Source organism: Pseudoalteromonas sp. C2R02, from assembly GCF_018860845.1.
In the GTDB taxonomy this organism is placed as follows: Bacteria; Pseudomonadota; Gammaproteobacteria; order Enterobacterales; family Alteromonadaceae; genus Pseudoalteromonas.
The window spans coordinates 159,077-204,247 of the sequence record NZ_JAHKQC010000037.1 but is presented as its reverse complement, the minus strand read 5'-3'; the positions used below and the strand labels follow the sequence as shown (position 1 = coordinate 204,247).

Annotated in this window: 35 protein-coding genes and 3 tRNA genes (1 of these 38 running past the window's edge); 26 read left to right on the top strand and 12 right to left on the bottom strand. The window is 35.0% G+C overall.

Translation table 11 applies throughout. From position 1 onward, the window contains the following. Window positions 1-23: 23 nt before the first annotated feature. The 6 genes from KO527_RS17330 (at window position 24) to KO527_RS17305 (ending at window position 12,375) form a co-directional block, all read left to right on the top strand. A complete protein-coding gene (locus KO527_RS17330) occupies window positions 24-6,074 on the top strand; it encodes a type I secretion C-terminal target domain-containing protein (protein WP_216041531.1) in 6,051 nt (2,016 codons plus the stop codon). A 96-nt stretch (window positions 6,075-6,170) separates the two neighbouring features. After that, window positions 6,171-8,324 (top strand): type I secretion system permease/ATPase, encoded by a 2,154-nt coding sequence (locus KO527_RS17325; protein WP_216041530.1) that lies wholly within the window; start codon window positions 6,171-6,173, stop codon window positions 8,322-8,324. Then, window positions 8,324-9,712 carry an HlyD family type I secretion periplasmic adaptor subunit gene (locus KO527_RS17320; RefSeq protein WP_216041529.1) on the top strand — a complete coding sequence of 463 codons (1,389 nt, stop codon included), beginning with the start codon at window positions 8,324-8,326 and terminating at the stop codon, window positions 9,710-9,712. The genes KO527_RS17325 and KO527_RS17320 overlap by 1 nt, the downstream gene beginning before the upstream one ends. 51 nt (window positions 9,713-9,763) lie before the next feature. After that, on the top strand, window positions 9,764-11,083 hold the full coding sequence (locus KO527_RS17315; protein ID WP_252733833.1) for a TolC family outer membrane protein: 1,320 nt from the start codon (window positions 9,764-9,766) through the stop codon (window positions 11,081-11,083). Continuing rightward, entirely contained in the window at window positions 11,083-11,703 is a 621-nt protein-coding gene (locus KO527_RS17310; RefSeq protein WP_216041528.1) for an OmpA family protein, read from the top strand. The genes KO527_RS17315 and KO527_RS17310 overlap by 1 nt, the downstream gene beginning before the upstream one ends. Next, window positions 11,704-12,375: a transglutaminase-like cysteine peptidase gene (locus KO527_RS17305; RefSeq protein WP_252733832.1), complete on the top strand. Its 672-nt coding sequence runs from the start codon at window positions 11,704-11,706 to the stop codon at window positions 12,373-12,375. 209 nt (window positions 12,376-12,584) lie between these two features. Here KO527_RS17305 and KO527_RS17300 read toward each other — a convergent pair whose 3' ends face one another. Together KO527_RS17300 and KO527_RS17295 are read right to left on the bottom strand one after the other, a co-directional pair. Then, window positions 12,585-14,534 carry an EAL domain-containing protein gene (locus KO527_RS17300; protein WP_216041526.1) on the bottom strand — a complete coding sequence of 650 codons (1,950 nt, stop codon included), beginning with the start codon at window positions 14,532-14,534 and terminating at the stop codon, window positions 12,585-12,587. Window positions 14,535-14,715: 181 nt separating this feature from the next. After that, complete coding sequence (locus KO527_RS17295; protein ID WP_216041525.1) at window positions 14,716-16,134, bottom strand: peptide MFS transporter; 1,419 nt, start codon at window positions 16,132-16,134, stop codon at window positions 14,716-14,718. A 305-nt stretch (window positions 16,135-16,439) separates the two neighbouring features. On the opposite strand from KO527_RS17295, the gene KO527_RS17290 reads away from it, so the two are divergent. Both KO527_RS17290 and tyrR read left to right on the top strand, forming a co-directional pair. Further along, window positions 16,440-18,227: an ABC transporter ATP-binding protein/permease gene (locus KO527_RS17290; protein ID WP_216041524.1), complete on the top strand. Its 1,788-nt coding sequence runs from the start codon at window positions 16,440-16,442 to the stop codon at window positions 18,225-18,227. 146 nt (window positions 18,228-18,373) lie between these two features. Beyond that, window positions 18,374-19,930: a transcriptional regulator TyrR gene (tyrR, locus tag KO527_RS17285; RefSeq protein WP_216041523.1), complete on the top strand. Its 1,557-nt coding sequence runs from the start codon at window positions 18,374-18,376 to the stop codon at window positions 19,928-19,930. A 69-nt stretch (window positions 19,931-19,999) separates the two neighbouring features. On the opposite strand, the gene KO527_RS17280 is transcribed toward tyrR, so the two are convergent. Both KO527_RS17280 and KO527_RS17275 read right to left on the bottom strand, forming a co-directional pair. Further along, window positions 20,000-20,494: a hypothetical protein gene (locus KO527_RS17280; RefSeq protein WP_216041522.1), complete on the bottom strand. Its 495-nt coding sequence runs from the start codon at window positions 20,492-20,494 to the stop codon at window positions 20,000-20,002. 175 nt (window positions 20,495-20,669) lie between these two features. Next, the gene (locus KO527_RS17275) at window positions 20,670-21,335 is read right to left on the bottom strand and encodes an OmpW family outer membrane protein (protein WP_216041521.1); all 666 of its coding nucleotides are present in this window, start codon (window positions 21,333-21,335) and stop codon (window positions 20,670-20,672) included. A gap of 355 nt (window positions 21,336-21,690) precedes the next feature. Between KO527_RS17275 and KO527_RS17270 the strand changes: the two genes are divergently transcribed. Further along, window positions 21,691-21,834: a hypothetical protein gene (locus tag KO527_RS17270; RefSeq protein WP_216041520.1), complete on the top strand. Its 144-nt coding sequence runs from the start codon at window positions 21,691-21,693 to the stop codon at window positions 21,832-21,834. Window positions 21,835-21,862: 28 nt separating this feature from the next. Here KO527_RS17270 and KO527_RS17265 read toward each other — a convergent pair whose 3' ends face one another. Beyond that, entirely contained in the window at window positions 21,863-22,096 is a 234-nt protein-coding gene (locus KO527_RS17265; protein ID WP_216041519.1) for a hypothetical protein, read from the bottom strand. Window positions 22,097-22,191: 95 nt separating this feature from the next. Then, window positions 22,192-22,653 (bottom strand): hypothetical protein, encoded by a 462-nt coding sequence (locus KO527_RS17260; protein WP_216041518.1) that lies wholly within the window; start codon window positions 22,651-22,653, stop codon window positions 22,192-22,194. A 94-nt stretch (window positions 22,654-22,747) separates the two neighbouring features. Between KO527_RS17260 and KO527_RS17255 the strand changes: the two genes are divergently transcribed. After that, window positions 22,748-23,131 carry a response regulator gene (locus KO527_RS17255; protein WP_216041517.1) on the top strand — a complete coding sequence of 128 codons (384 nt, stop codon included), beginning with the start codon at window positions 22,748-22,750 and terminating at the stop codon, window positions 23,129-23,131. Window positions 23,132-23,357: 226 nt separating this feature from the next. Here KO527_RS17255 and rpsT read toward each other — a convergent pair whose 3' ends face one another. Beyond that, window positions 23,358-23,618 carry a 30S ribosomal protein S20 gene (rpsT, locus tag KO527_RS17250; protein WP_216041516.1) on the bottom strand — a complete coding sequence of 87 codons (261 nt, stop codon included), beginning with the start codon at window positions 23,616-23,618 and terminating at the stop codon, window positions 23,358-23,360. A gap of 278 nt (window positions 23,619-23,896) precedes the next feature. Here rpsT and murJ point away from each other — a divergent pair, with 278 nt between their 5' ends. The 16 genes from murJ (at window position 23,897) to KO527_RS17170 (ending at window position 43,557) form a co-directional block, all read left to right on the top strand. Continuing rightward, on the top strand, window positions 23,897-25,477 hold the full coding sequence (murJ, locus tag KO527_RS17245; RefSeq protein ID WP_354668632.1) for a murein biosynthesis integral membrane protein MurJ: 1,581 nt from the start codon (window positions 23,897-23,899) through the stop codon (window positions 25,475-25,477). A gap of 48 nt (window positions 25,478-25,525) precedes the next feature. Next, window positions 25,526-26,458 carry a bifunctional riboflavin kinase/FAD synthetase gene (ribF, locus tag KO527_RS17240; RefSeq protein WP_216041515.1) on the top strand — a complete coding sequence of 311 codons (933 nt, stop codon included), beginning with the start codon at window positions 25,526-25,528 and terminating at the stop codon, window positions 26,456-26,458. Window positions 26,459-26,477: 19 nt separating this feature from the next. Further along, window positions 26,478-29,303 (top strand): isoleucine--tRNA ligase, encoded by a 2,826-nt coding sequence (gene ileS / locus KO527_RS17235; protein ID WP_216041514.1) that lies wholly within the window; start codon window positions 26,478-26,480, stop codon window positions 29,301-29,303. Between the two features lie 82 nt (window positions 29,304-29,385). Next, on the top strand, window positions 29,386-29,901 hold the full coding sequence (gene lspA, locus KO527_RS17230) for a signal peptidase II (RefSeq protein WP_216041513.1): 516 nt from the start codon (window positions 29,386-29,388) through the stop codon (window positions 29,899-29,901). Continuing rightward, on the top strand, window positions 29,898-30,356 hold the full coding sequence (gene fkpB, locus KO527_RS17225; protein WP_216041540.1) for an FKBP-type peptidyl-prolyl cis-trans isomerase: 459 nt from the start codon (window positions 29,898-29,900) through the stop codon (window positions 30,354-30,356). The genes lspA and fkpB overlap by 4 nt, the downstream gene beginning before the upstream one ends. After that, the gene (ispH, locus tag KO527_RS17220) at window positions 30,353-31,282 is read left to right on the top strand and encodes a 4-hydroxy-3-methylbut-2-enyl diphosphate reductase (RefSeq protein WP_216041512.1); all 930 of its coding nucleotides are present in this window, start codon (window positions 30,353-30,355) and stop codon (window positions 31,280-31,282) included. Before fkpB ends, ispH begins: the two co-directional genes overlap by 4 nt. Before the next feature lie 210 nt (window positions 31,283-31,492). After that, window positions 31,493-32,044, top strand: coding sequence for a type IV pilus modification protein PilV (gene pilV, locus KO527_RS17215; protein ID WP_216041511.1), 552 nt, complete (start codon window positions 31,493-31,495; stop codon window positions 32,042-32,044). After that, on the top strand, window positions 32,041-33,048 hold the full coding sequence (locus KO527_RS17210; protein WP_216041510.1) for a PilW family protein: 1,008 nt from the start codon (window positions 32,041-32,043) through the stop codon (window positions 33,046-33,048). The genes pilV (KO527_RS17215) and KO527_RS17210 overlap by 4 nt, the downstream gene beginning before the upstream one ends. Further along, complete coding sequence (locus KO527_RS17205; RefSeq protein WP_216041509.1) at window positions 33,042-33,560, top strand: pilus assembly protein PilX; 519 nt, start codon at window positions 33,042-33,044, stop codon at window positions 33,558-33,560. The genes KO527_RS17210 and KO527_RS17205 overlap by 7 nt, the downstream gene beginning before the upstream one ends. A 34-nt stretch (window positions 33,561-33,594) precedes the next feature. Continuing rightward, a complete protein-coding gene (locus tag KO527_RS26450; protein WP_216041508.1) occupies window positions 33,595-36,651 on the top strand; it encodes a PilC/PilY family type IV pilus protein in 3,057 nt (1,018 codons plus the stop codon). A 313-nt stretch (window positions 36,652-36,964) separates the two neighbouring features. Then, entirely contained in the window at window positions 36,965-37,510 is a 546-nt protein-coding gene (gene pilV, locus KO527_RS17195) for a type IV pilus modification protein PilV (RefSeq protein ID WP_216041507.1), read from the top strand. A 1-nt stretch (window position 37,511) separates the two neighbouring features. Next, a complete protein-coding gene (locus tag KO527_RS17190) occupies window positions 37,512-38,510 on the top strand; it encodes a PilW family protein (RefSeq protein ID WP_216041506.1) in 999 nt (332 codons plus the stop codon). Then, window positions 38,510-39,013: a pilus assembly protein PilX gene (locus KO527_RS17185; RefSeq protein ID WP_216041505.1), complete on the top strand. Its 504-nt coding sequence runs from the start codon at window positions 38,510-38,512 to the stop codon at window positions 39,011-39,013. Before KO527_RS17190 ends, KO527_RS17185 begins: the two co-directional genes overlap by 1 nt. Before the next feature lie 44 nt (window positions 39,014-39,057). Beyond that, window positions 39,058-42,846, top strand: coding sequence for a PilC/PilY family type IV pilus protein (locus KO527_RS17180; protein WP_216041504.1), 3,789 nt, complete (start codon window positions 39,058-39,060; stop codon window positions 42,844-42,846). A gap of 1 nt (window position 42,847) precedes the next feature. Beyond that, a complete protein-coding gene (locus KO527_RS17175) occupies window positions 42,848-43,255 on the top strand; it encodes a type IV pilin protein (protein ID WP_216041503.1) in 408 nt (135 codons plus the stop codon). Then, entirely contained in the window at window positions 43,255-43,557 is a 303-nt protein-coding gene (locus tag KO527_RS17170) for a hypothetical protein (protein ID WP_216041502.1), read from the top strand. The genes KO527_RS17175 and KO527_RS17170 overlap by 1 nt, the downstream gene beginning before the upstream one ends. A 2-nt stretch (window positions 43,558-43,559) precedes the next feature. Here the strand turns inward: KO527_RS17170 and KO527_RS17165 are convergent, their stop codons facing one another. The 5 genes from KO527_RS17165 to KO527_RS17145 form a co-directional block, all read right to left on the bottom strand. Then, window positions 43,560-44,090 (bottom strand): GspH/FimT family pseudopilin, encoded by a 531-nt coding sequence (locus KO527_RS17165; protein WP_216041501.1) that lies wholly within the window; start codon window positions 44,088-44,090, stop codon window positions 43,560-43,562. Between the two features lie 64 nt (window positions 44,091-44,154). Continuing rightward, entirely contained in the window at window positions 44,155-44,703 is a 549-nt protein-coding gene (locus tag KO527_RS17160; RefSeq protein ID WP_216041500.1) for a GspH/FimT family pseudopilin, read from the bottom strand. Window positions 44,704-44,857: 154 nt separating this feature from the next. Next, window positions 44,858-44,942 (bottom strand) — tRNA-Leu (locus KO527_RS17155). Window positions 44,943-44,979: 37 nt separating this feature from the next. Next, window positions 44,980-45,054: transfer RNA gene (locus KO527_RS17150), tRNA-Gln, on the bottom strand. Between the two features lie 43 nt (window positions 45,055-45,097). Then, window positions 45,098-45,171, bottom strand: a tRNA-Leu gene (locus KO527_RS17145); it runs 11 nt beyond the window's last position.

Below are 45,171 nucleotides of genomic sequence, written 5' to 3'. Positions count from 1 at the left end.
CGGATGCGAACTGGAATGGTACTGTGCCACAAATTACTTACACAACAAATACAAGTGAAAGTAATTCATTAACAATCAGTGTAACAGCTCAAGTAGATAGCTTTACAGATAATGACGAAGTGGTATCAGGTAATGAAGATTCTGATCAAAATGGCACCGTGCTCGAGAACACAGTTGATGAGAATGGCCTAACATTAACAGTGACAGGATTCACATTAGATGCCAATGGAGATGGTTTACAACAAACATTTGAGTTAGGTAAACCAGTCATAATTGACGGTATCGGTACCTTTACATTGAACGCTAATGGCGACTATAGCTTTAAACCGGCAGTGAATTACAATGGCGCGGTACCGGTGATTACGTACACAGTGAGTAATGGTGAAACCTCAGATATTTCAACATTAAGTATCAGCATTAATGCCATTAATGATGCGCCTGAAGCAACCAACGACACTATTAACCTAAAAGAAGATCTTAACAATACAAACTTAGGCTATGCATTACTGTTAACAGATTTTGGTGATTATTCAGATGCTGAAAACACGGCTATTGTTTCAATTAGAATTGATTCTTTACCAACAAATGGTAAGTTTTACTTAGATGGCGTTGAGGTTACAGCAGCTAATTTTGAGGTCTCTGCTGCTGATATAACAGCTGGTAAACTAACCTTTGTTCCAACACAGCATACTGATGTTAATAGTAGTTTCACTTTCAGTGTATCTGATGGTGAAAACTGGAGTAAAGAACCTAATACTACAACGATTGAGATTGAAGCTGTTGCCGATAAACCAAATTTAACAGCTTCTATAGGTGCTCCTGAACAGATAGCGGCTACTAGTAGTGGTACCCCAATAGATCAAGATAATCTTGCTAATTCTCTAGATATTACAATAGATGGTACAGTTACGGGCACTGATCTTGGTGACTCCCTTATGAATGGCGTTAATAATTCAACCAATGATTACCTAATTGGTAAAGGTGGGGCAGATGCAATGCATGGATATGCAGGTGATGATATCTTCGATGGTGGGTCTGGTAATGATTCTATGTATGGCGGTGCTGGCAATGATGTCGCTATTTTTACTGGCAATCTGAATGACTATATTATTGAATATAGATATCCGGATGATCATAGTGATGTTGCTTATCTTTTAGTTATAGACAAGCGTAATATTGATACAGATTCGAGTAATGCAAATCATTTAGACTCTGGTGACCACCTGTATAGTATCGAAACACTTATTTTTGCTGATACAAGTGTAAGTGTTGATCTCAATACAGGAGATATGCAAACTCATAGTATCTTTAAATATGAGCTATCAATTGATGCTGATTTAATCGATATAGATGGTAGCGAATCTTTAACTATTACCTTGACAAACGTACCTAGCGGCGTAATTGTTGAAGGTGGAATATATGACTCCGATTCTAATTCATGGACTATAAATATAGATCCAAAAGTCACAGACTTTAACGGAAATATTAGTTTAATAGTAAGTAGCTCTGTTTCAGATTTCGACTTGACAGTAACAGCAACATCAACTGAATCTAGCAACAATAATTCATCTAGTAATAGCCAAATTGTTTCAGTTGTCCTCCCGGATACCAGTGATATACCTGTAGTTGTAGGTATCCCTGATACTACATTTACAGAGAACTCTGATCCAGTAAATATATTAAATGGTGTATTTATATCGGATGCTGACAGTAATAATGTTTCTAAAGTGGTTGTTAAACTATCTGGATATGATGAAGCTCAAGATATACTTACCTATTTAACTGCAGGTACAAATATTACTGGCACGGTAATTCTGAGCGGTGATAACTGGATCTTAACGCTTACAGGTGGTTCAGATATAAATGAATACATAGCAGTTTTAAATACGATTACTTTTGAAAATACCTCAGAAAATCCATCAACTAATCCTAGAAACATTTCTGTTTCAGCATTTGATGAAGATGATACGCTGCTATATGGCAGTGATTCAGGTGTTGTAAATGTTATCGCTGTTAATGATGCACCTATTGCATATGATAATCAGATTTTTACTTTAGCAGATTCTTCGGATACTTCTGCAGATGATAATACTCTTACTGATTTAAACATTAAGTTGCCTATAGATCCTGATAATGATGCCAATAGCCTCACTATAACAGTAACTAGTATCCCTAATTTAGCTTCCTTTGGCACTCTTACTGATGGCAATGGTAAGGTTATAACTGTAGGTATGGTACTAACACTCGCTCAATTGGGATCATTAAAGTTTAACCCGCTTGAAGGTATCGATAACGCATCTGCTTTGTTTACCTACGAAGTATCTGATGGAGAACATACTACAAATGGTCAAACAACAATTAATATTGGTTCTAGTGCAGAAGATGTAAATTCAGTTTATGAAAGTGCATTAACAAACGGTACTAATGAAGGAAGTGGCCTTCATATAGCAACAGGAAATATTTTTGATAATGATGCCGCCGCGGCTCAAGATGAAACTTTAGAATCGTTTTCATTTGGTGGTCAAACAGTAAATGCTGGTCAAACAATCACAACGAGTAATGGTACTTTAACAATTGCCTCAGATGGTAGTTATACATATACATTAACTAGTACTAATAGTTCAGGTAGTGATTTTGTCGAAACATTTAGTTATCAATTTATTACTGACAGTGGTGTAACTCTAAACCAAGACTTAAAGATAACAATAATTGATGACAAACCTATTGCACATGACCTTGTTGAAGAAATCCCAGAATCTTCAGAACAAGTATTTAATCTAGTATTTACACTCGATAATTCAGGTAGTATGGCTTGGGGAGCGCAATCGGGCACTGATGATCTTGCTCCCGGTGAAAAAACAAGAATGCAAGTTGCAAAGGAGTCACTAGCTGCTTTAGCCAAAGAGTATTTCAATCAATCTAGTCAAGTGACCTTAACATTAATTACATTTAATGCGTCAGCTGGGGTCGTTGGTGAATTCACCAGTTACGACGCTTTTATTACTGCTTTAAATGCTGTCACTGCTGGAGGTGGCACCCACTATGATGAAGCAACTCAAGAGATCATGGATGTATTTAATGATGGATTTGATAGCAATGTAAATAATATATCGTACTTCCTATCAGATGGTGATGCTAATGATGGGCATGGGCCTCAGTCAGGTTATGCGAATTGGGCTAATAGTAAAGGTATTGACTCGTATGCTGTAGGAATTGGTTCTGGCATTACAAATTTAGCACATCTTAATGTGATACATAATATAGATTCATTAGGGCAAGGTGGTGGCCATGAAGACAGTGCGCTTATAATCAGAGATCTAACAGAGTTAGAATCAAGGTTATTAAGTACGGTTCCAACAGCATTTGGTGGAAATATAACTGTAAACGGTTCTGTATCTAATATTGATTTTGGCGCAGATGGTGGATTTGTTGAACAAATTTCATTTGTTATTGATGGTGTGGATTATTTATTTACTTTTGATGGCAATAATACTGTTACCTTACCAAATCCTGCTCCAGTAGGTGCTAGTTTATCAGGTTCTAAATTAACACTAGAATTAAACCTACCTGTAGCAAGCTCACCAGGTACTTTTGCAAAAGCAACATTTACGTTTGATTTTGTTACGGGTAACTATACATTAAGTGCTCCAAATGGAACTGAATCGAATACTATTTCTTTTGATTTTAGCGTTGTTGATGGAGATGGTGACAAAGCAGGTGGCACTGCTACTTTTAATATTGTTGATGCAGAACCACAAGCGGGTGATGACTTACATTCTATAGATAATACAGGTATTGCTAAAGGTAATGTAATAACAGGTTTAGGAACGGATGGAGGCCCAGAATTTGGGTCAAGTTTCACACCATTTGCTGTACAAGGTAGTGGTATTGATAGTGTAGTAGACAATGCAAGTATTACATCTATAAATTATTTAGGTTCAACAATTGATTTATCAACTTCAGGTAGTTCAGGTAGCTTAACTTGGACTTCTTCTAGTGAGACAGACAATAAAGGTAATACCATTAATCAAGTAACAATTGTTGACTCTAGTACTAATGCCACTTTGATATTTAGAAGTAATGGTTATTACGAGTATGATTCAGGTGCTGCTAGATCTAACTCAAAATCAATATCGACCACGTCACAATCTAATGTTAATAATAGTGACTTTACAGTTGTTGGTTTTGATGAAAATGGTAGTAGCAGAAGCATTACTTACCAATCGGGTGGTATAGGCGTATCAGGGAATTCTGATAACGGTAAAATAGATTTAGGTGAGAAAGTTACAATTGATTTTATGGCTAAAGGTAATAACCCTTATGGCGTTAATGATATTGTATTAGATTTAACCAGTTACGATAGAGTTGATGAGTCTGTTACTTTAATTATTTATGGATTAAATGGTAATGTGATAGATACTATAAATGTTACTGGAGACCCTATCATAATTTCTGCAGCGGATTATCCTGCAATTGGTAAAATAGACTTTATAGCTGATAGTTCAAATACTTATGTTCGAATACAATCAATTGCTTATGAGCAATTAAACGCCCCAAGTTCAAATGAGCCGGTGCAAATAGATTACACGTTAACTGATACCGATGGTCAATCCGATACAGCAAGATTATCTATCTATGAATCTGATAACATGATCACTGGAACTAATAGTAGCGATAACTTACAAGGTACGAATGTAAATGATGCGATAAGTGGTGAAGGTGGTTCAGATACAATTTCCGGTGGGGCTGGCCATGATAATTTATCTGGAGGCTCAGGCAACGATAACATTTCCGGTGGTATCGGTTCAGACTATATCTCTGGTGGTAAAGATAACGATATATTAAGTGGTAATGACGGTGATGACCATTTATCAGGTGATGATGGTGATGATACTTTAGATGGTGGTAAAGGCGATGATATTTTACTAGGTGGTGAAGGTAAAGACTCTGTTTTTGGTGGTGAAGGCTCAGATATATTAGAAGGAAATAAAGGAGAAGATAAGCTTTACGGTGGTGCTGATGCCGATATTATTTCAGGAGGCGATGAAGATGATAATCTATATGGTGATGCTGGAAATGATGAGCTTTATGGTGATAAACATAATGATAGGTTATTTGGTGGTTCAGGCAGTGATATTTTGTTTGGTGGCTCAGGAAATGATTACTTAGATGGTGGTGCAGGCGTCGATTCACTTTCAGGTGGTAGTGGTGCTGATACGTTCCATTTTGGTTTAGACTCCGCAGATAAAAGTACCGATGTTATTTTAGATTTCTCGTCTAATGATATTTTAGATTTACAAGATATTTTAATTGGTGAATCAAACAATGCTGCTGACTTAAGTAATTACCTCACTTTTTCTAAACATGGTTCAGATACATGGGTTCAGATTGACTCTGATAAAGATGGTGTCATCGACTTAACTATCAGCTTGCAGGGATTAGATTTAGGTGCTACGGGTAATAACGATACAGATATTATTCAAGCTCTATTGGATCAAGGCCAACTTGTCGTTGATAATACATCAACCAGAAGTTCAAGAAACACTGATTATGAAGATGAGGCACGAGATAACAGAAACAGCCGTAATCATAATAATTCAGAAAACTCAGTTAATCATGAGAACCAGTCTGCTTTTTCAAGTTCAGAATTAAATGCAGTTCAATCAAACACTGAAACACAAAGCCTTACATTTAATATAGATAATGATGAATCTATAGCGGGTGTTCAAACTTTAGACTCCAGTGATGATGAGCAATATCAATTAGAAGGTGAATTGATGTTAAATCCAAATAATGAAGTGCAAACTCAGTATTTTGATTTAAACCCAATAGAACAAACATTAGAAAATGAGTTGAATATGTCTGATTTAGTAAAACACTCAAGTAAAGAGCCACAGTCATTAGATGAATATTTAAATTTATCATTTGAAGATTCAAACACTGAAACTGAATTTACTGAGGCTAAAACAGATATAAGTGCTTCTAAAAACGCACAAGCATTAGAGATTTCTGAACATCATGATTTTGAATTAATACAAAAATTGGTTGATGATAGTAAACTGTCACAAGATTAATTCATTATTTATTAAAGATAAGTGTTCGAGTCTTATCAGTTTGTAGTAATGTATTGCTCTTTAAGGATAAAGAGCAATACCTAAAAGAAAAATTATATGATCAATGAAAAAGATACGTTAGCTCAATCATTAGAGCTAAATAACCAAGAGCAAGACCCTTTATTAGGTTGCTTAGTATTTTTAAGTAAGTTTTATGGTAAACCATTTTCAGCAGAATCGATGAGCTCTGGTTTACCCTTAGAAGACGGTAAACTGTCTCCTAAATTAATGCCTAGAGCAGCGTTACGCGCGGGTATGGAGACTAAACTTAAGAAAAAAGAATTAAAAAAATTACCCTCTTTAATGTTGCCTTGTGTTTTGATGCTAAAAGATGGCAGGGCGTGTGTACTGTTATCCTATAAAGAAGATAAATTAGAGATTGTATGGCCTGAATTACCTTCTAGTCATGACCTGATTGCGCGAGATCAGATTGAAGATGAATATTCAGGCTATTGTTTTTATATTCGTAAGCGATACCGCTTTGATGAAAGGTCAAAAGAAACTTTAAAAACAAACCATGGTCATTGGTTTTGGAGCACATTAAAGCTTTCTACACCTATTTATAAAGATGTATTATTAGCAGCTTTTTTTGTAAATTTATTTGCAGTTAGCTCACCGCTATTTGTAATGAATGTATATGATCGCGTAGTACCCAATCAAGCATTAGATACGCTTTGGGTACTTGCTTTTGGTATGTTTATAATATTAGTTTTTGATTTTATTTTAAAAGAAATTAAAGCCCACCTACTTGAAACCGCCGCTAAAAAGTCAGATTTACTGTTATCTTCAACATTATTTGAGAAAACATTGAGCTTAGATATGAGTAATAGACCACCATCTGTGGGGGCTTTTGCTAAACAAATTCAAGAATTTGAATCTATAAGAGATTTTATCACATCAGCAACAGTATCAGCGCTTTTAGATGTACCATTTTCTCTCATATTTTTAATCATCATAGCGGTTGTTGCAGGCCCAATCGTTTGGATCCCTCTGGCAGGTATTATTATTATGCTTGTTTTCTCCTTTTGGATAAAAGGTAAAATTAAATTTGAAGTAGAGCAAGGTAGTCGTTTTTCAGTGCAAAAAAATGCGCATTTAGTTGAGTCTTTACAAGGTATTGAGACAATAAAACTAACAGGTTCTGAAAGCCAATTTCAATCAAAGTGGGAACAACTAATAGGCCATATTGCAAACTGGAATATTAAGATTAAAAAATATGCGACATCTGTTGGTAGTGTGAATAGCCTTGTTGCCCAAGTTGCAAATGTATTTGTTGTTATTTTTGGTGTATATCAAATAACTGAAGGCAACATCAGTATGGGAGCAATGATAGCATCAGTTATGCTTACAGGTCGTGCTATGTCTCCATTTTCGCAAGTTGCATTATTGATCACTAGATACAACCAAGCGCATTCAGCGCTGAATACTCTTGATGAAATAATGAAACTACCAGGTGAAAATATGGATAGATATTTACACCGCGGTCATTTTGATGGTGAAATCAAATTTGAAAAAGTGAATTTTGCTTATCCAGGTGCTCAAATAAATGCTTTGACTGATGTTAGCTTCAATATAAACAGTGGTGAAAGAGTTGCTATTATTGGTCGCATTGGTGCAGGTAAAACATCTATTGAAAAACTATTGGTTAACTTTTATCAACCTTCAGAAGGTGCTATAAGAATAGATGGGATTGATATCAAACAAATTAGTCCTGCTGATTTGCGTCAAAAAATAGGTTGTCTGGCACAAGATAGTACATTATTTTTTGGTTCTATTCGTGACAATATCACTTTGGGTGTACCACATGTAGATGACGCTCTTATAACCCGAGCTGCTGGCCTTGCTGGTGTAACCAGATTTACTGATATCGATCCTGAAGGATTAGATAGACAAGTAGGAGAGCGAGGGTGCTATTTATCTGGCGGACAACGTCAGGCTGTAGCACTTGCTAGGGCTCTGTTATTTAATCCTCCAATGCTAGTGCTTGATGAGCCAACAAGTAGCATGGATAATTTTTCAGAATCAGAAATTAAAAATAATATAAAAGGCATTATTCAAGATAAAACATTTATCTTGATCACCCACAAAGCAAGTATGCTAGATCTTGTTGATCGTATATTAGTCATGGAAAGAGGCCGTCTTGTTGCTGATGGACCAAGAGATAAAGTATTAGAAGCCTTAAAGTCAGGTAAAATAAAGGCGGCATTGTGATGAAAGATAATTCTTTTAAAGAAATTGATACCAGTTTTATTGATGATATTAATGCTGCTATTTTATTAACTTCACCAAATAGATCGCGAAACTTATTATATGTCATTACAGGATTTTGTTTTTGCGTTTTAATCTGGGCCTATTTTGCAGCACTTGATGAAGTAACTGTCGGTTCAGGAAAAGTAATACCCTCTTCTCAAATTCAAGTTGTACAAAACTTAGAAGGAGGGATTTTATCTAAAATTTTTATAAAAGAAGGACAGAAAGTAACTAAAGGTGAAGAGTTACTCAGGATAGATGATACCCGATTCTTAGCCGATTTTCGTGAAAAAGAGCAGGAAGTCATGCAATTACAGCGTAGAGCTGTTCGTTTAAAAGCAGAGCTTGCCAGTGTTAAATGGTCTAAAAATATTAGCCCACGCCTGTGGAAACAACAAATTAAAATTATACCGCAATCATTTAATATCTCTCTTGCCGAACAAGAGACGTTTTCTGATATTTATCGTACTGAGGTAGCAAGTTTTAATGCCAATATTAGTAACTTTAAAAAACAGTTAAATGTGATGGCGAATCAAATTCAGCAAAAAGAGCAAGAAGTTGAGTCTTTGAAGTCGCGAGTTAAACATGTTCAGACAAGTTATCAACTGGGCTTGGAAGAGCTCAACTTAACAGAACCTTTAGCTAACAAAGGTGTTATTTCTCCTGTTGAATTTTTAAAGCTCAAACGTCAAATAAATGAACTTAAACAACAAATGGAAGAAGCTGAACTGGCTTTACCAAGAAGTAGAACCGCTTTAACCGAAAGTATTAGTAAACGACAAACTTTAGTGAGTGAATATCAAAAGGAAACTCAAGAGTTATTAACTAAGGTAGAAGCACAGTTAGCACAATTGACAGAAAAACAGGTTAATTTAAAAGATAAAGTAAATAGAACATCGATAACATCACCCGTAACAGGTACTATAAAAGCGCTAAATGTAAATACTGAAGGTGGCGTCATTCAGCCTGGAATGGATTTAGTTGAAATCGTACCAATTGAAGACCAACTGTTAATTGAAGCGAAAGTATCACCTAAAGATATCGCATTTTTAAGACCTGGTTTAAAAGCTATTGTAAGATTTACGGCTTATGACTTTGCCATATATGGTGGTATTGAAGGCAAACTTGAAAATATCAGTGCAGATTCATTTGAAGATGAGAAAGGCGTTAGTTATTATTTGATCACTGTGAGAACAGAAGATAACTATCTCGGAGATAAATCAAAAAAGTTACCAATAATACCAGGCATGACTGCATCAGTTGATGTTATGACGGGTAAGAAAACAGTTTTAGAATATTTATTAAAACCAATTTTAAGGGCTCAACAGAGTGCTTTAAGAGAAAGATAAAAATATTTTTATCACCTAAGAATCACACATTATTTTGAAAAAGGATTGATCATGTTCCACAAAACAAAAATAACATCAGCTATTATTTTAATGAGCACTTTGCTTAGTACAACTGTATCTGCACAATCTTTAGAAGAAGCTGTTGAAAGAACATTATCAAGTGAACCAAAAATAGCTGAGGCTTTTCATTTATATAAAGCTTACCAACAAGATGTTGGCATTGCCAAAAGTGGTTACTTACCACAAATAGACTTACAAGCAGGTTATGGTTATGAGAATACAAATAGCCCGACAACACGTATTGTAAATGACACATCAAGAGAGCTAACAAGAGGTGAATTATCGGTATCACTAAAGCAAAAGATATTTGATGGTTTTGCAGTGATGGATAATGTTAAAAGAACAAAGTTTGAAGCAACTGCATCACAATATGCGCTATATGGTTTAGCTGAAGATCAAGCATTAAAAGTTGCATCAGTATATTTAGGTGTATTAGAGGCAAAAAAAATACTAAGTCTCTCAGAAAAAAACTTAAAAGCACACAAAAAAGTATATGACCAAATTAAAGATCGCGTATCGCAAGGTTTAGGCTCAAATGCTGATTTATCACAAATCGAAGGGCGATTAGCAAGGGCACAGGTTAATGTTATTTCATCAGAGCATAATCTATTAGATGCCAATAGTAAGTTTGTAGATATCGTTGACCAAAAACCTGAAGATTTAAAATGGCCAGTAGCAGATGCTGATATGTTTCCAAAGTCACTTAATAATGCATTAGCAACAGCAAGAGAAGATCATCCCGTATTACTATCAGCCTATAATGATATACAAGCAGCTTCTGCAAAATTAGAAATTGGTAATAGTAATTTTTATCCTAAAGTGAGCTTTGAAGTTGGTGCTTCACATAATAATGATATGGATGGAACAGAAGGCTATAATGAAGATTTAACGGCCATGTTAAGAATGAAATATAATCTCTATGCAGGTGGTGCTGATAGTGCTGGGAAATTAAAAGCAGCTTACCAAGAAGCGCAAAGTAAAGATATTTATGCGCAAACATTAAGGCAAGTTTTGCAAAGTACTAAATTATCTTGGCGTGCGCAGGTTTATTTAAATAAACAAATACCTTTTTTACAACACCATGTTGACTCGGCAAAACAAGCTCAAAGCATATATGAAGAGCAATTTTTCCTTGGAAAACGTAGTTTACTTGATCTATTAGATACCAGTAATGAATTATTTGAAGCCAGAAAAACATATACTTCAGTTGAGCACTCGCAACTTTTAGCGCAATACCGAGTATTAGCTTCTACAGGCAAATTATTAGCATCATTACGCGTAGAAAAACCAAAAAAATGGAGCCAACAATAATGTTTAAAAAAGCGATATTAGCGAGTCTAATAGTTTTGCTTTCAGCATGTAGTTCACAGCCAGATCTCACTTATGGTTCACCACCGAGTGTTTCTCTTGCTGATGATGACGCAGATGGAGTGATTAATGCGCGTGATTTGTGTGCATATACGTTTGAAGGTGCACAAGTCACAAATGATGGTTGTCCTACTGTTACAGATACTCTATTAACCATGGACTTAAATATACTATTTGATAATGACTCTATAATTGTGAAACCGCAATACGATAGAGAGTTAGTTAAACTGGCTGATATGATTAATCGCACCGATGAAATCAAACTTGAACTAGAGGGCCACGCCAGTTCGGTTGGCAGCGAATCATATAATTTAGCGTTATCTCTTAAACGAGCTAAAGAAGTGAAGCGTCTTTTGGTTAATAACCACAATGTAGATGCAAGTAAACTCGTTGCTGTGCCTTTTGGAGAGAGTCAATTGGCAACGCAAGGTGGTTCTGAAAGTCATCATAGTAAAAATAGAAGAGTGGTACTTTATATACAAATTAAAAATCAAAAAGATCTCTTAAGGTGGAATATTTTCACAACAGAAAATAAGAAAAATGAAAGGTTTAAAGGTTATTAATTGATGATAAAGCGCTTTATTGTCATATCACTGTGTGTGGTTTTACCACTATGGGGAGATTCAAATAAAGCCTTTGATTGGGATAAACTTGAAGTCCAATTAAAAAATCAATATGGGCCCCGAGCGGGCCTCAGATTACGAGCATGGGAAAAAGTACTTTCTGATCCAAATTTGCCTACAGATTTAAATAAACTTGATAGAGTTAATCGTTTTTTTAATTTATTAAATTTTGTTGATGATATCCCTTTGTGGGGAGAAAAGGATTACTGGGCAACACCGTTAGAGTTTATTGGTGCAAACGGCGGTGATTGTGAAGATTTTAGTATTGCTAAATATTTTAGTTTATTAGAATTAGGCATACCTGAAAACAAGCTTCGTATAACCTATGTTAAAGCGCTGAGTTTAAATCAATTCCATATGGTATTAGCCTATTACGATACACCTTCATCTATACCGCTTATTTTAGATAATATAAATCCAAAAATATTACCTTCTACTCAAAGGCGAGACTTACTACCTATATATAGTTTTAATGGTGAAAACCTATGGTTAAGTAAAGCTAAAGGTCAAGGTAAGCTAGCAGGAAAATCAAGTCGGTTACAAAGTTGGAATAAATTAAGAAGTCGATTCAGTGCCGCTTCCTTGCGTACACCTTTATATTCATTAGACTAATACCAATTCCAATAAATATGTGATCAATCTAAATTGTCTAAATATCAAATAGTTGTGTTGCTTTCAATCCTAATAGCCAGCTATTGCTCAATCAATCGCCTTGCCTATATGGATATAGGTACTTAGGTTTTGTCTGGAACAAAAAACCTGTGTTCTTGAAAATTTATTCTAATTTAAATTAGATCACTAACTTACTAGAATTGGTATAATTATAACTCAGTTGGGTTTTGAATATATTGTCCCTGACACGCATCACACTCAAGTTCTTTGATCAGGTTAAGAATCTCATCACTTTCAATATGACACGCTATCACCTTTATTCCTAGGCTATGACAAACTTGATTAACAGCCTGAATATAGTAGTTATTCTCAGTATGATTTATTAGGTCTTTGATATAACTGCCATCAAGCTTTATAAAGTCGAGATCTAAGCCTCTAAGATATTTAAATGATGTAAAACTTGTACCAAACCTTTCAATACAAATACTAATACCTAGTGTTTTAAATAAATTAATATGTTTTGTTGCAAGCGATACATCTTTAAGTAAAGCGGTTTCATTGATCTCAAATATTAACCTTTCTCTGCAATGTTCATTTTCAGTCATAAACTCTTTGAGCCATAGATAAAATGAGGTACTAAATAGAGATTGTTGGCTTAAATTTATAGCGAGTGTGTTATCTAAATCAGTCGATACAAACTCAATAGCTGTAGTGATTAGCTTAATATCTAGTTCTTGTGTTAACTTTAACCTTTCAGCCATAGCAAATAACTGATTATTTGGTATAACTTTATCATCATAATAAAACTTAGCGAGTAACTCATCATATAAAACATTGACATTATTAATCTCTTTTACGGGTTGATATAAAAATTGTATATGGCCCGTACTCATTATATTTTCAATGAGGGTTTTCCAATCTTGTAATCCGATAGATAAGCCCGAATTCTCAGAAAATATAGTTTCCTTGATTTTTAATTGTGACGAATCTTGAGTGACTAAATTATCTAAATCAATTAATAACTTTTTCATCGAGTCGGTATTTTTGTATGGTGTTGCGACTAACTTAGCAAAACCATTAGGGTAACAATTGTCATCAAGAGATAAAAATTGATTGTTTAACGCCCTTATTTCGTCTTGGCAAAGAGAAGTCGATTGCGCGATAGTCACTATAAAACTACCACCATTGATCCTATAAATTTTGGTGCCTTCAATTTCTTTAAAAGCAATCTTTAATTCATTAACTGCAGATAATACGTATTTATCACCTGCTTGATAACCACTTTCATTATTTACTTTTTGTAATGATGGTAGTTCAATTAACGCGATTGTAGCTGATTCATCATCTGAAATATCAGACAAGCTTGCATTGAATTGACTTTCAAAAGCACGACGGTTAGCTAATCCTGTTAACTTATCTAAATAAGCTTCTTCAGTTATTTTTTCAGCCTGGCGAGTCATTGAGTCAAAGTTTTTTTGCACATTGGCAACCATAGAATTTAATGCTTCTATTACAACTTTGAGCTCTCTGGTAAATGGTTTTGCGCCGTTATGGATAAACTGTTTTTTGGAAACTGAAATTGCTTGATGCTCAACCATAGCTAACGGTTTCAATACTGCGCTTAAAATGAAATATGCGATAATTAAACTAAATAAGAGAATAAAGAAAAATGCGATAAATGCTTTGCTACCATATTGCCATAATTGGAAATAAGAAACACCCGCATGGCTGGTTACAGATAAGTTGCCAACGATTTGCCATCCATTATTTATTTCACTTACTCTTGTAGGAGGAGACAACGCAAACATATCAATAAACCAAGCTGGAACAGTATCGACCTGATTTGGGTTTTGGCGGTTAATAAGGACCTTACCATCAATGGTTTTAAGCTCCATAGCGGCATAATATCCAGAATCAAAAATCGCGGAAACCATAGTTTCTGCAATAATGATATTTTCTTCATCTAAATAGGGGGAAATTGATAAGCCTAAACTCGTTGCAGTATCTTGGGCATGGCTACCCATTTGCTCATTTAAATAATCTTTTGTATGTTCTACGCTTATTAATAAACTACCAATAAACGAAACAATGCCTAAAAAAATGACTAAACCATAAATTTGCGTTTTTAGACTGGCACCTTTTCTGGTTTTACTTCGCATTTCAGTTCCTTTTTTACTTATTATACGCTTGTATGTTAACTCAATAATCAGTAAAAGTTAATGAACAGATGAATAACATTTTTTTTAAATAAATAGGCATTAAATACATGATTGAACGCCATAAACTAAAAAACCCAAAGATTTCTCTTTGGGTTTTTAGTATATCAAATTAAAGTTGAAATTAACGTGTCGCTGTTACTTCTAACTCTTCTTCAAGGTTCTCTTCTTCAGTATGATGGCTATCACCTTCAGCACCATGCATCCAATAAATAAGTTTGTTAGCACTTAAGAATATAATAAGACCAGTTGCTAATGCAGCAAAACCAACAGACATAAAGATAGTACCTGCGTTATTAACCATTTCTTGACCTTCGCCAACAAATGAACCAATAAATGCAGCCAGTTTATTTGATAATGCAGTGAATAAGAACCAGATCCCCATTAATACAGAAGCATATTTAAGCGGCGCTAGTTTTGTCACTAGAGATAAACCGATAGGCGATAAACATAATTCACCTAATGTGTGGAATAAATAAGCGAATACTAAGAATAGCATTGTTACTTTAACAGTTGTATCACCACCTTGTACCATAGTCGCCCATAACATAACAAAGAAACCAAGTGCTAAGAATAACATCGCTAAAGCAAATTTAACCGGTGATGTTGGCTCTTTTTTGCCCATTTTAACCCAAACTGTGGCAATTACAGGGGCTAATAAAATAATGAACATTGCATTAAGAGATTGGAACCAAGAAGCTGGTACTTCAAAACCCATTAAGTCACGGTTGGTAAATTCTGAAGCATATATTGTAAATAAACCACCGGCTTGTTCAAATCCAGCCCAGAAAATAACAGAAAACATACTCATGATTAAAATAACTTTCATACGATCAAAGTCTTCTTTAGTCAAAGGTACATCTGCTTTTTTATCGCCTTTAGTGCGTTTAGCTGAAGGTTCAACACCAATATTACCAAGGTATTTATTTGCTAAAGTAAGTTGTAAAACTAAACCAATTAACATACCACAACCGGCTGCGATGAAACCGTAGTGCCAGTTTACTTGCTCGCCTAAATAGCCAACAATTAGTGGTGCCATAAATGCACCTAAGTTAATACCCATATAGAAAATAGTAAAAGCACCATCGCGACGATGATCGCCATCATCATATAATTCGCCAACTAAGCTAGATACATTTGCTTTAAAAAAACCATTACCGATTACGATTAATGTTAGACCAAGATAAAAAACTTCTTCTTCCATGCCAACTAGCATAGTTTTAGGAATACCTAAGGTAAAATAACCTGCAGCGAAAATAATGCCACCAAAGATAATTGCTTTTCGTTGACCAATATAGTTATCGGCTAACCAACCACCTATTAAAGGAGTAACATAAACCGCCATGGTAAATGTACCGTAAAGTCCTAATGCTTCAGCAGGGGTCCAACCAAAACCGCCATCTTGTACGCTAGCTACGAGGTAAAGTACCAAAATGGCACGCATACCGTAATAACCAAAACGTTCCCACATTTCGGTACCAAACAGTAAGAACAGCCCCTTAGGGTGTCCTAAAAAATCTCCAGTCTTTGGAATCGAACTCATTGTTAATTTCCTAAATCAATTTATCGTTTTGGCCTGTATGTTATAATTGCTTTCGTTTAATCAAGGTGTTAATAACCTAGTATTAAACGGGTGGCCATGTGTGTGTTTTAATCGGTAATAATTAATAATCTATTTTAAACATCCTGATACCACAATTAAAAAGCGATAAAAGCTCATAAAAATAGGTCATGTTAATTAAATTACTTCAAGTTAGTATACATATACCTAAGTCTTAGTAAAAGCTTTAGCTGCTCTGAGTAGTTGGCTGTTTTAATCAACAGTATAAAAAATAGGCATGAATAAATATGAAACATGGTTTTACGACACCTGATCCTGCAAGCGCTTTTAATTTAGCTATTTTCAAACGGGTTATCCCGTATCTAACAGAATATAAAAATCGCATCATTTTGGCATTTATATGCTTAGCCTTGGCAAAGGTTGCAAGTGTGTATTTACCTTTTATCTTAAAAAATACAGTTGATTTACTGGATGAACAGCAAAACTTGTCAACGCCAGAGCTGATATTACCCTTGATGCTAGTCGCGGCCTATGGTGCCGTGAGGTTTACAAATGTGCTTTTTTCTGAACTCAGAGATGTGCTTTTTGGTCGCGTAACAGAACATGCAATGAGAAGGATCAGCCTTGAGGTTTATACGCATATTCACAAACTAGATTTGGAGTTTCATCTCAATAGAAAAACAGGAGGCTTGGCCAGAGACATAGAAAGGGGTGTATCAGGTATTAGTTTTGTAATGCGATTTTTTGTTTTTAATATTGGACCTACAATTTTAGAGTTAAGCTTTGTTATAGGTATATTAAGTATAAATTATGGTTTTGAGTATGCATTAATCATCATTACAGCAGTGATCCTTTATGTTTTATTTTCGATTAAAGCGACAAATTGGCGACTTAAATATATAAAACAAGCAAATTTGGCTGATAACCAATCGAATACAAGAGCAGTAGATAGCCTGTTAAATTTTGAAACGGTTAAATATTTTAATAACGAGCAATACGAGCAAAATGCGTATGATAAAGATTTGGCTAATTGGCAACTTGCTAGACGAAAAAACAGACTTTCATTATTTGTATTAAATGGCGGACAAGCGTTAATTATTGCATTAGCTATGACTGCTACTTTAGCATTGGCTTCTATAGATGTAAGTCAAAAAAATATGACGTTAGGTGACTTTGTATTAGTGAATGCTTTTATGATGCAGATATTTATCCCATTAAACTTTTTAGGTTTTGTATATCGAGAAATAAAAGGTTCATTAGCAAATATAGAAAACATGTTTGCGCTACTTAGTGTGAAATCAAATATAACAGAAGTTAAAGATGCGCCTGATTTAAAGCTTAAAAATGCAGATATCGAGTTTAAAAATGTGAGTTTTGCTTATAAAAATAAGACTAATACCATCACTGATCTCAGTTTTAAAATTAAATCGGGGCAAAAAGTTGCGATTGTAGGCCCTAGTGGCGCAGGAAAATCTACTATCACTAAATTACTTTATCGGTTTTATGATATTAATGAAGGGCAGATACTCATTAGTGAGCAAAATATACTAGATTATTCTTTAGAGTCGGCCCGAAAGCAAATCGCAATTGTGCCTCAAGATATTGTGTTATTTAATAATAGTATTTTAGAAAATGTGCGTTATGGCAGATTAGATGCAACAGATGATGAAGTTAAACAAGCGATTAATGATGCACAATTGAGTCACTTTATTGATTCACTACCTGATAAGTTAAACACTCAAGTAGGAGAGCGAGGATTAAAACTCTCTGGTGGAGAAAAACAAAGAGTTGCTATTGCACGAAGTTTATTGAAAAAAACCCCCATTTTAATTTTTGACGAAGCGACATCATCATTAGATAGCCACAATGAAGCTGCCATTATGGAAACACTAAGAAACATTGCAACGGGACATACAAGTCTGGTTATTGCACATAGGTTGTCAACTATCATAGATGCAGATGAAATATTTTATATGGAAAAAGGGGAAATAAAAGAGCAGGGAACACATATTGAATTACTTAATAAAAATGGTTTTTATGCCGCTTTATGGCAGGTTCAGTCTCATAAAAATTAAAATTAGAGCCTAAATAAAGGCGTTTTAGTTCTAACATATAAGTTTTAAAATATTAAAAATGTGCAAAATTCTTTACAAAATGAGTTTTTTTATATGTAAATTGCAGTATGATTCAGCTATCTGCAATTTATATGCTCTGAGGTTTTATGCGTCTGGAAATTCATTGTGCTGATCGTATGGGGATCGCACAGGAAGTATTGAATATTTTAGTAAGTTATCAAGTCGATTTAAAAGGCATTGAAGTAGATGCTATCAATAGTAAAATGTTTATTTCAATGCCGCCGATTGAGTTTGAAATTTTTCAAAAACTGATGCCTGAAATTCGTCTGATTGATGGTGTAGAAGATGTTAAAACAACTGCTTTTATGCCATCAGAAAGAGAACATAATGAACTCAAAACCTTATTAAGTGTTTTACCTGATGGTATTATTTCTATTGATACTAAAGGTTGTGTTCGCCTATGTAATGATGCCGCAGCAAGAGATTTAAACATTGATAAGTTCGAAGTCATAGATTTAAATATTAATAATCTATTAAAAGGTTTTAACTTTAATCGCTGGCTAGAAAGCGATGAAGTGCTGGGCCAAACGGTGAGAGTTGAGGTCTCAGGTGAAGATTTCATTGCTGATATTTTACCTATCTCCGTACCTGATGCATCTAGTGAAGATATATTAGCCGGTGCGGTTATTAATATTAAATCTCAAAGTCGCTTAGGTCAACAAGTGAGTGTATTTAGACGTTACGGCCAAGAAAGCTTTTCTTCTATACAAAGTCAAAGTACTGCAATGCGACGTGTAGTCCGAGAAGCGAAAAGAATTTCTCACTTAGAGGCACCAATTTTGATTTTAGGAGAGACTGGCACAGGCAAAGAATTACTTGCTAGGGCATGTCATTTCTCATCTAACCGTTCTATGAAACCTTTCTTAGCGTTATCTTGTGCCTCTTTACCTGATAACGTTGCGGAGTCCGAATTATTTGGTCATATCGATCATACTAATGAATCACTGACCAAACGGGGAATTTTAGAACAAGCAGATGGTGGTACTGTTTTTTTAGATGAAGTAGGGGAAATGTCTACTCAGCTACAAACAAAATTATTAAGATTTTTACAAGATGGTACATTTCGTCGTGTTGGTGATGAAAATGAAGTAAAGGTAAATGTTCGCATTATCGCAACGACACAAAAAGATTTGCCAGGCATGGTACAAGAAGGAGCTTTTCGTGAAGATCTTTACTATCGTATTAACGTACTTACTTTAGATATTGCACCATTGAGAGATCGAAAGGCTGATATCTCACCACTTTCAAATCATTTTATACAAAAATATGCCCATCAAATGGGTGTGAAAGTGCCAGAGTTAACGCCTGAGTGCCTCGCATTTTTAGAGCAATACCCATGGCCTGGCAATATAAGGCAGTTAGAAAATGCTTTATATAGAGCGGTTTCTTTATTGGATGATGAAAAACTTGGAATTGAACATTTACAGTTACCAAGTTTTACAAATGATTTAGGCTATTTGGAATCTGATTTTGAAGGCAGTTTAGATCAAGCCGTGAAACGTTTTGAATCAACTTTACTTCGCAAATTATACCCTGCTTACCCAAGCTCAAGGCAGCTGGCTAAGCGACTCGGGTTAAGTCACACCGCAGTGGCAAATAAATTAAGAGAGTACGGTATTAACCGTAAAACAATTAAAGTTTAAAAGTATATTCTTGATTAGCCAGTTTATAAATTAAAACCTAACAAGGGTTATTCTCGCTTGTTAGGTTTTTTATTTTTTAGTACCAAAATCTTTTGTCACACCTTCAATTGAAATCCCTTTGATCCCATCTTCATTAAACTTTATGGTTAGGCTTGCCGTTCGACTGGTGAAAAAATACTGGTTATCGTCCAGGGTCAAAACATAATTACCTAATACTTTATTTTCGAATTTTTGTTTTTCTAATTTCAATGTATGTTTATCAATTTGCCATTCAAACTGTTCAAAATATCCTTTAGCAAATTCTTGCACCCATACTATTTTTTCATTTTTACTAATAGCTAACGCAATAGAGTAGGAGTCAGGTACTTGCTCCATTGAATATGATTTATTACCGATAGTGAATTTTTGTGTTTTATCATTCCATGCGAAACCAAAGTTGAATGGTTTGGAGATACCAGTCGGGTAAGAAAGTGTGCCATCTCCTTTAAAATTGAAGTTTGCAAATGCAGGTAAAGAAAGAAAAAAAGTTGATAGGAGGAGGATACATTTATTTTTATTAAGCATAGTTATACCTCTGTTTATTTACGATAAAATTTTTTTACTTAATAAAAAAGTATAAACGAAAATAAAATTGTTGCTAGTAGATGAGCAGAGTTAAAATTGAACTATTAAAAGAAAATAAGCCAATAACATAATGTAATTGGCTTATAATCTAGAAATATAACTTTTGAAAAAAGATCTAGAATTTATATTTCATACCTAACATAAATACTGTTGGATCAATGGCAACAGTTGAAGTAAGTGCTTTTTTACCGTCAGCAAATACTTCTGCATCACTATCAATATCCATGTATGAGGCCATCGCATGAATGCCCCATTTTTCATTTAACATGTAGTTAAAACCTATTTGTGCAGCTAAACCAAATGAATCGTCTAATTTGATTTCAACATCATCAGTGCCAAGAGTATCTTTAAGATCTTGTCCTGCTTGCTCATCAAAAAACATTGTGTAGTTAAGACCTGCACCTATGAATGGGCGAAATGCCGCATTTGAATCACCAAAATGATATTGTGCTAGTAATGTTGGTGGTAACTGTTTAGTTGAGCCAATATCAGCGCCAGCTAAACCTGCTTCGCCTGAAATGTCATGGCTAAATGGTGTTGCTGCAATTAACTCTAATACCCAGTTATCATTTAAAGCGTAATCAAAAGTAATACCTAACTGCGTGTTTGAATCAACACCTAAACCTAGAGAAGGGTCTTGGTCGATATTTGATGTGCCACTATCTGGTGCTACTGTAATTGCACCAATGTTTACGCTTAAATTATCAAGAAAATCTGCATGTGCAAAAGGTGTTGCAATAAGAGTCGCTGCTACTAAAGATGATTTTAATACATTTCTCATAATTCTGCTCCGATGTTATGAGTGATTTCAGTTAATGACGACATTATCTTTTCTTTTCGCTTGCAGTTATTTGATGTAGATCAAGCAATTAAATGCTCTAAATTATCCTATGGTAAAAATTGATTTAGAATAAGTTACAGTGAAATTAACCTTTATTTTTATGTGGTTTTAATGCTTGGATTTGTTCTAAGTTTTTTATTTAATTGAAGTTTATTTAATTTTTAAAAGGTGTATTTGTTAATTACCAAATATATGTGTAAATATATTGTTAATTCTGAAAACTTTAAGTACACTAGTTTCGAACAAAAAACGTTCTAATAAAACCAAATAATAAAAATAAAAAATTGGAGTGATTATGAATAGGGCAACCAGTCGTGGGATCCGACTTAGTTCAGTAGCATGTGCAGTTGTTGTGTTAGCGGTTTCGGCTTGGTTTAATCAGGCATCTGCAAATGAGGTAAGCCCTGAGTCACATTTAAACTATTTTCTAGCATCTTAAAGCTTTAAAAACCACTTAGAGCAATGTCTTATTGTTCTAAGTGGTATGTAAATAATTTAAAAAGACAGAAAGTATTTATTAATACTAGACTAATGTTAGAAAGCATACCTGTTGGAAAGTTTCCTAATGTATTAACTGTGAATAAAATACTCATACCAAGCATAGCGGATACTTTTAGCCAAAAGCTATCTTTTATAAAAAAAGCACCCAAACACAAAATAAACCCTAAAATATTTATACTATTTAAAAAAACTTGTTCCATTATTCTTGCCTCAATTTCAAAGGAGGCTATTATCTTCAAGTCATGGTTTAACTTCAAACGAGATTTTTTTAGAATTTCACATTAGTTTTTCTAATCTAAAATCTTTCTTTATATAAAAACATTGCTACAGCAATCGTTCCTTCAGTATTAATTATCCTATATTTTTGGCAAGGCAGAGTTGTAATAGTCTGATGGCATAAAAATAAGTGGTTAGCACTAATGTTTGCATTTGCTTTAAGGTTAGAATCTAAAATAAAAGGTTTAAAATTATAAAACCCTGGCCAATAAATACTTTTATTTATAATGCCCACTTTTTCATATGTAAGTAATTGAGGTTTAGGCGATATAAAATAAATAAGTGATAGAAAAACAATAAAAGCTAAAAATTTGATACTTTTAGTATTTGATTTTTTTGCCTCATTAGTTAAGCCTTTAGACTTTTGAGTATTTTTACTATGTGCAGGACTCGGTTTAACCACTTGCTTTTTAGTTTTTTTTTGCTTTTTCTTAAGATCTTCGGGCTTAAGTAGCTTTTGTTGTTTTATTTTTATAGACATAATTATTATTTACTTGATAATGGAAAGTGTAACCGCAACAAATATTGTAATAGGTATATACTGTAAGTATAACAAGAATCAGTGGAATGAATATATGAATGATAACTTTTCGGTTTTAATAGTTGATGACGTCGGTACTGTCCGAAACTTCCTTCATCAAACACTTATGCATTTAGGTATTAACATTATAAATGAAGCGTCAACCGCTTCCCAATGTTTACAATTATGCGAAGAACATAAGTTTTCAATTGTATTTTTAGACATTGAACTTCCTGATGGCAATGGCAAAGATATTATCGCTAAATTAAATGAAATAAGTCCACAAACAAACGTTGTGATGGTGTCTGCTCACTCTACTGTAGAAAATGTCAAAGATGCAATTGATAAGGGTGCTAAAGGATTTGTTGTAAAACCTTTTTCCCCTAAAAAAATAGCCGCTATCTTAAAAAAATTCGCACCAGACCTTCAATTACCTTAATTATTAACCTCTCATATTTGCTGGCTATATTGAACGCTTTAAATAGTCAGCTAAACAGTCAATTCTATCTCTACTGATATTCATATGACTGATTTTGTAATGGGCTAGGTTTGCTGCTTAATTGTTAGGATTGATATGGCTAGGGTTAATGACGTTTTTGTGGGTTAAATTTAAGATATAAAAAAACCGGCATAAGCCGGTTTTTTAAAAGCTAAAACAAAAGCGACTAAAGTGCTTTGATTTTTGCAGATAAACGGCTCTTGTTACGAGCTGCTTTGTTTTTGTGAATAAGACCTTTAGTTGCGTAACGGTCTAGAACTGGAACAGCAGCATTAAATGCTAAAGTTGCAGCTTCTTTGTCACCAGCTTCAATTGCTGCTACTACTTTTTTGAAAAAAGTACGCATCATTGAACGACGACTTGCATTGTGTTTACGGCGTTTTTCGCTAGTTAAAGCGCGTTTTTTTGCAGACTTGATGTTAGCCAAGGTTTGCTCCTAACAATCTAAAAATAAAGCTTTGAATTTATGGCCGAGGAATATGCCTCTTTTTATTGAAAATGTCAATGGCCTTTATATAAAAACCACTAATTTAATGCATATTTATATTAAAACGATGAAATTTTCATTTCTTTAGCGTTTTAACACAGTAGGCCATCGCAGCAGTTAATGTGGAGATTATATCAAAGCTTATATGAATCGCCTAGTACCTAAGTACACTTATTATGTCATAATGCGTGTTCTTAAATTTATCAAAAAGGTTTAGCGTGGCAAAAGGTTTGTTTCGTTCAGGGATGATAGTCAGTTTTATGACATTCCTTTCAAGAATACTCGGGTTAGTCAGAGATGCAGTAACAGCGCATTTATTAGGAGCAGGTGCTGCGGCAGATATATTCTTGTTAGCGAATAAAGTACCAAATTTTTTAAGACGGTTATTTGCAGAAGGAGCATTTGCACAAGCATTTGTTCCAGTTTTAACTGAAGTAAAAGAACAGCATGGTGATGACAAAGTAAGAATGTTTGTCGCAAATGCAGCGGGTACATTGGGTACGATTTTATTATCTGTTACTATTTTAGGTGTGATTGCTTCGCCTGTTATAGCTGCTTTATTTGGCGCTGGTTGGTTTGCATCTTCAGACTCTAGTATTTCAACAGATAAATATGCTTTGTTATCTTTGATGCTTAAATTTACTTTTCCTTATTTATTTTTTATTAGTTTAGTTGCCTTATCTGGCGCTGTGCTTAATGTATATAACAAATTTGCTGTTGCTGCTTTTACACCTGTTTTACTCAATATATCTATTATTAGCTGTGCTTTATATTTTCATGATAAATTTGAGTTTGGTGCTTTATCGTTAGCGCTAGGTGTATTTATTGGTGGAGTTGTCCAGCTACTTTTCCAAATTCCATTTTTATATCGTGCAAAAATGTTAGCGAGACCAAAATGGGCTTGGCAAGATGAGAATGTAAAAAAAGTACGTAAATTGATGATCCCTGCTTTATTTGGTGTATCTGTAAGTCAAATAAATTTATTGCTTGATTCTGTTATTGCTACTTTTTTAATTAATGGTTCTATTGCTTGGTTATATTACTCAGATCGCTTAATTGAGTTTCCATTAGGCTTGTTTGGTATTGGTATTGCGACCGTTATTTTACCCGCATTATCTAAATTGCATGTAAATAAAGAAGGTACGGATTTTCAAGATACTTTAGATTGGGGTGTTAGGTTTGTGCTTTGGTTAGGTTTACCTGCATTTATGGGCTTAATTGTTTTAAGTCCTTTAATCATTACCGTTTTGTTTGGTCATGGCGCTTTTATTAATAGTGAAGTAGATCATGTTACTCAAGTCTCTTTCGGTGTAACTGCATATGCGGTGGGTTTAGTAAGCTTTATGCTTATAAAAGTACTAGCTCCAGGGTTTTATGCAAGGCAAGATACAAAAACACCAGTGAAAATAGGCATAGCGGCATTAATTTTAAATATGGTGTTTAATTTAATTTTGGCTTCATTTTTAGGTTATATCGGTTTAGCTTTGGCAACATCACTATCGGCAACGTGTAATGCGTTTTTATTATATTACTTTTTATCAAAACAAGGGGTTTATAAGTTTTCACGATTTAGTGTTGGCTTTACCCTGAAATGCATCGTGTCTAGTTTAGTGATGGCATTTGTTACCTACTGGTGTGAACAGCAATTAATATGGCAATCGATAGGGTTGGGGCAGCAGATAGTATATTTGTTTTCATTGTTATTAATTGCGATTATTACGTATTTTTCTCTATTGTTTGTTTTTGGTATAAGAGTAAATACAATAAAAAATGTATCCTTTGCGAAAAAAAGTCTATAATCGCGACTTTGATATTTTAATAATAAAATTGTAGGTCATATTTAGGTTATGGAGCTAATTAGAGGCATCCACAATATTAGAGCTAGGCATCGAGATTGTGTATTAACAATAGGTAATTTTGATGGTGTACATTTAGGTCATGAAGCTGTTTTAAATGGCTTAATTAAAGACGCTGATATGTTAGACCTGCCAAGCACTGTGATGTTGTTTGAGCCGCAGCCGCAAGAGTTGTTTGCAAAAGACAAAGCACCGCCTAGGTTAACGCGTTTAAGAGATAAATTAATTCTTCTTAAAAAGTTAGGTATAAAACGTGTTATTTGCATAAATTTCAATCGAAATTTTGCAAATTTGTCAGCAGATCATTTTATTCGTGAAATATTAATTAATAAATTAGGTGTTAAAGCCCTCACTATTGGTGACGATTTCAGGTTCGGTAAAGGACGAGTTGGCGACTTTAAAATGCTGGTTGAAATTGGCGCCCAGTTAAATATGACTGTTAAAAGCACCCGTAGTTTTCGAAAACTCGATTGTAGAGTGAGTAGTACTGCAATTAGAGATGCACTAGCTAAAAATGAAATAGAGCAAGCTAATGATATGCTAGGGCACGCTTATCAAATTTCAGGACGTGTGATCCATGGCTGTAAACAAGGTAGGCAATTAGGATTTCCAACAGCGAATGTCGCCCTTAAAAGGCAAGTAAGCCCAGTTAATGGTGTTTTTGCTGTAAAAATAAAAATATCTGATAAAGAATATTATGGGGTGGCTAATGTCGGTTCTAAGCCAACCCTTAATGGACAAAAAATGTTGCTTGAAGTGCATATTTTCGACTTTAAGCAAGATATATATGGAACATTTATAAGTGTGGAGCTTATTACTAAACTTCGCAATGAACAAAAATTTGATACGCTTGATCAACTTATCGCACAAATTGATGCCGATGTTAAAGTTGCCAAGCAGTGTTTTGGTTTGACCAATATCTAAGATACGGAAAGTTAAATAAATGAGCGACTACAAGCATACTCTGAATCTACCACAAACTGCATTCCCAATGCGTGGTAACTTGGCTAATCGTGAGCCGAAAATGCTAAAAGATTGGAACGAAAAAGATCTTTACGGCAAGATCCGTGCTGCTAAAAAAGGTAAAAAACCTTTTATTTTGCATGATGGACCTCCATATGCAAACGGTAATATTCACTTAGGTCATTCAGTAAATAAAATCCTTAAAGATATTATTATTAAAGCAAAGACTTTATCTGACTTTGATGCACCTTACATTCCTGGCTGGGATTGTCATGGTTTACCAATTGAGCTTCAAGTAGAGAAAAAAGTAGGCAAGCCAGGCAAAAAAGTAACGGCAGCACAATTCCGTGAAAAATGTCGTGAATACGCTAAAAAGCAAGTTGAAGGCCAAAAAACAGATTTTATCCGTTTAGGTGTTTTTGGTGATTGGAGTAATCCATATCTAACAATGAACTTTGATTTTGAAGCAAATGCAATCCGTGTTTTAGGGCGCATTATTGATAAAGGTCACTTACATAAAGGTTCAAAACCTGTTCATTGGTGTACAGATTGTGGTTCTGCATTAGCTGAAGCTGAAGTTGAATATCAAGATAAGCAATCACCAGCAATTGATGTAAGCTTTAAGTTTTTAGATGAATCGGCACTTGAAAGTAAATTTAATTTACCTGAAGGTCATAAAGGCGAAGGTCAAGTTGATGTTGTTATTTGGACAACAACACCTTGGACACTTCCTGCTAACCGTGGTGTTGCTTTACATGAAAATATTGAATATAGCTTAGTTCAAGTTGAAACTGAAGAAGGTAAACGTCGCTTTGTTTTAGGTTCTGAACTTGTTAAAGATGCAATGGACCGTTTTGGTTTCGATAAGTACCATGCATTAGGTTACTGTAAAGGTAGCGAGCTTGAGCATTTACAATTACAACACCCGTTTTATGATTTCTCAGTACCAGTTGTATTAGGTGAGCATGTAACAACTGACTCAGGTACAGGTGCTGTTCATACTGCGCCAGGCCATGGTCAAGAAGATTTCATTGTTGGTAAAGAATACGGCCTTGAAATAGCGAATCCTGTAGGGGCTAACGGTGTTTATTTACCGGATACACCTTTATTTGCTGGTCAGCATGTATTTAAAGCAAATGCGAGTGTGATTGAAGTATTAAAAGAAAAAAATACTTTAATGCATCACCAAGCGTTAGAGCATAGCTATCCACATTGTTGGAGGCATAAAACGCCAATTATTTTCCGCGCGACACCACAATGGTTTGTAAGCATGGATCAAGCTAATTTACGTGGCGATACTTTATCTGAAATTGAAAAAACACAATGGATCCCAGCTTGGGGTGAAAACCGTATCTCAAATATGGTAACAGGTCGTCCGGATTGGTGTATTTCTCGCCAACGTACTTGGGGTGTACCAATTGCATTGTTCGTAGATAAAGATACTGGCGCACTTCACCCAGATTCAAAAACTTTAATTGAACAAGTTGCAAAACGTGTTGAAGAAAAAGGCATTCAAGCTTGGTATGACTTAGAAGTAAACGAGTTATTAAACGAAGCTGATAGTGAGCGTTATGTTAAGATCCTTGATACGTTAGATGTATGGTTTGATTCTGGTGTATCTCATGCATGTGTTGTAGATGCACGTGAGGAGCTAACTGGTCCAGCTGATTTATATCTTGAAGGGTCAGATCAACATCGTGGTTGGTTTATGTCTTCAATGATGACATCTGTTGCGATCAATGGTCATGCACCTTACCGTCAAGTATTAACGCATGGTTTTACGGTTGATGAAAAAGGTCACAAAATGTCTAAGTCTTTAGGCAATGTGATTTCTCCACAAGATATCATGAACAAACTTGGTGCTGATATCTTGCGTTTATGGGTTGCATCAACAGATTATACTGCTGAAATGACAGTATCAGATGAAATCTTTAACCGTGCAGCAGATAGGTATCGCCGTATTCGTAATACAAGCCGTTACTTATTATCTAACTTAGCGGGTTTTGATCCTAAGACTGATATGGTTGCATATGATGATTTAGTTGACTTAGATAAGTGGATCTTAGACAGAGCTGCTGTACTACAAGAAGAAATCGTAAATGCGTATGACGAGTACCAAATGTTACTTGTTACACAAAAACTAATGAATTTCTGTACACTAGAGTTAGGTGCTTTCTACTTAGACGTCATTAAAGATCGTCAGTACACAGCTAAAACAGAAGGTATTGCACGTCGTTCTTGTCAAACTGTGTTATTCCACATTGCTGAAGCGATGACACGTTGGATGGCGCCTATTATGAGCTTTACAGCTCAAGAAATTTGGCAAGCACTACCAGGTGAGCGCGAAGAATTTGTATTCACAGGTCAATGGTATGACGGTTTAGTGAAGTCAGACTCTGAGAAGCTAAATGATCATTGGCAAACAATCTTAACAGTACGCGATCAAGTAAATCGTGTATTGGAAGCAGTACGTAAAGAAGAAGTGATTGGTGCGACTTTACAAGCTAATGTTACTATCTCAGCGGATCAAGAGTTGGCTGATAAATTAACTGCGTTAGGTGAAGAACTAAGATTTGTATTATTAGTATCTAAAGTGAATGTTGAAGTTGTATCTTCAAAGCCAGAAGGTGCGGTTGAAACTGAAGTTGAAAACTTATTTATTCAAGTAGAGTCAACTGATGCAACGAAATGTGAGCGCTGTTGGCATTACACTGATGATGTAGGTTCGATTGAAGGACATAGTGATATTTGTGGACGTTGTGTTACCAATATAGATGGTGAAGGCGAAGTTCGTAAATTTGCATAAGCTTACTATTAAAATAATATAACAAGATCAAAGGGCGGATTTATTCGCCCTTTATTATATATAAATAATACAGGAGTATATTTTGTTTAAAGCAAAATCAGGATTAGTTTGGTTATGGTTAACTTTAGTGATGCTAATAGCAGATCAAGTGACTAAAATTATGATTAGTACACAAATGAAGCTATATGAGTCTATAGAGCTTATACCTGTTTTTAAAATTACTTATGTACATAACTACGGCGCAGCATTTAGTTTTTTAACTGATGCGGGTGGTTGGCAGCGTTGGTTTTTTAGTATTATAGCCATAACAATAAGCGGGCTATTAATATGGTGGTTAAAAAAGTTACCAGCGAGCAATAAATTACTCGGTTCAGCTTATGCATTAGTACTAGCAGGTGCGTTAGGAAACTTATACGACAGATTAGCTTATGGTTATGTTGTTGACTTCCTTCATGTATTTTATAAAACATGGAATTTCCCAGTATTTAATATTGCCGATAGTGCAATATGTGTCGGTGCAGGTCTATTGTTAATAGATGCATTTTTGGAAGAGAAAGTTAAATCAGCTAAAGAACAAAAGAAAGAAGGTACACAATAATGCCAGTTTTAATTAATGATAACTCTGAAGTCGTTTTTCACTTTTCAATTAAATTATCAGATGGCTCTGCTGCTGATTCAAGTAAAGTTCATAATAAGCCTGCAAAGTTAGTAATGGGTGATGGTAGCTTAACTGCAAACTTTGAAAAATGTTTATTAGGCCTTAAAGCGGGTGATAATAAGTCATTTGCGCTTGAGCCAGAAGATGCTTTTGGTATGCCAAACCCTGATAATATTTATCATCTTGATCGTACAAAGTTTGGTGCAGAAACACCTGCTCAAGTAGGTGCCATTATCGCATTTACCCAACCTGATGGATCAGAGCTTCCGGGAATTATCCGTGAAGTAGCAGGAGAATCAGTTACTGTTGATTTTAATCACCCATTAAGTGGTCAAAAATTAACGTTTGACGTTGAAATTATTGAAGTTAAAAATTCAGAGGCAACAATCTCATGAAAATCATGCTAGCAAATCCACGAGGATTTTGTGCTGGTGTAGATCGTGCGATCAGCATAGTTGAGCGTGCTTTAGATATTTTTAAAGCGCCTATTTATGTAAGACATGAAGTTGTGCACAATAAATTTGTTGTAAACGGCCTTAAAGAGCGTGGTGCAATTTTTGTTGAAGAGTTAGATCAAATACCTGACGACAGCATTGTTATTTTTAGCGCCCATGGCGTATCTCAAGCTGTACGCAAAGAAGCAAAACGACGTGAGCTTAAAATATTTGATGCGACATGTCCGCTAGTTACTAAAGTGCATATGGAAGTAACACGTGCTAGCCGTAAAGGCATTGAATGTATTTTAATAGGTCATCAAGGTCATATTGAAGTTGAAGGCACTATGGGTCAATACGATAATGCTGATGGCGGTATTTATTTGGTGCAAACAGTTGATGACGTCGCCACTTTAGAGGTTAAAAATCCTGATAACTTAATGTATTGTAGCCAAACGACTTTATCTGTAGATGATACAGCTGATGTTATCAATACACTCAGAGACAAGTTTCCGAATATTGATGGTCCACGAAAAGATGATATTTGTTACGCTACACAAAATCGTCAAGATGCAGTGCGCGATTTAGCTGCAAAGGTTGATGTATTATTAGTGGTTGGTGCAAAAAATAGTTCAAACTCTAATCGATTAAGAGAAGTATCAGATAAATTAGGCACGCCAGCTTATTTGATTGATGATGCTGATTCTATGGAGCAAAGTTGGCTTGAAAAAGCGAACACTGTTGGAGTAACAGCTGGTGCATCTGCACCTGATATTTTAGTTCAGCAAGTTATTGCACAATTAAAACAATGGGGTGGTGATGAAGTGATACAAAACCCTGGAGTGATCGAAAATACAGTGTTTGCTGTACCAATTGAATTAAGATAAATCCATTAATATAAATAAGAGCTCGTTCTGAGCTCTTATCTTCTTAAGTAAAAACTCTATTTCACATTTATTAACATGATACAAACTTTGATAACAACTTGTCCCTAGAGACAATATATGTTAAAAATCACACAATTAAATAAATACTTTCCTATTTAGTCAAAAATTTAATACTAAAGTACCGAATAATAATAAGAAGAAGGGCAATTGATGACGCCATCTAAAAATAAAGGTTTCACCTTATTAGAAACTTTAATTGCATTTGTTGTACTCACAGTGGGTTTATTAGGCGCTGTAGCACTGCAAGCACAAGCTAAACAAGCAAGTTATGATTCTCTGCAACGTGCTGCTGCTTTAAACTTAGCGAATGACGTTATTGGCCGAATAGCGGCAAATGATACCGCTGCGGCTATGGCACTTTATAATACTGAGATTCATTTTGCTACGCCTGAAGATATTAATAATTCAACGGCGTGTTTGAACTCCCCATGTACAGATATTGCACTTGCAAATTTTGATATCCAACAGTGGCTCAGAGCAATTAAAGCCAATGAAGGAACTGGTACTTTATCTCGAGCCTCTATTTGTATCACACCTACTATTGACCAAGATCAAGTTAATTTAAATGTCACTATTTCCTGGGTTGGCAGGCAAAATGTCAAACAATCCACAGCTAATACAAAAATTACTTGTGGTTCTGATGAATCTAACCGCAAGATAGTATCAATTAATAGTTTTATTTTTATGAGACCAGTATCATGAGAAATAAAGGTTTTACATTAATTGAAATGATGATCTCTTTAGTTGTGGGCGCTTTTGTTTTAGCTGGTGTGATGTTTACTTACTTAAGTATGAAAACAACTACCAAAGCTACGTTGGAAATAGGTGAACTACAAGAAACAGGCCGATTAGCGATGGATATTTTAAGCAAAGATATTGGACGGGCTGGATTTTGGGGAACTTACGGTCACGAAACACTGATTTATGAGACTTTAACAAAGTTTGGTGCGCCTCCAACCCCACCAAGTGTCGATTGCGCTGAAGGTGAAAATAATAGTAGCTTCCCTGTTATTTCAACATCAAATTTTAGGTATATATATGGAAAAGTTGCTGAAAACAGTGATGAATTAATATGTATTACGACTGCTATGCCGGGAACAGATCTAATTCAGGTGAAAGGAGTCTTCGGAAATAACTTTAAAGGTCAAATAACTAATAGTGCGAATTATTATTTAATTACAACTCCTGGAGAGGGACAAATACTGCCTGGAACGGACGATATAATAGATTTACCGCATGATAATGCAACAATCTGGCAATATGACCATCATATGTATTATATCTCAGAAAATCAAAACCAGATTATAAACGGCAAATCGACAATGGTGCCAACATTAATGAGAAAACGATTATCAACTTTAAATAATGGCAGTTTTATAGATGATGTCATTATGGAAGGCATAGAAGATATGCGATTAATTTATGGTGTTGATTCATCAGGGGATCATAGGGTTGATACATATAGGACAACTGAGCAAATGCGAGCTACTGATTGGGAACAATCGACAGCTAAAATAATATCTGTGCAAATATTTTTATTAGTGAGATCTCTAGAACAAGACTTTACAACTCCTGCAGTCCCACGAACATTTACCCTAGGTGGCAATGGTGCAACTGTAAGAACTTTAAATTTCGATGATCAGTTTAAGCGTTCACTTTTTGTTTCTACTATAAAAATAAATAATGGGGGAATCGAAAAATGGTAACTCACAAAATGCACTTTAACCGACAACAGCAGACAGGCGTTGTTTTGATTACGGCTTTAGTAATGATTTTTGCAGTCACAGGCATTGCAGTAACACTTATGAGTTCAAGTACAACCGACCTTAAAGTGGTAAGTGGTTCACAAGATAAGGAAATAGCATCAAATTTGGTAAAAGGGGATTCTCAAAGGTCGATCGGGAAGCAAAAGTTAACAGGCATAGATAGTAAATTTTTTCTCCTTAAAGGGCAGTTTGATGACCAAGATGATAATAACTTTGATATTACAGCAGAGAACTCTGAATCAACAGTATTATTGTTTAATGAAAACAATGGCCCAGATTTATTAGCGTGTGAGAGAAGATATGCTGCAACACCTGGATTGAAATGTAATTACTTAAGAATGGAAACAAAATTACATTATGGTAATAAAGATTCTAATGGGTATGGCAAACATAAGATTGAAATTCATAATGGCATAGTGCAAGCACTAGGCACCTCAGGTAAGTCTTTATAAAAAACTGAAATGGGCTAAAGATAAAGGAAGTACAGTGTTCAAAAAAATAATAACAGTGGCACAATCAGCAGCTTGTATCTCTTTAGCTGCATTTTCTGTAAACCTATATGCAGAAGATATAGAAATATATGTAAATGATAGAGTTCATAATCTTAATGAGAAACCAAGAGCATTAATTATCTTTGATTCATCAGGTAGTATGGATAGTAAGATCACATATCCTGGTGAGTGTAAGAATGGTTATTATTGGTATGACGGCAAACAATATTATGGTGGTCATTGCAAAGAAAAAAAGATGGTTATTGCTAAAAATGCAATAAAATCTCTAATTAATGATCCGGCTAATAATGATATTGATTTTGGTTTGATGCGGTTTTACTCGGATGAAGGTGGCTATGTTATTTCAGGTTTAGGTTCAGATCAAAGTGTTTTAACTAGTGCGATAGATAATAAAATTGACGCAGGTGGAACGACACCTTTATCAGAAACTTTATGGGAAGCATATTTATATTTATCTGGTCAGAAAATAGAATTTGCTGAAGATGTAGATGAAAGAGATAAAACAATAGAGCAATCAGAAAAATATATTTCACCATTTGAAGATGGCGCAACAGATCTTAGGTGTGATAATAGCGTTAATATAATTTTAATGACAGATGGAGCCCCTACATATGATAATAGTAAAGATACTGATATTTATAATTTAGCATCGTCAGGCACATCTAATTATCTCGATGATCTTGCTGCCTATATGAATAAAGACACCACCGATTTATTTCCAGGAACTCCATTAATTAGAGACTTCGCTAAAACTCATACGATAGGCTTTGGTGGTAGCATGCCTAGTAGTGCTCAAACTTTACTAACTAATACAGCGACATTAGGAGGTGGAGGAGCATATTCTGCGAATTCTTCTAGTGAGTTAACAGCTTCTCTTAATCAAATATTCAGTGCAATAAAGGCAAGCAACACAAGTTTTACAGCCCCTTCAGTTGCAAGTAATAATTCTAATAAAGTTCAAAGTGGCGAGTATGTCTATTACGCAATGTTTTATCCAAGTACAACAACTCGTTGGCATGGAAACCTAAAAAAATTCAAAGTGGATGGGGATAATATTCTTGATTCTACAGGTGCCGTTGCTGTTGTTGATGGTGAAATTGTAGATACCGCGAAAAGTTATTGGTTAGGTGCTAATAGTGCTGATGGCAATGATGTTAAAAAAGGCGGAGCTAATTTACAGTTAACAAACCAATCTACGCGTAAGATTTATACCGATATTCATGGTGGCGATGGCTTGATGAGTTTTTTTAATAAATCAACTGCTTTGGGTATGGCTGGTATAGATAACGACAATGATAAACTTGCAGCTTTTATGGGCACAACTTCAGGACAATTAGATAACTTATTTTCTTGGTCTCAGGGGATTGATGTAGATGATGATAATGGTGATGGTTCAACATCAGATAAACGCCAAGATATTATGGGTGACCCATTACATTCTAAACCGATTGCAATAGATTATGGTAATGATGATATTCGCTTAATCTTAGGTACAAATGCTGGGTTTGTTCATATGTTTCAAGATAATACTGACTTAACTAATGGCATTAAAGAAAGTTGGGCATTTATACCCACAGAGCTTTATCCAAACTTAAATAAATTAAAACAAAATCAAGCAGGTAAAGTATATGGTATGGATGCACCAGTTGCTGTTTTTTTTGATGATGCTAATAACGATGGGGTAGTAGATACAACCGATGATACAGTATTAGCTTTTTTTGGTATGAGAAGAGGAGGGAAATCTTACTATGCTTTAGATATAACAAATCCTAATTCTCCCAAACTAATTTGGACAATTAAATCTGGAGTTTCAGAGCTCGGAGATTATTCGGAATTAGGGCAAACTTGGTCTAAGCCTCATATTGGATACATTAATTTATCTGGACATAATAATGAAGATCCAGTACTAATTTTTGGTGCGGGTTACGATCCACAAAAAGATGAAAATAAATCAACAGATACACAAGGCAGAGGAATTTATATTGTTGATGCTAAATCAGGAAAATTACTTTGGAGTATGACCCCCTCAATTACCGAAAGTAAAAATACACACTATGCAGGCCTAGATAGTATTCCAAGTAATATTAGCATTCTAGATTCAGATTATGATGGATTAATTGATAGGCTTTATGTTGGTGATACAGGTGGCAAAGTGTGGCGAATTGATATGCCAGGAGATGAACCTAATTCTTCCGAAACACCTTGGAAAGGGACCCTTTTATCTAATTTTAGCACTACCAATCAGAAGTTTTTCTATCAGCCTGAAATTGCTCGAACGTATTTTAGTAAGGTAACCGCAACTACTATAGATTCAAAAACCGTCATAACAAGAAAACAAACGCCTTATGAGGCAATATTAATAGGTTCAGGTGATCGCGCTAATCCAGTATCTGATACCACAACGTCAGATTATCTATATATGATAAGAGATGAAAATACGCTTACACAATATTTTAGTGAATCTCCTAATGAGGTGCCAGAACCTATTAAACTTAGTGATTTAATGCCGATAACAGGCGACCCATTTACAGCAACATTAAGCGATGAAGAAGGTTTCAGGTCTTTAGAACTAGAGTTATCAACTAAATTTAATGGGTGGGCATATGCGCTTGATTCAGGTGAAAAAGCATTAGCAAAACCAGTCGTTGCTGGTGGTGTCGCATATTTCTCGACCTTTACAGCTGGAAGTGATTCAGACAATCAGTGTTCTGTTACTGGTGGATTGGGATCGTTATATTCATTTCATTTATTATATGGAAGTACTGCAGCAATAAACAAAATGTCAATAGGAGAAAGTATTCCTGATTCACCGCCAATTTATTTTTCTGTGGAAGATAATGAGGTTAAAATTTCATTGCTTTGTCCAGGCTGTAGCGATGGAGTTATTCCAGAATTACAACCAGTTTTAGAGAATTCAGTACCAATTGATACTGACGGTGATGGGAAAATCAATTTAATTTCAACTTCGCGTTTACAATTAGAGACATCTCGTTCTTATATTTATAGGCTGCAAACTCCATCTAAAAACTAAATAATTTAGGTAATCTTAATAAATGTTAAAGCTAGTCTTAACAAATAATATGACTAGCTTTAACATCCTTTATTAGCAATTTGTGCAAATTAATTTATTTTTAGAATTTTTAAGACTAAAAACCTCATACTTTTTTATCGTTTATTATTTATTCACTTCTCAAATTGTATTTTTTCTAACCTTTGTGTCTATACTTTAAAAATGGAGTTGTGGATAAGCATGAAGGTTGATTAATGCAAGCTCATTTTTGTTCATTTTTTATTTCAAATTTAATGGTTTTAAAAGGTCATCATAGTTGAAAAAAGGTGCTTTAGTGAACAATTCAAAAAGTAGAGGTTTTACACTTCTAGAGACGCTTATTGCCTTTGTTGTACTAACAGTAGGATTATTGGGTGCTGTTGCACTTCAAGCTAAAGCAAAACAAGCGACATATGACTCACTACAAAGAGCTGCAGCCTTATCTTTAAGTAAAGATATAATTCAACGGATCAGCATTAACGATGATGTAAATATTGTAGCACTCTACAATAAAAATTTTTCCTCAAGTGACCCTGCAGCTACAAGCCTACCAAATTGTATCAACGTTGTTTGTACAGCAGCACAAATGTCAGAATATGATCTTGAAGAGTGGAAAAAACAAATAAAAGCGAAAGAAAATACAGGTATTTTAGCTAATGCTTCAGTATGTATAACGTTAACAGAAATGATTGTAGGGGAAGTAGATGTAGAGGTGATCGTGAGTTGGGAAGGCCGCCAAAAAATAAAACAAACAGCTGCCAATGAAGCATTTGAATGTGGTAGTACAGCTGAAACAAGAAAAATCGTTGTAGTTAACAGTTTTGTATCGGTAAGGAGCTAATATGCGACAAAGAGGCTTTACCTTGATTGAAACTATGATTTCATTAGTTGTGAGTGCATTTATTTTAGCGGGAGTCATGTTTACTTATCTAAGCATGAAAGTAACAACTAAAGCTACGTTAGATATCGGTGAGTTACAAGAGTCTGCCCGATTAGCTATGGATATATTAAGTCAAGATATCCAACAGGCGGGTTTTTGGGGAACTTATTATGGCTCTACTTTAGACAGTGTAAATATCACAATACCAGCTGCCCCAGCAGCTGATTGTAGCGAAGGGGATAACAACGCAAGCTTTCCAAATAATCCAACTAGTAATTTTAGATACCTTTACGGTATTGAAGCAACATCAACTTCAGCCCTTGGTTGTATTACTAATGCTGTAACAAATAGTGATGTAATACAAATAAAAAGGTTAGAAGGAAATAGTATAGGGAATACAGCGACATCATCAAATCGATATTATTTATTGGTGGACCAAAATAGTGGCACTTTATTTTCAGGTACAGGTGCAGCTGTAGCATTACCTCAATTGAATTCAACAATCTGGCCTTATAACCATCATGTTTATTATATTTCTAATCAAACTTACAATTCAGGTTCAAAATCTATCACAGTACCAACACTTATGCGAAAACGCTTAACAGTTACCTCAGGAATGGCAACTGAAACAATAATGGAGGGGGTAGAGAATATGCGCTTCATTTATGGGTTAGATTCAGATGGCGATAATAAAGTAGATAGCTATAAAACATCAGTTCAAATGGCAGGCTCAGACTGGGAGCAATCGCTTGTAAAGGTTTTATCGGTGCAAATATTCTTATTAGTAAGGTCATTTGAAGAAGACTCTAGCTCTCAAGCCGTTTCTAAGGAGTTTACACTCGGTGGTACATTAGATGCTGATAAAAGAAAATTATCCTTTAATGATCAATACCGTAGAGTACTTATGGTATCAACTGTAAAGATAAATAATGCGGGCCAAAATAAATGGGATGAAAGTTAATGAATATTATTACTTCAAAACAAAAAGGGGTCGTACTTATAACTTCTCTTGTAATGATAATTGCAGTAACTGGTATAGCGGTTACTTTATTAAGCTCTAGCAGTATAGATCTTAAAATGATGACTGCAGCACAGGAAAGCGAAGTTGCGATAGCAAGAGTGAAAGCAGATTCAGAGTTAACCTTAGTCCAAGAGAAAAAAGCAGCAGCGGATGAAAACCGTTTGTTATTTGAACCTGGTAAGTTTCCTGCAGATTTAGCTACGGGACTTGATGTTACACCTGCAGGCGCTTCTTCTTCGGTTACTATTTACAATAGCAATCAAGGTCCCTCTTTACTCGATTGTCCAATAATAGTGAACCCAACACCGGGTATAAAGTGCAATATGTTAAGAATTGAGGCAACTTTGAACTACGGGAAATTAGATTCTAATAGTAAAGGTAAACATAGTATCAGCGTTAATAGTGGTATCGCGCAAGAAATGGGTGCAAGTGTTTCATCTTAACGTTTTGTAAATTTTAATAATGTAAATTACTCAAGGAGATTGCTATGAAGTGGGGTCGTTGTTTAATACTTGTTGTGGCTCTGTTGTTAGCACAAATATCGTATAGTGAAGACATAGAGTTATATGTAGGTGACACAAAAATTCAATCTGGTAGTAAGCCACAAGTTTTAGTCATTTTTGATAATTCTGGCAGTATGGGAAATAAAGTTGAAACTGTTGAGGCATATCAACCATGCTCTAGTGGAAGTTATGAAACAAATGATTGTGTTGATAACATTTATCCTGTTGTTTCGAATTTTGATAATTCATTAAATGAAGATTTTGTTTATTTTACAATAGGAGCAGGTGTAGATAATGAAACTCCCCGTACAGATAAAAATAGTGATACAAAAAGGTTCAACTCACCTGTAAATGGCTGTGATGCTGCGCGCGTGTCACTTGCAAAATATGGTATTTATACAGGTTTTATACGAGAACATAAATATAAAGGAAATACGGGGTCATGGATCCCTTTACAGGAAAATAGTGGTGCAAATACGATTTCTTCTTTAGATTGTTTAGATGATCTCGTTGATAAAAACGGAACTAACACAGATCTTACAATTAAAATTGGTGGTAAAACATTAACTTCAGCAAGTGATACTGAATTGCAAGGTTTACCGATTGATGGCGCTACTAAAAGTAAAAATGATTTTTATAATGGTTTATTAGATTCCTCAGGTGTTTCAGATAATGATACAGATTATAAAAATGCTCTAGCAACATTTACGGGTGGTAAAGTAGTAACGCTTTATCACCCTAATTATTTACGTTGGTATCATGCTGTAAATAAGCCTGTAGTAGATTCTACAAGGTTGGAAGTTGCAAAAAATGCGATGACAACATTGATATCGACAATGCCAATTGTTGACTTTGGTTTAATGATATTTAACTTAGACCACTATGGAGAAAATGTAAGAGATGGAGGCCGCATAATTTCTGCCTTTGGGGAAACTCGCGCTGATATCGTTAGCTCTATAGATAGTATAGAAGCGGAAACAAATACCCCATTATGTGAAACTTTATATGAGGCTTTTAGGTTTTTTTCTGGTGACAGTGTTCTATATGGAGATGATGATACTAATTGCAGTGATAAAGATTGTGGTTTCAAGTATACAGGTAATACACCTCCATATGATACGAGTATCATTTCTGGTAGTACGTATACTTCTCCTTTCAAAGAAGGTTGTGCTAGTAAAGCATATGTAATTTTAATCACTGATGGTGTTCCAACAGTTGATTTAGCCTCTAATGATGAAATTCAAACTTTAATCAAAACACAAGTTCAGCCTGATGTGACTCCTGGAAATGAAGTTATTACGACAGATTCACCATACTCTGATGCAAATATTGGAGAAAACTATTTACCAGTACTTGCACACTGGATGAATAATAATGATTTAAACTCTACTGTAGATGGAACTCAAAGTGTCAGCTTATATACAATTGGTTTTAGTGAAGGCGCAGCAAATGCTGCATCATTATTGGAGCAAGCTGCATTGAAAGGAGGGGGGAGCTATTTGCCAGCTTCTGATTCTGTTGCGTTATTAGCAGGATTACAGCAGCAACTTGGTGAAATATTACAAGAAAATACGACATTTACATCCCCTTCAGTAGCCAGTAATAACTTTGATAGAACTAGAAGTTTAAACTCTGTTTATTATGCTATGTTTTTACCTGAGGAAGGAGCCCGTTGGGCGGGAAATTTAAAAAAATTAGAAGTGAATGGTGATGAGATCGTAGATAAAGATAAAAACTCAGCAATAGATAATGAAGGAAATATAAGAGATAAAGCCAGCACTTTTTGGCTAAAATCGACTGATAATGATGGTAAACCCGATGGCAATGAAGTAAGAGCTGGTGGCGCTAATGCGAGGCTATCTGAGCAAACAGTTAGGAATATTTATACAGATATAGGCTCAGGCTCTCCTATGGCTACATTTAGTAAAACAAATGCTTTAACACAAGTAGCAGATTCTGCAGCACTAGCATCATATATGAATACTACAGAAGATGAATTGGATAATTTATTTTCTTGGTCTAAGGGGATCGATATAGATGATGAAGATATTGATGAGAGTACGACAGATATTCGAGCTGATATTATGGGCGATCCGCTGCATTCAAAACCAATAGCAATAACTTATGCCGAAAAAGGAAGCGACTCTTATGTATTAATGGGGACGAATGCAGGGGCTATTCATTTATTTAGAGATTCAGGTGATTCATTAACTGAAGAGTGGAGTTTTATTCCTTATGAATTGTACCCAAATTTAGCCGCTTTGAGGGATAATACACCAGGAGAAAAAGTCTATGGCATGGATGGCTCTCCGATGGTGTATTTCAACGATAAAAATGATGATGGTATCGTTGATAGCGGAGAAACTGTATGGGCGTTTATTGGTATGAGAAGAGGAGGGCAGTCTTATTATGCTCTAGATATTACTACACCAGATAAACCATCATTGCTATGGTCAAAGCCGTTAATGCCAGCAGATACTGGAATGTCTGAATTAGGACAAACTTGGTCACGACCAAAAATAGCTTTTATTGATATTAACGGTTATAAAAATAGACCTTTATTAGTTTTTGGTGGCGGTTACGATACCAACAAGGATGCAACTATCAAATCTAATGATGGTATGGGGCGGGGTATCTTTATTGTTGATGCTGAAACAAAAGCTTTAGTTTGGAGTATAACGCCTGGTGGTAAAACAGGTGTTAATACTGAGTTTAAAAGTGCAACAGGGGATGTAATATTAGATAGTATACCAAGTGATATAGATATTATAGACTCGGATTTTGATGGCAATATTGATAGATTATATGCATCTGATAGTGGGGGCAATGTTTGGCGTGTAGATATGCCCGGCAGTGATCCCTTTAGTGCAGATACACCTTGGACTGTAATTAAGTTAGCAACGCTGGGTGGGAGTACAGATCCAGATAATAGAATGTTTTTTTATGAACCAGAAGTTGCAAGAACTTTTTATAGTAAATTGACTGAATCAAGCGTTACAGATGCTGAGGGAGTTGAAACTGTAACTCTGACTCGAAAAGATACACCATATGAAGCTGTTTTAGTAGGCAGTGGTAATAGAACTCACCCGACTTTTAGAACTACAAATGATTATTTATTCATGATCAGAGATGAGAATACAATAACAAAATCATTTAATAAAGTTGCTGATGTACCCGATGTGATAACAATTACTGATTTGATGGATATCACCAATGATCCATTTTCAGGTGTATTAGATGATGAAACTGGTTTTAGAGAGTTAGAAGTCGACTTAGCACAATTTAATGGCTGGAGATATGGTTTAAGTACGGCTGAGAAATCGCTTTCAGAAGCCACGGTTGTTGGTGGCATTGCATATTTTACAAGTTTTACGCCATCAGAAAATAATGATTTAGAGCAATGTATATTGGATGGAGGCGGCGGTTTGTTATATGCGTTCCATTTACATTATGGTGCTAAAATATATGACTCTTTAACATTAGATGTTGGTAACCGAGTACCCGATAGTCCGCAACTATTTTTTGGAGAAAATGACGACGGCGAAAGTCAGTTCTTATTTATTGGCGTGGGTTCGGGTGAAGATAAAACGGGTGGCAGTGATCCCTATTCATCAGGTGTCGTTAAATTAATTAGCGCAAGTGATGACTCCGTGCCTAAACCTTGTAGTGATGGTAAGATATCTTTAACAGGGTGTGGAGATGGTACAAATTTCCTCGGCTTTACAACACATAGAACTTACATATATAAAAAAGAAACAGGTTCAGGAAATTAAAATGAAAAAAAATGGTTTTACATTAATAGAAGTGATGATCACGGTTGCGATTGTAGGCATATTAGCAGCAGTTGCATATCCTAGCTATACAGAACATGTTAAAAAGTCAGCTAGGGCTGAAGCAATAACTGCTTTAGTTGATGCTGCTAATAAACAAGAACAGTTTTTTGTAGATAACCATGATTATACAGCTGTTTTAGCTAATTTAGGTTTAAATACCACTACTGAAACTGGGTTATATACATTAACAATAGTGGCTGTGGCTAATTCTAGAGAGTTTACAATAACTGCTACACCTGCCAGCGGTGTGCCGTTAACTGATTCATATTGTACTACTTTAGTGATTAATGAGCTTTCTACAAAAACATCTACAGGTTCAGGCACCTCGAAAGAGTGTTGGGGAAGGTAATGAAAAAAAATACTATATTATTTTTAATATTTGGAATGTATACAAGTTTTAGTATAAATGCTAAGTCACAATTGTTTGAATATAAATGTCATGTTTTAGTTACAGGAAAAATAGAAGCCGTTATTGATGTAACGACTAAAAAAAACAGTAATATTTTTGCTGAAAAACAGGCCTTTAAACAAGGTCATAAATATCCACAGCAAGGCAAGAAGTCAATTACTAAGGTTTTTCAATGTATAACTTCAAATGTAGAATTTTCAAGTGCATCTGTACGTGAGTTAGATAAAAGTACACTGAGATAGCTTTAGCAATTATCAGTATTGCGTACCCTAATGCGTCCAGCTTGGCTTACTGTAATACGTTTACCTTCTAAATTAAGACTTACAGGAAGGCAGTATATAAAACTGCCTGATTGAAATCCATCAAGACTGCCATCTGCTCTATAAGTTACTGCAACTCGTGGATAATTCAGAGAGTGGTTGTCATTAACTTCCTCTAAAACTTTTAATATATAATCTTCCCCATCTAATTCTTGATTTGAATTAAAATCTACAAAAATAAACAACTCTTTATGCCACTCTTTTGTGCAGATACCTGATATTAATGGGCACAAAGTAACATTTGTAGTCTTTTTAATGGCAAAAATTCGCGTGAATACTAAATTAGCTTTAAGTAATGATAGAAAATTATCTCTTTCATTTTCTGCTACTAGTTTTGAATATGAAGGACTAGTTATGGCTAATAAAATACCTACGATACAACAGGCAGTCATTAACTCGATAAGTGAAAATCCATTGTTATGGTATTTTAAATAATGTTGATTTATAAACTTCATCCTTGAAGCCTAAGTTTGTTCCTGTTATTACTACTTTAGAATATAAATCATAAATGTAAAGGATTTATGTACAAGTGATTGAACTATCATGACCTGTATTTCTGACTCGCCCAGAAGCACTTAAATTTAAGGTTATACTTTGATCGTTATCACCATTAGGGCAAAATGTTAGATTGCCTAACTGGCCAGTCGGGATCCTGCCTTGGCCATCAAAACTTACAGCTGAACTTAAAGCACTGTGAACAAATAAATCATTAGCATTGCTGTCAGTGATAATATCCATACTTCTGAGCATGATATCGCTAGCAGGATCAAATGTTAGATTAGCGTTGATATCAACAAACACTGCTATATTTAAACTATTCCATGTATTAACACAAGCTGAGGTCGCAGTAACTGAAGCGAGAGGGCAAACAACAACAGATTCATCATTTACTGTCGCCTGTGCTCTAGCGTACATGAAATTTCGTTTCAGCTCAAAAGTGAAACCTTCTGCTCGATCATCTTCTAATAGACTGGACATGCTGGGCAAGGCTATTGCGGCTAGTATTCCTACTATTGCGATGGTGACCATTAATTCTAATAGTGTAAAGCCTGATTTTTTGGACTGCATTGGTAAACCTTAAATCTTACTTTTATTTATATAAGTAAGTATAACGGTTTGTTGATTAATTCTATATATTTGATTGTTATTAAAAAGTAATTTAAATATGAGATGAATATAAAGGGATTTTAAGGTTAACTATTGAATGGGATTTATTAATAAATGGTGCGGAAAGAGAGACTTGAACTCTCACATCTTGCGATACTGGAACCTAAATCCAGCGCGTCTACCAATTCCGCCACTTCCGCATACTTATTTTCGTCACATTCTTACTGGTAGAAAGAATGGCTGGGATACCAGGATTTGAACCTGGGAATGCCGAGATCAAAACCCGGTGCCTTACCGCTTGGCGATATCCCAACAAATAACTTTTTTGTTGATTGTTTTAATTCAAATCAAAGAATGGTGCGGAAAGAGAGACTTGAACTCTCACATCTTGCGATACTGGAACCTAAATCCAGCGCGTCTACCAATTCC

Bases quoted from the DNA above. Each gene is read 5' to 3' on its own strand.
- KO527_RS17325 (WP_216041530.1), top strand. From the start codon at position 6,171: ATGATCAATGAAAAAGATACGTTAGCTCAATCATTAGAGCTAAATAAC.
- KO527_RS17320 (WP_216041529.1), top strand. From the start codon at position 8,324: ATGAAAGATAATTCTTTTAAAGAAATTGATACCAGTTTTATTGATGAT.
- KO527_RS17315 (WP_252733833.1), top strand. From the start codon at position 9,764: ATGTTCCACAAAACAAAAATAACATCAGCTATTATTTTAATGAGCACT.
- KO527_RS17310 (WP_216041528.1), top strand. From the start codon at position 11,083: ATGTTTAAAAAAGCGATATTAGCGAGTCTAATAGTTTTGCTTTCAGCA.
- KO527_RS17300 (WP_216041526.1), bottom strand. From the start codon at position 14,534: ATGCGAAGTAAAACCAGAAAAGGTGCCAGTCTAAAAACGCAAATTTAT.
- KO527_RS17295 (WP_216041525.1), bottom strand. From the start codon at position 16,134: ATGAGTTCGATTCCAAAGACTGGAGATTTTTTAGGACACCCTAAGGGG.
- KO527_RS17290 (WP_216041524.1), top strand. From the start codon at position 16,440: ATGAAACATGGTTTTACGACACCTGATCCTGCAAGCGCTTTTAATTTA.
- tyrR (WP_216041523.1), top strand. From the start codon at position 18,374: ATGCGTCTGGAAATTCATTGTGCTGATCGTATGGGGATCGCACAGGAA.
- KO527_RS17280 (WP_216041522.1), bottom strand. From the start codon at position 20,494: ATGCTTAATAAAAATAAATGTATCCTCCTCCTATCAACTTTTTTTCTT.
- KO527_RS17275 (WP_216041521.1), bottom strand. From the start codon at position 21,335: ATGAGAAATGTATTAAAATCATCTTTAGTAGCAGCGACTCTTATTGCA.
- KO527_RS17270 (WP_216041520.1), top strand. From the start codon at position 21,691: ATGAATAGGGCAACCAGTCGTGGGATCCGACTTAGTTCAGTAGCATGT.
- KO527_RS17265 (WP_216041519.1), bottom strand. From the start codon at position 22,096: ATGGAACAAGTTTTTTTAAATAGTATAAATATTTTAGGGTTTATTTTG.
- KO527_RS17260 (WP_216041518.1), bottom strand. From the start codon at position 22,653: ATGTCTATAAAAATAAAACAACAAAAGCTACTTAAGCCCGAAGATCTT.
- KO527_RS17255 (WP_216041517.1), top strand. From the start codon at position 22,748: ATGAATGATAACTTTTCGGTTTTAATAGTTGATGACGTCGGTACTGTC.
- ribF (WP_216041515.1), top strand. From the start codon at position 25,526: ATGGAGCTAATTAGAGGCATCCACAATATTAGAGCTAGGCATCGAGAT.
- ileS (WP_216041514.1), top strand. From the start codon at position 26,478: ATGAGCGACTACAAGCATACTCTGAATCTACCACAAACTGCATTCCCA.
- ispH (WP_216041512.1), top strand. From the start codon at position 30,353: ATGAAAATCATGCTAGCAAATCCACGAGGATTTTGTGCTGGTGTAGAT.
- pilV (WP_216041511.1), top strand. From the start codon at position 31,493: ATGACGCCATCTAAAAATAAAGGTTTCACCTTATTAGAAACTTTAATT.
- KO527_RS17210 (WP_216041510.1), top strand. From the start codon at position 32,041: ATGAGAAATAAAGGTTTTACATTAATTGAAATGATGATCTCTTTAGTT.
- KO527_RS17205 (WP_216041509.1), top strand. From the start codon at position 33,042: ATGGTAACTCACAAAATGCACTTTAACCGACAACAGCAGACAGGCGTT.
- KO527_RS17190 (WP_216041506.1), top strand. From the start codon at position 37,512: ATGCGACAAAGAGGCTTTACCTTGATTGAAACTATGATTTCATTAGTT.
- KO527_RS17185 (WP_216041505.1), top strand. From the start codon at position 38,510: ATGAATATTATTACTTCAAAACAAAAAGGGGTCGTACTTATAACTTCT.
- KO527_RS17180 (WP_216041504.1), top strand. From the start codon at position 39,058: ATGAAGTGGGGTCGTTGTTTAATACTTGTTGTGGCTCTGTTGTTAGCA.
- KO527_RS17175 (WP_216041503.1), top strand. From the start codon at position 42,848: ATGAAAAAAAATGGTTTTACATTAATAGAAGTGATGATCACGGTTGCG.
- KO527_RS17170 (WP_216041502.1), top strand. From the start codon at position 43,255: ATGAAAAAAAATACTATATTATTTTTAATATTTGGAATGTATACAAGT.
- KO527_RS17165 (WP_216041501.1), bottom strand. From the start codon at position 44,090: ATGAAGTTTATAAATCAACATTATTTAAAATACCATAACAATGGATTT.
- KO527_RS17160 (WP_216041500.1), bottom strand. From the start codon at position 44,703: ATGCAGTCCAAAAAATCAGGCTTTACACTATTAGAATTAATGGTCACC.